Source organism: Comamonas sp. MYb21, from assembly GCF_037479395.1.
Classification (GTDB): Bacteria; Pseudomonadota; Gammaproteobacteria; order Burkholderiales; family Burkholderiaceae_C; genus Comamonas.
This window is the reverse complement of record NZ_JBBGZC010000011.1, coordinates 1-56,899: the sequence shown is the minus strand read 5'-3', so window position 1 is coordinate 56,899 and position 56,899 is coordinate 1. Positions and strand designations below refer to the sequence as shown.

The following is a 56,899-nucleotide window of genomic DNA, read 5'->3' as shown; positions in this document are numbered from 1 at the left end:
CCGCCGGCTTTACGCTGGTGGAGATGCTGGTGGCCATGTCCTTGCTGTCGCTGATCGTGCTGGGTTTGGCCGGCGCCATGGGCACCATGGGCCGGACGGAGACCAGCATCGACAACCGGCTCGAGCGCATGGATGAGTCGCGCGCGAGCACCGATTTCTTGCGCGCCGTACTGGGCCGCATCTCCGCCAAACGGGTGCAGGGGCTGCAGCAGCAAGGCATGCTCAGTGCCACGCCCTCGGTGTTTTTCTTTGAAGGCGCAGGCCAGTCGATGACCTGGGTGGGGGTGATGCCTGCACGTTACGGCGTCGGTGGCCGCTACCATTTCCGGCTAGCGATGGGCAGCTACGACGGCGCGCCTGCCGTCATGCTGAGCTACCTGCCCTGGATCGACCAGCAGACCCTGCCCGACTGGGGCGGGGCACAGACCTATCCGTTGCTGCAGCATGCAACAGGCCTGTCTTTCCAGTACCTGGACGGGGCCATTGACCCGCCGCAATGGGGCAGTGACTGGGGCGCGGTGGACCGGCTGCCGCAGGCGGTGCAGGTGGTGATGTCCACCGAGTCGATGGTGCTGGCGCCGGTGGTGGTGCAGTTGCGCGTGATGCCCGCGGGCGATCCCCGAGGAGGCGGCGGCGGCGCGAGCCTGGGAGGCTCGAACGGATGATGCGCATACAGATTCAACGCCGCACGGCCACGGCATCCTCCCAGCAGGGGATGGCCCTGATCGCCGTGCTTTGGCTGGTTGCGGCACTGAGCCTGATGGTCACGGGCGTCAGCGGTGTGGTGCGCCAGGAAGCCAAGATGGTGGGGGTTGCCAAGGACAAGGTGACCGCGCAGGCGGTGGGCGATGCGGCTGTGGTCATGGTGTTGCAGCAGCTGTCGGCCGACCGCACGATCTTGCAGGAAACCACCGAAACCTCGGTCAACTACCAGGGCGCGCAGGTGGCGGTCAGTGTCATGCCGCTCAATGGCCTGATCAATATCAATGGCGCATCGCTGCCGCTGTTGACGGCCCTGATGAGCGTTGGTGGCGGACTGCCCGAATCTGCAGCCCAGGAGCTCGCCGTGGCGATCCTTGATCGCCGTGAACGCGCATCGCTCGATGGCCGCCGCCCTGAGCGTTTTGAGGCGATAGAAGACCTGATGCAGGTGCCCGGAATCGATTACGACCTCTATGCTAGACTCGCGCCCTTGATCACCGCGTCAACCACCGGCTCGGGAGGCGCCACGGTCAATCCGCTGGCAGCCCCCCCGCAAGTTCTGCGGGTGCTGGCCAATGGCGACGAGGGTATTGCAGCCCGCATTGCCGCATCGCGCGGATCCGGCCAGACAGGCCTGGATACCACGGGCCTGGACGCCAACCTGGCGCGACCCGGCGGGGCGCAACGCCGTTACCGGATAACCGCCCAGGTGCCGATGGCCGATGGACGTATTTTTCTCGTAGATCGCAGTGTGTACTTTGGGGCCAGAACGCGGGACGGTCTGCCCTGGTACACGTTTGAGGCGCGCCAGATGCTGCAGCCAGCATCCTGATCGAAGCAAAGAACCCTTATGGCAATTTCAACTGAATCGCGCTTTTTTGGGCTGGATCTGAACCAGCTCAAGGCCGATGTTTTCAAGACATGGCGCAGGGCGCCGCAGTGGCCGCCGCTGTCATGGTTGCGGCCCGAGCAGATGCTGCGCCTGGTGCCTGCCGAAGGCGCGCCCAGCGTGGTGTGGGAGAGCGGCCAGCCGGTGGCCAAGGCCGGGCGGGAGCCTGGGTTTTGGGCGGTGGAGCTGCCCGAGCACATGGTGCTGCGCAAGACGGTGGCCCTGCCAGCCTTGGACCCCCAGGATTGCGCCAGCGCTGCCGAACTGGAAGTGCAGGCGATCAGCCCCTTTGCCGCAGACGACCTGCTCTGGGGTTACACCGAACTGAGCCGCAGCAGCAAGGCGGTCAAATTGCTGGTGGTGCTAGCATCCAGGACCCAGACCGAGCCCTATTTGCAGGCCCGGGTCGCGGAGCAGTTGCACCTGCAAACGCTCAAAGGGCAGACCAAGGCCGAATCCTTGGAGCAGCCCGAGGTATGGGTGTTTGCTCCGGAGCGCACCCCCGTGGTGTTCCAGGGCTTTGGCGAACACGCCCGTTATGCCTGGGGCCGCAAGCGGCTGTGGTGGAATGTGGGTGGCGTGGCACTCGCCTTGCTGCTGTGCGCTGCGATTGCTGCCACCCCTACGGCGCAGCTGCGGCTGCGCGCAATTGAGGCAGTGCATGCCTATGAAGGCATGGCCGCCAAGACCAAGGACGTGGTGGCCAAGCGTGAGACCTTGATGCAAAGTGCCGACAAGGTCGCGGGTCTGTCGGAGTTGCTGGGCGAACGCATTGATGGGGTCCAGGTGCTCAGCATGCTGACGAATGTGCTGCCCGATGATACGGCGCTGCAATCGGCGCGTATCCAGGGCAGCAAGGTGACGATCTCTGGTTTGACCGAGAATGCCTCGGCCTTGATGCAAAAGCTGAGCAACCAAGATGGCGTCAAGGACGTGCGCGCGCCCAGCGCTGCCACGCGCATGGGTGGCGGTAATAAAGAGAGCTTTACCATCGAGTTGGGGCTGGATGCCAAGGTCTTTGGTCCCAAGACGGTGTTGGAGGTAGAGGCTGCTGCCAAGCCTCAGGTGGAGGAGACGGCCAGCGCCTCTACGGCGGATGCTGGTGCAGGCACGCCGCTGGGGACGCCTGGCGCAATGCCTGCTGCACCGCCGCCACCAGGGCCAGCGCCCGCGTCATCGAACGCTGTTACTCCAGCCAGCACTGCGCCCGCAAATGCCGCTGCGCCTGCAGCAGCACCCGGCCAAGCCACACCGCGTCCACCATCCAAGGCCACTTTGGGGGGGAGCGCGCCCCGGGCCACGCTGGGTGGTTCTGTTACCCCTCCCTCTGACGCCGGAGGGAAGAAGCCATGATCGCTACCCGCCCCAATCGTAAAGAGCTGCTGATTCTGGTGGCCACTGCTCTGCTGGTGCTGCTGCCCTTGATCGGTCTTGGCAGCTATGTTGTCAGCAAACATATGTGGGCGCAGGCGCGCCTGTCGGAGCTGGAGCCCCGTTTTGCACGGCTGCGTGGCCTTGATCTGCAGCGCGAGGAGATTGACCAGTCGCTCGAACGTGCCTTGCAGATCCGTGCTGAGTATATTTACCCCGCCAGCCAGGATGTGGCGCAGACCGGCAATGCCGTGCAGCAGAAGGTGCGCAGCCTGTTGACCACGGCAGGGTTGACGGTGGTCAGCAGCCAGGTGCTGCCGGCCAAGGAAGAAAAGGGTTTTGACCGCATTCCGCTGTCGGTACGCGCCGAAGGGGACTTACTGGCGGTAGATAGCGCGCTGGCCGTGCTGAACGAGCAGCTGCCAGTGATGCTGCTGGCCGATGTGGAGGTCAGAAACCAGGGAACCCTGCAGGTGATGAATGAGAAGATGGCGCCTCGGCTGACTCTCCAGATGACCTTGAGCGTATTGAGGGAGCGTCCATGAAGCGCTATACAGGTGTCATTTTGATGGCCGCCAATATGGTGCTGGCCCTGGTATTGGTCTGGATGTGGCTCAGCCCCAGCGGTGGCTTGAAAAATTCCCATTGGACCATGCCCCGAGGGCAGAAATCCAACCTGGACGATATCGTCCCTCGCCTGGGCAAGGCACAGGCGATGGACCATAGCCAGTTTCTGGCGATGCTCGATCGTCCCTTGTTCTCTCCCACCCGGCGCCCGCCACCCCCACCACCGGTGGCGGCCGCTGAACCACCACCACCACCGCCGGACTACCTGGCCGATGCGGTGCTCAGTGGCGTCTATGTCAGTGCGGACGGCAAGACCGGCGGCATCATCATCAAGTTCCAGGGCAAGGACAAATCCCTGCCGCTGCAGGGCTTGCTCGATGGCTGGACCTTGAGCTCGGTCGCGGATAACCGGGTGTATTTCACCCGTGCTGGCGTGACCAAGGAAATTGCCTTGCAAAAGGGCAAGCTGCAGCAGGGTTATGGCCCTGCGACCGAGACCAATGTGCCTGCCAGAGTCCTGCCTGCCCAGATGGGGCAGCCACCGATGGGTGCCGATGGCCAACCACCTCGTCGCCGCGCAAGTATCGGCGGCTCTACCGCTGCCCAGCGCCCTTGAGCGCGGCAATCCCTATATATAAATAGATCCTAGGGTTAGAACCATGAAGTCTCCCGTATTTTTCAAGACTGCACTGGTGGTCGCACTGGGCCAGATGGGCATGCTGCTGCCGCTCCATGCGCAAACCGCTGCACCGCAGTCGTCGGCCCCGCCTGTGGCGCAAACAGGTGCTCAGCCGCCGGTACTGCAAGCGCCTAACATCATGATCAGCCCCAAGATGGGGGGGGATGATGAGGAGGAATCCACCGAGCCTCGTGTCGTGCGCGGTACCGACAAGTTGCTCAATATCGACAAGTCGACCCCCATTGCCGGCGGTGCGCCGGTCAGCTTCCGCTTTGAGGAAGCGCCAGTGGCCGAAGTGGTGCGTACCGTGCTGGGCGATATCCTCAAGATCGACTATGTGATGCACCCGCCGCTGCAAGGCACGGTGACCTTGACGACCCCGAAGCCGATCGACCCGGACAAGGCAGTCTTCCTGCTGGAGGCCGCGCTGCAGGCCAACGGTCTGGCGATGGTGCGCGATGCCCGTGGTACCTACCAGGTGGGCAAGCCCGAGGTGCTGCGCAGTCTGGTGGGCAATGTGCGTATGGCCGGTGCTCCCGGCAGCATGGCCCCGGGTTATGGCGTGATCGTGGTGCCGCTGCAGTACATTGGCGCCACCGAGATGTCCAATATCCTCAAGCCCATCATCCCGGCAGAGGCCCTCATCAAGGTGGATACCGTGCGCAATGTGCTGATCATGCAAGGCACACGTACCCAGTCCGAAGGCTGGATGGAGATGGTCAAGACCTTTGACGTGGACCTGCTCAAGGGCATGTCGGTGGGCATCTATCCGCTCAAGCACGCATCGATTGAAGAAGTCAGTGCGGCGCTGCAAATGGTTAACGGCGGTGGTGGCCAGGCTGGCCAGGGACAAGGTACAGGCGGTACTGCTGGCATTGCGGGTGGTTCTGCGAGCGCTGCCGCTGCACGCCGCCCCGGCCAGGCGACTGGCGCCGCTGCCAGTGGAGGCAATAACCAGCTGAGCGGCAATGCGGCCGCCGCAGCTGCGCTGCTGACTTCGTTGGGCGACTCCAACCCGTTGTTTGGTGCGTTGCGCGTGCTGCCCATCCCGCGCCTCAATGCGCTGATGGTGATCACGCCGCGTGCCTCCTATCTGGATGAAGCCGAGCGCTGGATTCGCCGTCTCGACGTGCCAGGTTACGGCGGCAGCGAGCCCGAGCTCTATGTCTACCGCGTGCAAAACGGCAATGCCAAATATCTGGCCCAAGTGCTCAATGGCATCTTTGGCGGCCAGCAGGGCGCTGGCGGCAACATGACCTCGGGTGTTGCGCCTGGTCTCAATGGCGTCAACAACAATAACAACAACAACCGTATCGGCAGCGGCTTTAACAGCTTTGGCAGCGGTTCGGGCTTTTCCTCGGGCTTTGGCAACAACAATGCCAACCGCTTGGGCACCAGCGGCAACAACCAGCAGCAAGGCGGCACCCCCACCATCACTGCGACTGCCATTGGCGATATCCGTGTCGTGGCTGATGAGTTCAACAACACCATCCTGGTCTGGTCCACCGGCTCCCAGTTCCGCAAGATCGAGTCCTCGCTCAAGCGTTTGGATGTGGCGCCTATCCAGGTGCTGATTGAGGCCAGCATCATCGAAGTGTCGCTCAATGAGAACTTGCAATATGGTGTGGAGTGGTTGTTCCGTAACAGTGGCATCGGAGGGCGCAATTTCTCGGGCACCGGCAGCCTTGGCACTCTGAATAACACGACTCCCGGCACTATTGCTGCCGCAGCGGGCAATTTCACCTATTCGCTATTCAACAGCGGTGGTGATATCGCCGCCCGCTTGAGTGCGGTGGCGGGCCAGGGGCAGGTGAAGATGCTGTCCAGCCCATCTGTGATGGTGATGGACAACCACCCCGCGACCATCTCGGTCGGCGAGCAGATCCCCGTCAAGGTCAGCAGCTACATCACCACCAATAGCTACTTGTCGGACAACTACCAGCTCAAAGACACGGGTGTGATTTTGAATGTCACGCCTTCGGTCAATTCTGGCAATATGGTCAGTTTGCAGATCGACCAGTCCGTCATCGATAGCGCGGGCCTTGACGCCGCATCGCAACAGACCAAGTTCTCCAACCGCCAACTGACGAGCAAGCTGGCGGTGCGTTCTGGTGAGTCGATCGTCATGGGTGGCTTGATCAAAGATCAGAATGAAGATACCAACTCGGGTATTCCTTTGCTGAAGGACATTCCTATCATTGGTAAAGCTTTCAGCAGCACTACCAGAAGTTCCAAGCGGACGGAACTTCTGCTGGTGATGACGCCTCGAGTGGTACGCACCGACGTCGATGTGCGCGAAGTCAGTGAAGAGCTGCGTGACCGCCTGCGTGGCTTGAATGACGATGATCTGTTGATTCGTTCGAACGCCTCTACGCGTCCGGCGTCGCAGGTCGCCCCTGTGCAGCCTGTGCAGGCACAGTAATAAGCTATGTTGTAAAGATATTGAAAAATGACTTCAAATTTGATGATTCAATCCGCGAAAGCTTTGTTTGCAATGGGGGCCGCAGCCTCGTTGGTGGCTTGTGCCAGCTTTCAGCCAGACCCGCCTGAGCAAGCGGTTGCCAAGCGTGCCCAAGGCTATTGGGATGCACGCCTCAAGGGTGATGCGGAAAAAACCCGCAGCTATATGAATGAGGCCTTCCGCATGGCGGTCGATGACAAGCGCTTTGCCAAGAACTACATGGCTACCTTTGCGGTAGGTGCCGAGGTGAAGAAGGTGACTTGCGAGCCCGAAAAGTGCGAGGCTGGTGTGAATTTGAAGGTCAATCCCCCGATTCCTGGCCGAAAAATGGGTACCATTGACATGTATTCGACGCAAACTTGGTTGCTCGAAGACGGTCGGTGGAATCTCTACCAGGTACCTTGATGCTGACAGGCATGCGTGCAAGCTTATCTGTATGCGGCTGGCTGTTGTAAATACTCAACAGGCTGCTAAAAAAAACAGGCTGCTTGCTTTGCATACCCCGTGAGCGCTATGCTATTATTTCTTAGCGTAAACAATCGTGGTAGTTGCGCTGACTAACTTTTTTTAACTGGAGTGTGTTTATGAAGAAAAATGTTCTGGCACTGAGCATTGCTGCCATGATTGGCGGTTTTGCAGGCGCTGCCTCTGCCCAAACGTTCCCTAATACGACGATGACGGCACCTACCGCTACTGATCTGGTTCAGAGCGAAGGCGGTGCAGGTCACATCCTGGTGGTGCCATACTTCACCTCGCAAAACGACAACATGTCCGTGTTCCACGTTGTGAACACCGACACCGTCAACGGCAAGGCTCTGAAGGTTCGTTTCCGCGGCGCTGCTAACTCTGACGATATTCTGGACTTTACCGTGTTCCTGTCGCCTGGCGACGTGTGGACCGGTTCGGTGCAAGGCAACGAACAAGGTTCGTACTTCCTGACCAACGACAAGAGCTGCACGCTGCCTGACATCCGTGGTCAGCAAGTTCAGTTCGTGACCGATCGTCTGATGCCTAACGCTACCGCTGCTCAGACCAAGGAAGGTTACATCGAAATCCTGAACATGGCTGACATCACCGGTGCTAGCACCGATGTGTACAAGGCTACCAAGCACGTCAATGGCGTGGCGCCTTGCACCAGCTCCGTTCTGGACGCAACGCTGAACATCAATCCTCTGGATGCTGCCAGCGTGACCGCCGCCAAGACTTCGGGCTTCGAAACCCCATCGGGCAAGCTGACCGCTGACTGGTACATCCTGAACGTGAACCAAACCACCACGTTCTCCGGTGCTGCTACCGCTATCGCTGCTACCGGTGGCAATGGCCGCGGTAACTTCGTGCTGTTCCCACAAGACGGCCTGAACACCGCAGCTTCCGCTGCTAACGTGGCCAGCCTGACCGCTGACCCACTGCTGCAACAGAACATCGTCAAGGCTGTGAACTTCGACTTCCCAGACCTGTCGACGCCTTACCTGGCTGCTACGGCTACCCCAGAAGCACAAGCTTCGGCTCTGACCCAAGCGGTGGCTAACACCGGCGTGTCGAACCAGTTTGCTCTGGACACCGGTATCAACGCGAAGACCGACTGGGTGTTGTCCATGCCTACCCGTCGTTACAGCGTTGGCGCTGACTACACCAAGGACGTGACCGCCTCCGACTACCGCGTGTTCAACGCCGGCGTGTTGGGTGCTAACAGCCAACCAGTGTTCACCTCGACCAACACCTACGTGGCTGCTAGCGGTCTGATCTGCGCGACCACCAGCTCCTACACCTTCTGGGATCGCGAAGAGCAATCCAAGAAGAACGGTGCTGTGATCTCGCCTAGCAACCTGAAGGGTCTGGACTTCTGCGGCGAAGTGAACGTGCTGTCGTTTAACGACACCGGTACCTCGGTGCTGGGTGCGACTGTTGGCCGCACCAACGTGCAAGTGGACTACCAAAACGGTTGGGGCGCTATCAGCTACGCTAACGCTCTGCCAGTGGTGGGTTCCTCCTTCATCAAGCTGTCCAACAGCGGCGGCCTGTCGAACGGCTTCAGCGGTACCTACGGTATCACCTGGCCTCACCGTTTCGCTAAGTAATCTCTCATAAGCCCTTCGGGGCTTAGGAGCTAGATTTCTAGTGAGTCCATAAAAGGACAGAGAGCAATCTCTGTCCTTTTTTCTTTTTCCGCGTTGTTGTCGGGATGCCCGTGCTTTCCGCTGGGGTTCAGCAGGTCTCTGGTTTGCGCAGCTTTTGCTATGCTGCATCTTTTGAGCTGAGGAATGCTAGATGCGTAGTTGGTTGACTTCCCTGGGCGTAGTGACAGTATTGGCTGCCAGCAGTGCGGCCGTGATGGCGCAAGCAGCAGATCCGGTGTTGATTGAAGGCAATGGCGTGGCTGTGCGTGAGAGCGATATCCTGAGCGATGCCAAGCGACTGCCTCCCGAAATGCGGGCGGCCTTCTTGGCGCGCAAGGAAAGCGTGGCCCAGATGGCTGATGCCATCTATATTCGCCGTGTCCTGGCGCAGCGTGCCAAGGAAGCCCAGCTGGACAAGCAGCCTGAGACCGCAGCAGCGGAAAGGATCGCCAGCGACAAGGTGCTGTCCGATGCTTATTGGGCAAAAATTGACAAAGAACACCTGCCTGACCAGAAGCTGGTGGATGCCCAAGTCAAGGCGGCTTACCAGGCCAACAAGGACAAATACCAGGCCCCTGAGCAGGCGCATGTCGCGCACATCCTGATTGCCAACAAGGACGAAGCCAAGGCCAAGCAGCAGATCGAGAAGCTGCGCCAAGAGGCGGCTTCTGGCGCGGACTTTGCCAAGCTGGCCAAGGACAATTCTTCAGATTCCAACTCCGCACTCAAAGGCGGTGACCTGGGGCCTATCCCTCGTGGTCAAACCGCCCCTGAATTCGAAGCCGCTGCGTTTGCGCTGAACAAGCCAGGTGAGCTGAGCCCGGTAATCAAGACGCAGTTCGGCTACCACATCATCAAGCTGATCGAGAAGAAGCCCGCGCGCACCATGTCGCTCGAAGAGGTGAAGCCGCAACTGGAAAAGCAATTCCTTCAGGAGGCGTCCCAGAAGGCACGCAGGGCAGAGGTGGAAAATATCAATGAGAATACAAAGACCGAGCCGGCCAACCTGGAAGCCTTGTCTGCCAAGTTTGCTGCACAGAAATAAGCGCCTGTCTTAGGACAGTCATCAAAAGAGGAGGCCCTGCCTCCTCGACTTGTTTATGCCATGCTGCTAGGCTTGGCACGCCCATTGATAAGCCCCCTGTTTATGCTGGATTCCCTGATAAAAAATGCCCGCGAGTTGGTCGCCAGTCGCGCCTTGGTCGGCGTGATGACGCGCCGCGAGGTGGCGGCACGCCATGCCGGCACCGCGCTGGGCGTCATCTGGCCCTATCTGCAGCCTCTGCTATCTGTCGCAGCCTATTACCTGGTGTTCGACATCGTGTTTGCGATGCGGCTGGGAGAGGGTGCATCCAGCCATGCAGTGGGCACCTTTCTAATTGTGGGCGCGCTGCCCTGGATGGCGTTTTGTGATGCGGTCTCGCGCGGCATGGGTAGCTTGCTGGAGGCGGGCTCCATCTTGCAGAAGAACCCGCTGTCGCCGGTGCTGTTTCCGGTGCGATCGGTGCTGGCCAGCTCCTGGATCTTTGGCCCCTTGATGCTGCTGCTGGCGCTGTGCTATATCCCCGTGCACCATCTGCAGTGGGGGGTGCTTGCCTTGCTGCCGCTGATGGCCATGCAACTGCTGATGACCTTGCTGCTGTCCTATGCGCTGGCGATTTTTGCCGCCGCCCTGCGCGACACCGTGCAGCTGGTGGGCTTTGCGTTGTCGGTGGGCATTTACCTGACACCGATTCTGTTTCCGATCACGATGTTTCCGCAGGGCTGGCGCTGGCTGCTGTGGTTGAACCCGATGGCGTCCTATGTGATGGGCTACCAGTCGGCACTGCTGCAAGGCCAGTGGCCGGAGCTGCAGGTCTGGGTGGTGAGCGCGGTGTGGATTGCAGTGCTTGCCGTGGTGGTGAATGTGCTGGTGCGGCGCAGCCGCGACCAGCTGGTGGACTGGCTATGACGGGCGTGCAGATGGCAAAGACGCAAGAGGCTGCCGCGGTGCTGGTGGTCAAGAACCTGGGCAAGGAATACAAGCTCTATGATTCGCCGCGCCAGAGGGTCAAGGCGCTGCTGACCGGCCGCGCCATGCACCGCAGCCACTGGGCGCTGCGCGATGTCAGCTTCAGCCTGGGACGCGGCCAGTGCATCGGTGTGGTGGGCGACAACGGGGCTGGCAAAAGCTCGCTGCTCAAGCTCTTGGCCGGCACCATGCAGCCGTCCGCAGGCTCGATTGAGCGCTCGGGCCGCATTACTGCGATTCTGGAGCTGGGCGCTGGTTTTCACCCTGATTTCAGCGGCCGCGACAACCTGTATTTTGCCGGCAGCCTGATCGGCATCAGCCAGGAGGAGATGCGCAAGCTCGAGTCCGAGATCATTGCCTTCTCCGAGCTGCAGGACGCGATCGACCGGCCGGTGAAAACCTATTCTTCGGGTATGAATGTGCGCCTGGCCTTTGCGCTGGTGACGGCCGTGCAGCCCGATGTGCTGATCGTCGATGAGGCACTGGCCGTGGGTGACCAGAGTTTTCAGAAGAAGTGCATCGAGCGCATTCTGGACTTTCGCCAAAAGGGCTGCACCATCCTCTTTTGCTCGCACAGCCCCTACCATATCCGCCATCTCTGCGACGCCGCACTGTGGCTGGAGCAGGGGCAGGTGCAGATGTTTGGCGAGACCGAGGCGGTGCTGGCGGCATACGATGTGCGCACCCGCCAAAAGCGGGATGAAAAGGACCAGCTGCAGTGGGGCGATGATGCGGCAGGCTTAACGCCCGGTGCATTGGCCGATGTGGCCGCAGCGGCGATCGCCACCGAGCCTGCCGATCCGCTGGACACACCGTATGCCGTGCAGCCACCGGACCTGCCCCCATCTGAAGACGCTGGCAATGCCTGCATTCTGTCGGTCGATATTGCCAACCTGGGCCCGGGCGATCCACCGGTGCTGCAAGGCCAGAATCTGGTCGTCACCATCAAGGCACGCGGCAATGGCGCCGAGCGGCCCAATATCGGCTTCATGATCGAGCAGAACAAGGGTGTGGGCATTGCCTGCCTGGCGACGCACGAGGAAGGCGCTGTGCCCGTGCAATTGGCCGACGGCAGCTGGCAATCGGTGCTGACTTTCCCCGATCTGCCGCTGCACAGCGGTGACTATGTGGTCAGCGCTTTTCTGTTCGATGGCTCGGGCCTGGCCGTTTACGACCAATGGTTCCAGTACAGCGTCTTCCGTTTTATCTACCCCAAGCCGCTGCCTGGGCTGGTACGATTGCCCCACCATTGGGGTTGAGGCTTTGCGCAACAGTGCGTGCGGCTTGAGCACCCGGAAACGAACGCGCCAGTATCCGCACTGGCGCGCTCATCGCCACCAGATTTATGACCACGAATTCTCCCTCTGCGACAAGCCAGGGCCAGCAGCTGCTGGCCGATGCCCAGCTGATGCTGGCACATGGCAATTTTGAAGCGGCCTCGGGCCTCTTGCTGCGTGCCCGGGCCGAAAAGGACGTGATGCTGGCAGCGCATGCGCTGATCGAGCAGCACAGTCTGACCGGCTCATTCCGCAACATCTTCGGCCTGGACTGCACGATTTCCTCGGCCGATGATATTTTTGGCTTCTTTGCCGGCCACGCCAGCAGCAATAACCCGCTGCGCGATTACCTGGCCGATGGCTGGCGCACCTTGGCCGAGCTGATGACGGTGATGGAGCGGGTGGGCCAGCCGCTGGTGCAGAGCCAGCATTTTCTGGAGTTTGCCAGCGGCCATGGCCGCTTTACCCGCCATCTGGCCCATCTGCTGGGGCCGGACAAGGTGACGGTGTCCGATGTGGTGCCCGATGCGGTGGATTTTGCGCAGCGTACCTTTGGCGTGCAGGGCTTTGTCTCTGCCAGCGTGCCCGAGCAGCTGGTGGCGCCGCGCCAGTACGATACGGTTTTTGTGCTGTCGCTGTTCAGCCACCTGCCGCGCAGCACCTGGGGCCGCTGGCTGCAGGTGTTGTACAGCGTGGTGGCGCCGGGAGGCATTCTGGTGTTCAGCACGCACGGTATCAAGGCGGCGCGGTTTGACAGCGTGCCGCTCGACGACGAGGGATTTTTCTTTGCACCGTCGAGCGAGTCGAACGCAATCGACCCGAACGAGTACGGCACGGCTTTTACGACCGAAGCCTTTGTGCGCGCCCGCATTGCCGAGACCGCGGGCGCCGACAAGCTCGAATATTTCTCACCCGTGCAGTTCTGGAACCACCAGGACGTGTACGTTCTGCGAAAGCCATCATGAACCGCGGAAGCCGTATGCGCCGCCTGGCGCAATTGCGTGAAAAGTTGCTGGGCCTGCCTGGCTTTGACGACAGCCGGATCAGCGACGAATGGTTCCGCTCCCACTTCCACTATGCATCCGATGTGGTGGCGCAGTGGCTCAGCCCAGTGATGGATGTAAGTACCGCCCGGCTGCTGCAGTTTGGCTGCGGCGATGGCATCACCGATCTGGCCCTGGTGCTGCGCCATGGCGCGGGGGCCATCCACGGCATCGATGTGCGCCAGGAATACGCCAAGCTGCCCCGCATTGCGCAGGAGCAACTGGGCATGAAGCGCATTCCGGCGGCGCTGAGTTTTCAGACCATCACGCCCAGCGCGCCGCTGGCGGGCCAGGCGCCGCTCTATGACGGCATCATGAGCTGGTCGACCTTTGAGCATGTGCAGCGCGACCAGCTGCTGCCCATCCTGAAAGACCTGCTGGCCTGCCTCAAGCCCGGCGGGCATTTCTTCTTGCAGATCGAGCCGCTGTTCTACTCGGCCTTTGGCTCGCACCTACGCCGTTATGACGATGTGGCTTGGCACCACCTGCTGGTAGACGAGGATGCGCTCTGGAAGGTGATTGAAGGCTATGACGGCGAACTCAGCCCGGATGAGGTGGACTTTGGCTTTGCCGATTTTGGGCCGGAGGGCTACAAGCGCTTTGTGTTCAAGGAATACCAGGAGCTCAACCGCCTGACCGCCGATGAGCTGGTAGCGCTGGCCAAGAAAGCCGGCTTTACGGTGGCGCGCGAGGAGCGCCGCCACTATGAACCGGGGCCCGTGCCCGAGGCCTTGCTGGCGCAGTACCCGCGTGAGGTGTTGACCAACAACGAGATCTTTTTGCTGCTGCAGCGCCCCGTTTGACCGCTGGCCGGCAGCCCGCTCTGGGCCCCGGCCAGTTTTCCGTCAGGCGGCGGGTTGGGTGCCTGCCGCAGCTGCTGCCGGCTGCAGCGGCACCGAGACGCTGGCGCTGTAACTCAGGCGCTGCATGCGCTGGCCCAGGCCGCTGCGGCTAAAGAGCCGGCGGTTGATCGAGGGCTGGCAGTGCAGCGGCGTGCGCACCAGCCAGCAGGTATGGCGCACTTCAAATGCGGGGTGGAAGTACGGGTCGCCCTGGTCCAGAAAATCGCGCCAGCGGCTGGCGAACAGCGCCGAGTCCTCGGGGTGCGGGTCATAGCCTTCGGCCTTGCCCCGGGTGATCGACTCATGGTGCACCAAGGTGGCCTGCGGGCAGTACAGCACGCGCCAGCCCAGCTGCAGGGTGCGCAGGCACAGGTCCACATCGCCAAAGCCCACGGCCAGCTTTTCGTCATAGCCGTCGATGGCATCAAAGGTTTCCTTGCGCATCAACAGGCAGGCAGCGGTCACGGCCGATACCTCGTGCGTGCTCACCAAACGGCCCATGAAGGCGATGTCGACGCGGTCGGGCGGCAGCTTCAGGAACTTGCCATAGTGCTCGGCGATGCCAAAGGCGCCCACGCAGACACCGGCGTGCTGGATCGAGGTGCGGTCAGGGTAGAGCAGCTGCGCGCCCACCATGCCCACGCTCGGGTCTTGGCACTGCGACAGCATGTGCTCCAGCCAGCCGCTCTCCAGCGCCTCGATGTCGTTGTTGCAGAACAGGTAGTGGCTGTAGGGGCGGGTCAGCTGGCGCACGGCCCAGTTGTTGATGGCCGAGAAGTTGAAGGGCCCCTGGTAGCGCAGCACGGTGGCGGTTCCTTCTTGCTCCAGTTGTGCAAAGTAGTCGAGGCTGGCCTGCTCGGTCGATGCATGGTCGATCACGATCAGGTCGTAGGCGGCATGCTGCACGGTGGCGCGGATGCTGTCCACGCACTGGCGCACGAGGCTGCCGTAGTTCTTGGTCGGGATGATGATGGCCACGCGCTGGCCATCGGCGATCTGGTGCTGCGTTTCAAAGAAGTTGAACGACACCCCGGGGGCCGAGCGCGCCGCCACGCCGCTGCGGTCCAGGTGGCGCTGCAGTACGGCGGTCGATGTGCTCATCACCTGGGCCATCTTGTCGTGGCCGGCCGAGCCGGTGTGGGTGCGCCATTGGTAGAGCAGCTCGGGCAGATGCACGATGCGGCTGGCCGCTTCGCTGACCCGCAGGATCAGGTCGTAATCCTGCGAAATTCCCAGGGCCTCGTCAAAGCCACCCAGGCTGCGCAGCAGCGCGGTGCGAAAACCCACCATGTGCACGATATAGGGGTGGCTGCGCAGGTATTCGGGTGAGAAGGCCGGGCGGTGGAAGTACTGCAGCACCTCTTTGCCATCGGGGCTGACCAGCACTTCGTCCGAATACAGCATGTCCGGGTCATCGGCCATGACGCTTTGCGCGACGCGGTAGATGGCCTGGGGCTGGAGCAGGTCGTCATGGTCGAGTAGTACGACAAAGGGGGAGGTGGCCAAGGCCAGCGCCCGGTTGCTGGCATGCGATACGCCATGGTTGCTCTCACCCAGATGCAGCTTGATGCGCGGCTCCTGCGCCGCCAGCTCCTGCAGCATCTGGCGCACATGGGGCTTGGGCGATGCATCGTCGGCAATGCACAGCTCCCAATGCGGGTAGATCTGGGCGCGTACCGAGTCGACCATCGCGGTGAGCATGGCCGGATCGGTGTTGTAGGTGGGCACCAGGATGGAGATGCGGACGGGCTGCTTTAACGCGGCAATCTCGGCGCGCAGCACGGGCAGCACTTCGCTGGCCAGGCGCTGCTGGTAGTCCTGCCAGGCATCGGTAGGGGCGACGGGCACCGTCGGTGCATCGGGGTGGCCCAAGGACAGTAGCTGGTGCTTGAGCATCTGGGTGCCGCCCGTGCGCCAGGCGCGCCAGAGCCTGCGGCTGTTGCTGCCCAACTGGCGTGGATCGGCGGCCAGCAGGTACAGGCTGCGGCCCAGCTGGCGCAGCTTGTGGGGCAGCTTGCGCAAGGTAGAGAGAGTGGATGACAAGGAGTGGCTCTTTGTTTTTTGTAGCGGTGGGTGCTTGATTTGCAAGCACTATTGGCCCATTTTATTTAATTGGCAGACTGGCGCAGGCCCGTCAGGTAATCGTGCCCGTAGCTCCAGGGCTGCAGGTACTGGGCCTTCCGCTCGACCGCAGCCGCTGGCGCCGGCAGCGGTGGCTGGCCTTCCACGTACTGGTGCTGGCGGATGTCCTGCATCAGCGCCAGCCATTCATCGGCCGAGGTGCTCCAGGGGCGCAGCCAGGTCCAGGGACGGCCTGCCAGGCGCTCGGGGAAGGCGCCGATATCGGGCGCGATCACCGGCACCCCCGCCTGCAGGCAGGCGCTCAAGGTGTAGCTATAGGTCTCGGGCCACAGCGCCGGGAACCAGACCACATCGGGCTGCAGGCGCGCCATCAGCGCGGGCAGGTCGGCATCGTCATAGGGGCCATGGATGGTCAGGCTGGCATGGGGCTGGGTGCGCATGCGGCGGTGCGGGTAGCCCAGCAGGTGCAGCTCGACAGGCGCCTGGCTCTGGGCGGCGGCCAGCGCTACGGCTTCCATCACATCGCCCCCCTTGGCCAGGCTGACGCCGCCGAGGATAAAGACGCGCAGATGGGCATGGGGCGCCAGCGGCTGGCCCTTGGGCACAGGCAGCGAGGCGGCATCGGGGATGTCATGGTGCGTGACATAGCGCACTGGCGCATCGGGGAAGTACTGGTGCATGCGCAGCGCCGCATCCTTGCTCGGGGCCAGCACATAGCGCGCCTGGTTCAGGAACAAACGGTGGCGCATGCGCCAGGCATCGATGTACTCACCAGTCGGCGCGGGCTCGGCGCCCGAGCACTGCGGGCACTGTGGCACACCCAAGGCCGCATAGCGCGGGTTGTGGGTGGGCTCCATCAGGTTGATCTGCGGGCAGATCGCGTAGTAGTCATGGGCGGTGAAGTCATAGCGCACGCCCAGCAGCTCGGGCAGGCGCATCACTTCCAGGTTCAGCCCCATCAGGTGGTGGAAGTGGACATGGCTCACGCCCAGCTCGCGCAGCAGTGCCACCAGCGCTTCAGACTGCGTGGGCCAGTGGAACTCCTCGTCATAGCCTTCGGCGGCATCGAGCCACTGCAGGCGGATGTAGTTGTCTTCCAGCGGGGTCAGGGCCAGCGATACCGCGCGGTCGCGCAGGCTGTGGGCCAGCTCCTTGACATGGCGCAGCGTGCCGCCGCCCGCGTTGTGCAGCACCATCAGCACGCGCGGCAGCGGGTGCTGGCGCAGGCGCGCCTTGTCGATGGCATTGCGCGCAGCCTGGGCCGGGTTGGCCTTGAGGTGCGCTTGCACCAGGCTGTCGTAGCGGGGGTGCAGCTGCAGCAGGGTCTGGTAGGCGGCCTGCTCGCGCGGCGTCTTGCTGTCGCCAAAGCTGACGCCGCCGGTGTGCAGCACCACGCTGTCCAGCGCCAGCAGATGGCGCCAGCCCAGGTCATGGGCGCGCATGCAAAAGTCGTTCTCTTCGCCGTAGCCTTTGCCGAAATGCGCCACATCGAACAGGCCGGTCTGCGCCAGGCAGTCGCGGCGGATGTACATGCAAAAGCCCACGCCGGTGGGCACCTCGACCGTCTGCCCGGCATTGGCGTTGGCGGCCAGGTGGTTCAGGCGCAGCAGATCGGCGTCGGGGGGCAGCGCATTCTTTTCGCAAAAGCGCGGGTAGCTGCAGATCGTTGCGTTGTTGGACAGCGGCGTGACGCTGCCCACGTCGGTGGCGCTGTAGGCCGCCCGGTGCAGGCGGTCCATCCATTCGTGCGACACCTCCGTGTCGCTGTTGAGCAGCAGCACATCGTGGCTGGGGTTGAGCGCCATGCCGCGGTTGACGGTGGCCACAAAGCCCAGGTTGCTGTCGTTCTCCAGCAGCTGCACACGGCTGTCCTGCTGGGCCAGCTCGCGCAGCCAGGCGGTCAATTCCGGCTCGGGGCTGGCGTCATTGATCACCACCAGCTGGCTATTGGTTTGCGTCGCCGCCTGCAGCACCGATTGCAGGCAACGCTGCGTATCGCCCAGGCCCCGGTACACCGGGACGATGATGTCGACCATGGCCGCGGGCTGGGCTGCTGCCAGCGGGCGCACCGGCTCGGCCAGGGTGTCAGCGGGCGCTGCTTCCTCGACCACGACGGCGAGCAGGGTCTCATCCTGCACCTCAGCCATCATCTCCGCTGCATCGACTGCTTGCACTGCATCCTGCACAGGCTCTGGCTCGGGCACATGCACGACGGCCGGGGCGGGCGCAGGCCGGCCGCGCAACCGGGCCTTGGCGCTGGCCAGTTTCTGGCCCACGCGGTAGGCCTCTGAGGCCTCGATATTGCCCAGATGGGTTTGCAGGTTGCCGATATGGGTCTGCTGGCCCTGGATATGCTCTTGCTGCTGGGCAATGGCCGCTTCCAGGTTGTCTTTCTGCGCCTGCATATGGGCCTGCAGCAGGCGCAGTTGGGTGTGGGCATCGGCCTGGGCCTGCTGGGCGCGCAGCACCTCGGTGTCGGCATGGCGGATGCGGGCCTGCAGCTCCTGGGCGCTATCGGCCAGCGCGGCGTAGTCGGCCGACATGGGCCAGCCCAGGCTCACTTCCAGCACGGCGCCCTCGGTCTGCAGGCAGTCCTGCAGCAGCGCCGGGTCAATCGGCAGGTGCAGGTGCGGGTCATCGCCGGTCAGCAACAGCAGGGTGCTGCCCGGCGCGGTGGCGGGGGCCGGCTGCCAGCTGATCTGGCTGTGCGGCACCTGGGCCAGCGCTTCGGGCTGGTCGGCGTCCCAGCGCCAGCGCAGCGCGCCGCTGGCGTCATAGAGGCGCATCGCATGCAGGTGCAAAAAACCAGGGCGGTCGGCCGGGTCCCAGCGCAATGTGGGCTGGGCGCCTTCAAAGCGAGGCAGCGCAAAGCGAATGCTCTGCTGCAGGGCGCCAATCTGGCCCTTGGCAATCAGCTTGTGCGATTCGCTGAACTGGCCGGCATCGGCCCAGTACAGGTTGGTGGTGAAGCTGGCATGCGCCGTGTTGGCCTCGCTCTCGATCGCCAGCAGCGCATGGGCCTGGGCGGCAGCGGCATCGCTGCTGGGCCGGATGCTGCAGATGAACTGGTAGGCCAGCGCGTCGGGCTGGGCCAGCAGGTAGCGCATCACGGCGGGCGGCAGGCTGTCGGCGGTGGTGCGGGCAAATTCGGATTCGTCGAGCGGGCGGTCGATGGTCTCGATCGACTGCACGCTCCACTGGCCCGCTTGCATCAGCCGCAGCAGCGACTGGCGGGTGAAAAAGCGCAGGTGGGTGGCGTCGAGCAGGCCTTCTTCGCGGTAGCGCAGCTCGCCCTGCATCAGCTCCATCACCAGGCCGCAGTAGCCGGCGTTGGGGATCGAGACCAGGATTTCGCCGTTTTCTGCCAGCAGATCGCGGCAGTCGGCCAGCAGTTGCTCGGGCTGGCGCAGGTGCTCCAGAACATCGGCGCAGACGATATAGTCATACTGACGCCGCGTAAAAGCCTCCGCCAGGTTGATCTGTTCCAGATCGGCCACGGCCAGATCGCGATAATACGGCCTGGCGAGCGCGGCCTCCTCGGCGCTGAACGTCACACCATCGAGGGTGCAGGCCTTGTGCTCGTGCAGGTACTGGCCCAGCACGCCGGGGCCGCAGCCCAGATCGAGCACACGGGCGCCCGGCGGTATCTTGTTCGCCAGCACGGACAGCGAGCTGCGCTGCTGGAGATCGATGTGGCGGGTGTAGACGTGGTGTTCGCGGGTCATGGATATGGGAATGGGTAGGAATTCTGCCGAGATAGGCCTGCAGATGCAGGTGAAAGATGAATGACTGACAAGCAAAATCGTGTGGCAATTCTATTGTCTACATACAACGGCGAGCGGTTTCTGCCTGCGCAGCTCGATTCCCTGCTGGCGCAAAGCCATGCGGGTTGCGATATCTGGGTGCGCGATGACGGCTCCAGCGACCAGAGCCTGGCCATTGTCCGGCGCTATGCCAGCATCCATCCCAACATCCACATCCAGGCCGGCGAGAACTTTGGTTTTGTAGCTAGTTTTTACGAATTATTGCAAAACGTGGGGGCGGGCTATGGCTTCTATTTCTTCTGTGACCAGGATGACGTCTGGCTGCCCAGCAAGGTGAGCCGCGCGCTGGCGCTGCTGGAAGGCGAGCAGGGCGCCGCGCTCTACTGCTCGCGCACCCAGTATGTGGACCGCGATCTGCAGCCTATTGGCCCTTCGCCCGATTACGACCGCCGCTGCATTGGCTGGGGCAATGCGCTGGTGCAGAACATTGCGACCGGTTGCACGGTGGCGCTCAACCGCGCGGCGCGCGAGCGCCTGCTGGCGCAGCGCCCCGGCTTTTGCCTGGCGCATGACTGGTGGGCCTACCTGGTGGTGTCGGCCTTTGGCCAGGTGGTGTTCGACAGCGAGAGCCATATCCTCTACCGCCAGCATGGCAGCAACACCATCGGCATGCAAAAGCAGGGACTGGCCGGCCAGTGGGCGCGTGTGCAGCGCTTTTGGCGCCGGCTGCGCCAGGCGGGCCCCGGCTGGATCGACCAGCTGAGCGAGTTCGACCGGCTCCATGGCGCAGACCTGGCCGATGCCCAGCGCCGCCAGCTGCGCATGCTGATCCGCTCGCGCAGCAGCTGGACGACGGCGCTGCGTGCGTCAGTCCAGCGCTATTACTGGCGCATGAGCAAGGTCGACACCTTGATCTTGCGTGTGCTGCTGGCGCTGCGCCTGTACTGAGGCGCTGTTACAACTGACGCGCTGGGCTGATTTCAGCGCGGGCCGCTGATGGATAATGCCCGCTGATGTCCGCCAGCCCCACCTCCTTGCCTCCGTCCATTCCCGCTATTGCCCTGTCTGTCGTCAGCCATGGCCATGGGGCGATGGTGCAGCAGCTGCTCGATGCCTTGGCGCTGCACGGCGCTGGCGGCAACGGTGTCAGCCGCGTGGTGCTGACCTTGAACCTGCCCGAGCCTGCGCCCCTGGCACCTGCAGGCGGCTGGCCTTTTGTGCTGGAGCTGCGCCACAACAGCGTGCCGCAAGGCTTTTCGGCCAACCATAATGCCGCCTTGGCGGGCGCGACGGAGCCGCTGGTCTGCGTGCTGAATCCGGATGTGGACCTGCGCGGCGGCAACCCCTTCCCCGCGCTGGTGCGCGCGCTGCAGCGCCAGGGCGTGGGCCTGGCCTACCCGATGCAGGTGGATGAAAACGGCCATCTGCAGGACAGCGAGCGGGAGCTGCCCACCCCTTGGTCCCTGCTGCGCCGCTATGCGGTCAAACGGCGCGAGACCCGGGCCGAATGGGTCAATGGTGCGATGTGGCTGCTGCCCACCCCCGTCTGGCAGGGCATTGGCGGGCTCAATACCGCGTACTTCATGTACTGTGAGGATGTGGATCTGTGCCTGCGCCTGCGCCTGGCGGGCTGGACCTTGGCGCGTGCTGATTGCGTGATAGGCCATGCCGGCCAGCGCGCCAGCCACCGCCGGGCCCGCCATGCTTTGTGGCATATTCGCAGCTTGCTGCGGCTGTGGGCCTCGGCAGTTTTTTGGCGCGCCCGGGCCTTGCTCCGGCGCACCCCCACGGCAGCACTCACGATGACTGAATAATGATTTTCCTGGCAGTGGTCGCTTTTCTCTGTACGCTCATTGGCGCGGGTTTCATCGTGCGCCGCATGCGCGGCCATGCCAAACGCTATGGCAAGGATTTGCCCCAGCGCTTCCATATGGGCAACATCCCCCGGTTGGGCGGTCTGGCCATGTTTGTCAGCCTGGTGCTGACGGTGGGCGTGGCGGGCCTGCAGAACTGGTGGGGCTACTACGGCAATGCACTGCACTGGAACCAGTGGGTGCTGTATTTCTTCATGGCGATGCTGCCTGCGGTGGCTGGCGGTATTGCCGAGGACATGACCCAGCGCATGACGGTGCGCTACCGCCTGGTGCTGACCCTGCTGACCGGCTTGCTGGCCGTCTACCTGCTGGGCATGACCGTGCCGCGCATGGGCCTGGTCTGGCTCGATACGGCGCTGAGCGCCGCGCCCTGGCTGGGCATGGCGCTGGCCGTGCTGGCCATTGCCGGCCTGCCCCATGCCTTCAACATCATCGATGGCTACAACGGCCTGGCCGGCATGGTGGCGGTCATCATCTGCGCGGCGCTCACCCATGTGGCGCTGCAGCTGGGCGACCGCGAGCTGGCGGCGATCCTGGTGATCACCGCAGCCGCCACCCTGGGCTTCATGTTCTGGAACTACCCGATGGGCCAGCTCTTTGCCGGCGATGGTGGCGCCTATGTCTGGGGCATCGTGATCGCCTTTTGCAGCATCACCCTGGTGCAGCGCCACCCCATCGTCTCGCCCTGGTTCCCGATGCTGCTGCTCATCTATCCGGTCTGGGAGACCATGTTTTCCATCTACCGCAAGCTCGCGCGCGGCGACTCGCCGGGCATGGCCGACGCGCTGCACCTGCACCAGCTGATCTATCGCCGCATCGTGCGCAGCGTGCTCGATGAAAACGCCGCACGCCGCATGCTGCGCCGCAATAACCGGACCGCGCCGTATTTGTGGGCGTTCACTTTGCTCACCGTCGTGCCGGCGGTCCTGTTCTGGCGCAACACCTATATCCTCATCGGTTTTTGTGCGCTGTTCTGTGTCTCCTATGTCGCTGCCTATCTGGTGATCGTGCGCTTCAAGCTACCAGGCTGGATTCGCTGATCAGCAGGCAGGCGGCACTTTGGGGCACAATGCGCGTTTTGCATCTTCTCCGCTGCTGTAAAGGCCTGCAACCATGACGACTCCTTCTCTCTCCATTGCCCCGCGCGACAAGGCTGAAATTCTGGCGCAGGCACTGCCCTACATCCGCAAGTTCCATGGCAAGACCATGGTCATCAAGTACGGCGGCAACGCCATGACCGACCCCGAGCTGCAGGCCGACTTTGCCGAAGACGTGGTGCTGCTCAAGCTGGTGGGCATCAACCCGGTGGTGGTGCACGGCGGTGGCCCGCAGATCGAGAACGCCTTGAAGCGCTTGGGCAAGGAAGGCAAGTTCGTGCAGGGCATGCGCGTGACTGACTCCGAAACCATGGAAGTGGTCGAATGGGTGCTGGCCGGCGAAGTGCAGCAGGACATCGTGGGCCTGATCAACCAGGCCGGCGGCAAAGCCGTGGGCCTGACCGGCCGTGATGGCGGCCTGATCCGCGCCCAAAAGCTCAAGTTGAAGGACAACAAGGATCCGTCGGTCGAGCACGATGTCGGCCAGGTCGGCGACATCCTGTCCATCGACCCCAGCGTGGTCAAGGCGCTGCAGGATGACGCCTTCATCCCCGTGGTGAGCCCGATTGGCTTTGGCGAGAACAACGAGAGCTACAACATCAATGCCGATGTGGTGGCCAGCAAGTTGGCCACCGTGCTGCAGGCCGAAAAGCTGATGCTGTTGACCAACATCCCCGGTGTGCTGGACAAGCAAGGCCAGCTGCTGACCGAATTGACCTCGCGCCAGATCGATGACCTCATTGAGGACGGCACCATCTCGGGTGGTATGCTGCCTAAATTGGCCGGCGCCATCGATGCCGCCAAGAGCGGTGTCAATGCCGTGCATATTGTCGATGGCCGCGTGCCACACGCGATGCTGCTCGAAATTCTGACCGACACGGCCTACGGAACAATGATTCGTAGTTATTGATACATTTGATTGCGTAATTGATTTGTGCATCTAGCAATGCACATGATTTTTATCATTTTTCTGCAGTTCTTTTGCAGTAAGATGTTACAGAGGGCCCAAGGTTGCGCTAGCAACCTGTGAGGCGAGTGCCATACTTTTATCAATAAAAAATACCTGGCGGTGTTGGGAGACTGCGTCGGGTGCAGCCTCATATTCAACGCATGTCTGATCAAGAATCTTCTTTCGCCGCCGACCTCGTCGATGCGCCGCTAGAAGCCGCTAACCCGGCACCTACCCGTAAACGTCCAAAACCCGGAGAGCGTCGAATCCAGATTCTGCAGACGCTGGCAGCCATGCTGGAGCAGCCAGGCGCAGACCGCATCACCACGGCGGCACTGGCCGCGCAAATGTCGATCAGCGAGGCGGCCCTCTACCGCCACTTTGCCAGCAAGGCCCAGATGTACGAAGGCCTGATCGAGTTCATCGAGCAGTCCGTCTACAGCCTGGCCGTGCAGATCACCGGCCGCGATGTGCCCGACCCCGCCAAGACCGTGGAGCAGGGCATTGCCCAGGCCCACCGGGTGGTGGCCATGGTGCTGCAGTTTGGTGAGCGCAACCCCGGCATGGTGCGCGTGATGCTGGGCGATGCGCTGCAGTCCGAAAACCCCCGCCTGCAGCAGCGCATGCAGCAGTTCTTCGAGCGCATCGAGACCACCTTGCGCCAGTGCCTGCGCGTGGTGCCCGGCGGCGATGCATCGGCTACGCCCACCGTGGATGCCAATGTGCGCTCCAGCGTGCTGATGTCCTTCCTGATTGGCCGCCTGCAGCGCTTTGCGCGTTCGGATTTCCGCCGCCTGCCTACCGAGCAGCTCGACGCCTGCCTGTCCTTGATGGCGCACTGACGCCAGCCCACCCCATCGCAAAAGCTGCTGAGCCTGACAAGGCCAGCAGCTTTTTTCATGCGGGGCACGGCCGTTGCCGTGGTTTACCCTTGCTTTGCACACCAGCGGTTGGCAGCACACTGGGTTTGTGCAAGAATCAAAAAAAGAACGACCGTGCTATTTTTTGATTTATGACCAAACCCCTTGCTTCCACCCCAGGCCCTGCCGAGATCGCCAAGCTGGCCAAAGGCGCCCAAACGCGTGCTGCGATTGTGGATGCCGCCCTGTCCCTGGCCGCGCAAGAGGGGCTCGATGGCCTGTCGCTGGGCATGGTGGCCCTGGCCATGGGCATGAGCAAGTCCGGCGTGTTTGCCCATTTTGGCTCACGCGAGGAGCTGCAGTGCTCGGTGGTGCGCGAATACCACGAGCGCTTTGAGCGCGAGATCTTTGTGCCAGCGCTGCAGGTGCCGCGCGGGCTCGCCCGCTTGCTGCACATGGCCACCGGCTGGATGGGCAGCACCGCCCAGCCCAACGATGCCAGCCGCCTCTATGGCAGCCTCTACATCAGCGGTGCGGTGGAGTTTGATGACCGGCCCGGCGATGTGCGCGATGCGCTGTCCGAGTCGGTGCGCATCTGGATGGATGCGATGCGCCGCGCAATTGTGCAGTCCCAGACCGAAGGCCAGCTGCGCAGCGATGTCGCGCCCGACCAGGTGCTGTTCGAGCTGCACGGCATCATCTTGTCGCTGCACTATGAAACCCGCTTTCTCCATGGCCCGCAGGCGCTGCGCCATGCCGCTACCGGCCTGCGCGGCATCTTGCTGCGCCATGCGGTAAACCCCGAGCGCGAGGCGGCCTTGATCGATGCCGCGCTGGCCCCTTGCCTGGCGCAGCTGCCTGATACGGCCGCGCCCGCCTCCGTTTCTGTTTTGACCTCGTAATTTTTTCCAAAGGACTTTCCATGCCTCAGTACACCCCACCGCTGCGCGACATGCAGTTCCTCATGCAAGAAGTGCTGGGCCTGCCCGCCCGTTTTGCACAGCTGCCCGCCTATGCCGATGTTGACACCGGCACCATGGATGCGATTTTGGAAGAGGCCGGCAAGTTTGCGGTCGAGGTCGTGCAGCCGCTCAATCTGCCTGGTGATGCCGAAGGCTGTACACGCAACCCGGCCGATTCGAGCGTGACCACACCCAAGGGCTTCAAGGAGGCCTATGCCAAGTATGTGGAAGGCGGCTGGGCAGCCCTGTCGTGCGACAGCGCTTATGGCGGCCAGGGTCTGCCTTTTGTGCTGAACCAGTGTCTGTATGAGATGCTCAACAGCGCCAACCAGGCCTGGGCCATGTACCCCGGTCTGTCGCACGGCGCCTATGAGGCACTCCATGTGTATGGCTCGGACGAGCAGAAAAAGCTTTACCTGCCCAAGCTCACCAGCGGCGAATGGACCGGCACCATGTGCCTGACCGAGCCCCATTGCGGAACTGACTTGGGCATGCTGCGCACCAAGGCCGAGCCGCAGGCCGATGGCAGCTACAAGATCACCGGCAACAAGATCTTCATCAGCGCCGGTGAGCACGACATGACCGACAACATCGTGCACCTGGTGCTGGCACGCCTGCCCGATGCGCCCAAGGGCAGCAAGGGCATCAGCCTGTTCCTGGTGCCCAAGTTTCTGGTCAATGCCGATGGCTCGCTGGGTGCGCGCAACCCCATCAGCTGCTCGGGACTGGAGCACAAGATGGGCATCCATGGCAATGCCACCGCGCAGATCGCCATCGATGGCGCCGTGGGCAGCCTGGTCGGCCAGGCCAACAAGGGCTTGCAGGCCATGTTTGTGATGATGAATGCCGCGCGCCTGGGTGTGGCCAACCAGTCGCTGGGCCTGATGGCCGTGGCCTATGAAAACGCGCTGGCCTATGCCAAGGACCGGTTGCAGATGCGCAGCCTCTCGGGCACCAAGGCCAAGGACCTGCCGGCCGACCCCATCATCGTCCACCCCGATGTGCGCCGCATGCTGCTGACCGCCAAGGCCTACAGCGAAGGTGGCCGCGCGATGATGATCGCCACTTCCGCCCTGGTTGACGAAGAGCTGAACCACCCCGACGAAGCCCTGCGCAAGGCCCATGCCGCGCAGGTCGCCTTGCTCACCCCCATCCTCAAGGCCTTTTTGACCGACAAGGGTTTTGAAGTGACCGTGCTGTGCCAGCAGGTGTTTGGCGGCCATGGCTACATCCATGAAACCGGCATGGAGCAGTTTGTGCGCGATGCGCGCATCAACATGATCTACGAAGGCACCAATGGCATCCAGGCGCTGGACCTGCTGGGCCGCAAGGTGCTGGGTGACCAGGGTGCGGCGCTCAAGGCGCTGGGCAAGCTGGTGCAGGGTCTGGTCGAGGAAGAGGGCGTCAACGAACGCATGGCCGATTTCATCAACCCGCTGGCGCAGCTGGCCGGCCAGATGACCGGCATCACCACCGAGCTGGGCCTCAAGGCACTGCAGAACCCTGACGAAGTGGGTGCTGCCGCGACCGACTACCTCTGCGTGATGGGTCACCTGCTGATGGGCTACTGGTGGGCACGCATGGCCCAGACCGCGCTGCGCGCACTGGCCGAAGGCGATGTGACGGGCAAGACCTTCTACGAAGCCAAGCTGCAGACGGCGCGCTTTTACTTTGCGCGCCTCTTCCCCGAGGCGGGCCTGCGCGTGCGCACCATGCGCACCGGCAGCAAGCTCTTGATGAACACCGACGCCGCGCTGGCTTGACCGCCTGCAGTGCTGCCGAAAAACACCGAAGGAGTCCCTGATGCAAACCTTGCTGAAACCTGTGCTGATGGTGGCTGGCAGCTTGGCGGTGGCACTGCCAGCGCTGGCTGCCGAGATGTCGCCGGTGGGCCTGTGGCGCACCTTTGACGAGAAAAGCGGTGAGCCCAAGTCCGAGGTGCGCATCAGCGACAGCGGCGGGGTGCTCAGCGGCAAGGTGGAAAAGCTGCTGCGCAAGGGCGCCGATCCGCAGGCCGTCTGCGACCGTTGCAGCGATGACCGCAAGGGCCAGCCGCTCGTCGGCCTGGAGATCATCCGGGGTGCCAAGCAGGCGCAGGGCAAGGCGGTCTGGGAAGACGGCAAGATCCTCGACCCCGAAAACGGCAGCAGCTACAGCTTGAAGCTCACGCCTGCCGACAACGGCAACAAGCTCGATGTGCGCGGATCGATCGGCCCCTTTGGCCGCACGCAGACCTGGTCGCGCGTCGAATAGGTTTTGAATACAACGGCTTGTCAGCGCCTCTCTGTCGGAGGCTGACAGCCATGAAAAGTGGAGTAACCATGTCCCGATTTGTGGTGAAAAAAGTGGCGGTGCTTGGCGCCGGCGTGATGGGCGCGCAGATTGCGGCCCACCTCGTCAATGTGCGCGTGCCAGTGGTGCTGTTTGACCTGCCGGCCAAGGAAGGCCCCAAAAGCGCGATTGCCCAAAAGGCGATTGCCAACCTGAAAAAGCTCAAGCCCTCGCCCCTGGGTGTGGCGGCGGAAGCCGATCTGATCACGCCCGCCAACTACGAAGAACACCTGGCGCAGCTCAAGGACTGCGACCTGGTGATCGAGGCGATTGCCGAGCGCATGGACTGGAAGCGCGACCTCTACCACCAGATCGCGCCCTTTGTTGCACCCCATGCGATCCTGGCCTCCAACACCTCGGGCCTGTCGATCACGGCCTTGTCGGAAGCCTTGCCCGAGCAGCTGCGCCACCGCTTCTGCGGCATCCACTTCTTCAACCCACCGCGCTATATGCAGCTGGTGGAGCTGATCCCGACCGCAGCGACCGAGCCCCAGGTGCTGGACCAGCTTGAAAGCTTTGCGACCAGCCAACTGGGTAAGGGCGTCGTCCGCGCCAAGGACACGCCCAACTTTGTTGCCAACCGCGTCGGCGTGGCTGGCATGCTGTCCACCATTGCCGAGGCCGAGCGCTTTGGCCTGAGCTACGACGTGGTCGACGACCTGACCGGCAAGAAGCTGGGGCGCGCCAGCTCGGGCACCTTCCGCACTGCCGATGTGGTGGGCCTGGACACCTTGGCCCATGTCATCGCCACCATGCAGACCCAGCTGACGGCGCAGAGCGACTCGTTCTACGCCAGCTACACGACGCCAGCGGTATTGACTCAGCTGATCGCCAACGGCGCGCTGGGCCAGAAGACCAAGGCAGGTTTTTACCGCAAGACCAAGCTGGGCATCGAGCGCTTTGACCCCGAGCACCAGGCCTATGTGCCTTCGGGCGAAAAGGGCAATGACGTCTACACCCGCATGCTGAAAAAGCCGGCCGGCGAGCGCCTGCAGCTGCTGCGCAATAGTGAAGGCGCACAAGGCCAGTTCCTCTGGGCCATCTTGCGCAACAGCTTCCACTACGCCGCCGTGCATCTGAAGGACATTGCCGACAATGCCCGCGATGTGGATCTGGCCATGCGCTGGGGCTTTGGCATGCAGCAAGGCCCGTTCGAGCTGTGGCAAGAGGCCGGCTGGCTGCAGGTGGCCAAGATGGTGCAGGAAGACATTGACGCAGGCAAGGCGCTCAGCACCGAGCCGCTGCCGCAGTGGGTGTTTGAAGGCCCCGTGGCGGACGCCGGCGGTGTGCACACGGCGCAGGGCTCCTGGAGCGCTGCCGAGAGCCGCTTTGTCCCGCGCCGCGATCTGCCGGTCTATGCGCGCCAGCTCTTCCCCGAGCGCGTGCTGGGTGAGGCGAGCGCGCCCGCACAGGACTGGCGCACGGCAGGCCGCACGCTGGCCGAGAGCAAGGCCTCGCGCAGCTGGACCCTGGATGACCAGGTGCTGGTCTTCAGCATCAAGACCAAGATGCATGCGATCAGCCCCGATGTGATGGAAGACCTGCAGGCCGCGCTGGCGCTGGCCGAAAAGGACTTTGATGCGATGGTCGTCTGGTCGGGCGATGCACCTTTCAGCGTGGGCGCCGATCTGCAGGCGATGATGCCGGCCTTTGCATTGCAAGGCCCGATGGCCATCGACCAGATCGAGCAGGTGATGCAGCAGCTCTTCCTGTCGGTGCGCTATGCGCAGATCCCGGTGGTGGGCGCGGTGCATGGCATGGCGCTGGGCGGCGGCTGCGAGCTGCTGCTGCACTGCGCACGCCGCGTGGCGCATATGGAGAGCTATATCGGCCTGGTGGAGATGGGCGTGGGCCTGGTGCCCGGCGCCGGCGGCCTCACCAATGTGGCCTACCAGGCGGCACGCCATGCGCAGTATTCCACCGGCACGGATCTGCTGCCCTTCCTGGCCAATGGCTTTACGGCCGCCGCCAAGGCCACCGTCGGCACCAGCGCGCTGGAGTCGCAGGCGATTGGCTACCTGCAGTCCGATGATGTCATCGTGCCGCACCGCGACGAGCTGCTGTTTGTGGCGCTGACCCAGGCCAAGGCCATGGCGCAATCGGGCTGGCACCCACCGCAGCGCAAGCCTTTTCCGGTCGCTGGCCGCAGTGTCGCAGCCACCTTGCGCAGCACCCTGGTCAATATGCGCGAAGGCGGCTTCATCACCGAGCACGACATGCTGATTGCCAGCCATATGGCCGATGTGGTCTGCGGCGGCGATGTGGATGCCGGCACCCTCGTGAACGAGGAGTACCTGATGGCGCTGGAGCGCAAGGCCTTCACCGACCTGATCGTGAAGGAAAAAACCCAGGAGCGCATTCTGGGCATGCTGAACACCGGCAAGCCCGTCCGTAACTGAGGCCCACCGTGGAAAAGCAACCCTTGTCCCCCAACTCCCTCTCCCGCTCGCGGGAGAGGGCAGGGGTGAGGGCGGATGTCAGTGTGCAACAAGCCCGCGCCTTGCGCCATGCCTCCACCACTGCAGAGCAACTGCTATGGCGCCACCTGCGCAACCGCCAACTGGCGGGCGCCAAGTTCCGCAGACAGCATCCGCTGGGGCCCTACATCCTGGATTTTGTTTGTCTGGAGCAGGGCCTGGTGATTGAGCTCGATGGCGGCCAGCATGCAGATCTGCAGGCGCAAGCCTATGACCAGCAGCGCTCTGCCTGGTTGCAGCAGCAAGGATTGCGGGTGCTGCGGTTTTGGAACCATGAGGTTGTACAACAAACGAATGAGGTGCTTGCACGTGTGCTGCAGGCCCTCACCCCGGCCCTCTCCCGCGCGCGGGAGAGGGAGGTGAATACCGAGGACTAGTCATCATGAGTAAACAAGTTCAAGACGCCTACATCGTTGCGGCGACGCGCACGCCGATTGGCAAGTCGCACAAAGGCTATCTGCGCAATATGCGCCCTGACGATCTGCTGGCCACGGTGATGAAGGCCGTGCTGGCGCAGGCGCCGGGGCTGGACCCGCAGGCGATTGAGGATGTGGTCTGCGGCTGCGCGATCCCCGAAGCCCAGCAGGGCCTGAATGTGGCACGCATCAGCGCGGTGCTGGCAGGGCTGCCGGTAGGAGTGGGCGGGGTGACCGTCAACCGCTTTTGCGCATCGGGCCTGACGGCCTTGCAAATGGCGGCCGACCGCATCCGCGTGGGTGAGGCCGATGTGATGATCGCTGCCGGTGTCGAGAGCATGAGCATGGTGCCGATGATGGGCAACTCGCCGTCGCTATCGCCCTCCATATTCGAGCGCGAAGGCGATGTCGGCATTGCCTACGGCATGGGCCTGACGGCCGAGAAAGTCGCGCAGCGCTGGAAGGTGAGCCGCGATGCGCAGGATGCCTTTGCACTGCAGTCGCACCAGCGCGCGCTGGCGGCGCAGCAGGCGGGGGATTTTGCCGCCGAGATCACGCCGATCACCGTGACCGACCGGGGCGTGGACATCGCCCGGGGCGAGGCGGTCAGCCGCTCGCGCACGGTGGAGCTCGATGAAGGCCCGCGCCCGGACACCTCGATCGAAGGCCTGGCCAAGCTGCGCACCGTGTTTGCGGCGCGCGGCTCGGTCACTGCCGGCAACAGCTCGCAGACCAGCGATGGCGCCGGTGCGCTGCTGGTGGTGAGCGAGGCGGCGCTCAAGCGCTTCAACCTGACGCCGCTGGCGCGCTTTGTCAGCTACGCCAGCAAGGGCGTGCCGCCCGAGATCATGGGCATCGGCCCGATCGAGGCGATCCCGGTGGCGCTGCGCCATGCCGGCCTGTCCTTGCAGGATATCGACTGGATCGAGCTGAACGAGGCCTTTGCCGCGCAGTCGCTGGCCGTCATGCAGCAGCTGGGTATGGACCCGGCCAAGGTCAACCCCATGGGCGGCGCGATTGCGCTGGGCCACCCGCTGGGCGCGACGGGCGCCATCCGCGCGGCCACCGTCGTGCATGCGCTGCAGCGCAACAAGCTCAAATACGGCATGGTGACCATGTGCGTGGGCATGGGGCAGGGCGCGGCGGGCATTCTGGAGCGCGTCTAAGCCGGCGCTGGCCACGGTATCTGTCGCCCACTGGGCTGCAACAGATGCCGTTGGCTGCTAATGTCGGGTGGCAGAAAATGCAACTGCAAGACAGGTCTTGAAAGGCTTGGTACGGGCACATGGCGTTTTCAGCGGATTCGAAAATTTCTGCGAAAGATGTCCGAATGAGTGAACTCTCCACCCCCAGCGAACGCCATGCCTTTGACCGTGCCATGGCCATGGAAGCGACCGGCCAGAACCAGTACGCGGCGCAGGCCAGCCAGGACTACTGGAACATGGTCGGGCCCTATGGCGGCATAACAGCAGCCCAAGTGGCCCAGGCCGTGCTGCAGCACCCGCAGCGCCTGGGGGACCTGGTGGCGGTCACCGTGAACTACGCCGGTGCCGTGGGCGAGCAGCCTTATGTGATCGAAGCCATCCCGGCCCGCACCAACCGCAGCACCCAGCACTGGATCATCACCTTGCGCGAGCAAGACGCCGAGGGCCAGTGGTCCACCACGACCACCGCGACCGCGATGACCGCAGTGGCGCGCGATACCTGGTCGGATGACGAGTACGCGATGCCCGAGGTGCCGCCTTCCAGCACGGTGGAGCGCTACACCACCGATTTCCGCGTGGAATGGCTGAACCGCTACAACATCCGTCCGCTGCTGGGCGGCTATCCGACGGCGTGGGACGGCGCGAGCAGCCCGAGTCTGACTCGCATGTGGGTCAGTGACGAGCCCCCGCGCCCGCTCGATGTGCCGGCGCTCACCTCGCTGTGCGATGTCTTCTTTCCCCGCATCTGGCTGCGCCGTGCCAAGCGCGTGCCGGTGGGCACCGTGTCCTTGACGGTCTATGTGCATGCCAGTGCCGAGCAACTGGCCGCAGTCGGCAGCCAGCCAGTGCTGGCCCAGGCCCAGGGCCAGGGCTTTCGGGATGGTTTTTTTGACCAGACCGCGCAGATCTGGTCGCCCCAGGGCGTTTTGCTGGCCACCAGCCACCAGCTGGTCTACTACAAGGAATAAGGCGCGCCAAATCCGGTTAGCATGCCAGCGTCTTCGGTGTTCGCCGTGGCCTGGGCCCGGCACCGACCCCTTTTTTGAGAGACTGTTATGACGATCCAATCCTCCTGCGACGATATCCGGGTGCTGGCCGAAGCGGGCATCTGCACCATCACCTTCAACCGGGTGGCCAAGAAGAACTCGTTGACCGGTGCCATGTACCTGGCCCTGGCAGAGATCTTGCAGCAGGCCGCCAGCAGCGCCGAGGTGCGCGTGGTGCTGTTCCAGGGTGATGCCTCGGTGTTCACCGCCGGCAACGACCTGGGCGACTTCCTCCATGGCCCCAAGCCCGATGACAATGCGCCGCCGTTCCAGTTCCTGCAGGCGTTGGCGGCCTTCCCCAAGCCCATCGTCGCGGCCGTCTGCGGCCCGGCCGTGGGCATTGGCACGACGATGCTGCTGCACTGCGACCTGGTCTATGCCGGTGACAACGCGATGTTCTCGCTGCCCTTCGTCAACCTGGGCTTCTGCCCTGAAGGCGCATCCAGCCTGCTGCTGCCGCAGCTGATGGGCCACCAGCGCGCCTGCGAAGCCTTGCTGCTGGGCGACCCCTTCATGGCCGAGGCGGCACTGGAAGTGGGCCTGGTCAACCGCGTGGTGCCACCGACCGAATGCAACACCATTGCCCAGGCGCAAGCCGCCAAGCTGGCCGCCAAGCCGCTGGCCTCGCTGATGGCCAGCAAGCGCCTGCTCAAGAGCGGCCAGATGGCGGCCGTTCAGTCGCGCATCGCCGAAGAAGGCCGTGTGTTTGCCGATCTGCTGCAGCAGCCCGCTGCCAAAGAGGCGATGCAGGCCTTTATGGAAAAGCGCAAGCCCAACTTCAGCGGTCTGTGATCGCTGCTTGGGCGCCCTTGCCAGGGGCCAGCTTGCCAATGCGGCAGCCCTGCGCTGCCAGCAGCGCGCCAAACGCAGCCGAGCGCAGATAGGCCCATTCCACCGGCCGCTGCTGGCCAATGGCGTCGTCTGGCATCGGCGTTTGCGCTGGGTGGCACATCAACAAGCTGCCGTCTTGGCATTCGGCCAGCCATTGCGCCATCAGGCCGCCATAGGCGTCTTGCGTCGGCGCATCAAAACCATAGACGCCCGCAAAGCCCCGGTTCGTCGCCCAGTGCTGGCGCTGCAGCTGGTGGCTGAGGCGCCAGCCGCCCAGAAGCGCAATCGTGGCCGATTTGGCCTGCCAGCGCAAAGCGCCTGCAGGGGCCGTGGAGCGGATCCAGATCTGCCGCGCCGCTGCGCCATAGCGCGCTTCAAGTTCAGCCAGCATCGCTTTGCGCACGCCGGGCAGCTGGTGCACATGCTGGTGGCCATCCACATAGACGGGCGGCATGCCCAACGCATCCTCAAAGGCATCGAGCTGGCGGCGCCAGGCATCGCGCAGCGCAGCGGCAGACAGCCGGGCGGTATAGGCCTGGCTGAGAATGCGCGTGATGGGGGTATCGGGCGCTAGGCCATGGCCTTCGGTCAGGTTGAAATGCAGGCCCAGGTCCAGCTGGCCGCGCACAGCCGGCAAGGCGCGCGCCGCGTTGCGCCAGCCCGGCGCCGTGGTCATGCAGCTGGTGGCCGAGAGGCGGCCCAGCGCCGCCAGCTCCAGCACGGCGGCGTCGACAGCCGGGTGCAGCGCAAAATCGTCGGCGCAGAGGGTGATGTGTTTCATGGTGCTCAGTGCGGCGCAGCGTGGGCAAAGGCCCAGCATTTGGCCGCGGCAAAGGTGAATACCGCCACGACGACCAGCACCGCGACCAGGCTCCAGGCATAGTGCCAGTGCAGCTGGTGCAGTGCCAGGTAGTACAGCAGTTCATTGAGGGCGAAGGAGCTGCAGGCGACCAGAAAGAAGCGCGGCAGCGCCTGGGCATGCGGCGCCTTTTTATCGGCAAAGGTCAGCCAGGCGTGGCCGCTGTAGCTGACCACAAAGGCGACCAGAAAAGCCAGTACATTGGCCAGCAGCGGCGCCATGCCTGTGCTGCCCACCAAGAGCAGCACCACCAGCAAATGCGTGGCTGCTGCCGAGCCGCCCACGGCAATAAACTGCAGGCCCTGGGGCATCCTGCGCAGGCGCTCGAGCGCAGCAGCGATCCGCAAGCTCAGGACTCCGGTGGCATCGGCGCGACCGGTGCTGGCGCGGTGGCGGATGCGGGCACATGCGGCGGGGCAGCGGGCTCGCTGCTCACGGGGCTGCGGTCGTCGTTGTTCGCCACGATGTACAAAGGCCGGCGCTTGACCTCGTCATAGATGCGGCCGATGTACTCGCCCAGCATGCCGATGGACATCAGCTGCACGCCGGAGAACAGCATCAGGCCGGCGGCCAAGGTCGGCCAGCCGTCGATGGGGTTGTCCAGCACGATGGTCTCGATGGTGATGTAGATGCCGTAGATGATGGCCATCACCGAGATGCAAAAGCCCACCAGGCTCCAGATGCGCAGCGGCAAGGTGGTGAACGAGGTCAGCCCCTGGAAGGCCAGCGCGAAGAGCCGGTGAAAATTGAAGCTGGACTGGCCGCTGCGCCGGCTGTCGGGCACAAAGGGCAGCGCCACGCTCTTGAAGCCGACCCAGGCGTACAGGCCCTTCATGAAACGGTTGCGCTCGGGCAGCTGGCGCAGCGCATCAACCACCTTGCGGTCCATGAGCCGGAAGTCACCCGCGTTCTCGGGGATATGCACGGCGTTGTCGCGGTTCATCAGGTAGTAGAACAGCCAGGTGCCCCAGCGCTTGGCCTTGGCCTCGCCGGCACGGTCGGCAATCACGCCATAGACCATGTCATAGCCGCTCTGCCAGAGCTGCACCATCTCGGCAATCAGCGGCAGCGGGTGCTGAAAGTCCGCATCGATCAACAGCACCGCATTGCCGCGTGCATAGTCGAGCCCGGCCGTCATCGCCGCTTCCTTGCCAAAATTGCGCGCCAGCTGGATGTAGTGCAGCGGCAGCTGCTGGCCCAGGCGCTGGGCCACCTCGTCGGTCGCATCCTTGCTGCCATCGTTGACCAGCACGATCTCGCAATCGACGGACAGCGCACGCACCGTCTCGTACAAGGAGGGCAGAAAGGCTTCCAGGTTGCTGGCTTCGTTATAGGCGGGCACCACGCAGCTCAGGCGCAAGGGCGGCCGGGGCGCCGTGCGGGCGGTGGGCGGAGCGGGGGGCAGGGTGTCAGGCATAGATGGGCTGTATTTGCGCGCAGTCTAGCGCATGGCGCAGTGGCATCCCAGCAGAATCTGCGATTGCCGTGCCGGGCGCTTGACTGCATACTGCGGTGGATGAGCACCGCCACCTTGCCCACCCCGCACCTCGAAGCACCAGCCTATGTCTCTATGCAGGGCCTGGATAACGCCTATGTCGAAGGCCTGCGCGACATTTTTGAAGAGCGCATCGTCTTCAACAAGCTCCTGGGGCTCAAGCTCCAGAACGTGCAGGACGACGCGGTCTGGGCCAGCCTGGAGATGCGCAATGAACTGATCGGCCACTTTGGTCTGCAGCGCGTGCATGGCGGCGTTATCAGTGCCAGCTTGGATGCGCTGGGCGGCATCGCGGTGATGGCGGCCTCCGGCGCCAAGCATGTGGGTGAGCCGGTGATGCAGCGCCTGATGCGCTTTGCCAAGCTGGGCACCATTGATTTGCGGGTCGACTACCTGCGCCCTGGAACCCATGGCCCCTTTGGGCTGCAGGCCCGGGTGCTGCGCTTGGGCTCACGCGTGGCGACGACGCGGTCTGACTTTTGCGACAGCAGCGGCCAGGTGCTGGCCACGGCCACGGCGGCCTATATCGTGTCCTGATGCGGGCTGGCGGCACTGTTGCGATGTTGGGAAATGTGAGATTTGTCCGACCGATGAAAATATTGATAGGAAAGGCCGCCATAGTTGCCGCCTGTTACGACTAGTGTCAAATTTTGTGAACACCCTAGCTATAAATTGAATAGCATGTAGAAGCTTTTCACAAGGAGAACCGATGGCTGTACAAAACCCTTTTTTCGGCGGACGCCGTGACAATGACTCTTCCGCCTCCAAGTTCATGGGAGGCAATGCCTCCAGTACATCGGGCAGCACCTTGCCCAGCACCGCAGCGGGCTCTGCCAGCTCCGTGCTCGGCGGCAACCTGAGCGGCCACAAGGCCGATGAGCCCAGCAACCCTTCTCCTACCTCCTCCTATACCAGCACTGTGACCACTGATACCACCGCCGGCACCGGCAGCAAACTGACTGTTGGCCCCAATATCAAGCTCAAGGGCGTTGAGATCACCGATTGCGACACCTTGGTGGTGGAAGGCACGGTCGAGGCCACGATGGATTCGCGCGTGATCCAGATCACTGCAGAAGGCGCCTTCCGTGGCTCGGCGGAAATCGACATTGCCGAGATCCATGGTGAATTCGAAGGCAACCTGACCGTGCGCGACAAGCTGGTGATTTTTGGCAGCGGCCGTGTGCATGGCAAGATCCGCTACGGCAAGGTCATCATCGAAGAAGGCGGCCAACTGACCGGCGAGATCGAGTGCTCCAACAGCACGCGCAAGCCCGTGGCCGCCAGCACCACCGCTACCAAGACGGAAAAGCCGGCCGAAAGCCTGGCTTGATCGCTGAGGCCCCGGCCTCCCGCTTGTGAAAAAGCCGCTGCAGCGCAGGTTTGCGTTGCAGCGGCTTTGGTGTTTTTAGGCCGGTCGCTGGCCCGTGGCCGGTCAGACCGGCAGCGGAGGCACGGTGCGGGGGTGGCCTTCGTCGTCGATGGCGACATAGGTCAAGGTCGCCTCGGTCACCTTGAAGAACTGGCCTTGCTTGGACAGGCGCTCGGCAAACACCTCGACCTGGACCGTCATCGACGTCGTGCCCACGCGCACCAGCTTGGCGTAGAACGACAGGATATCGCCCACGCGCACGGGCTGCTTGAAGATGAATTCATTGACCGCCACGGTGACGGTGCGGCCGCGCGAGTGGCGTAGCGGCAGCACCGAGCCGCCCAGGTCCACCTGCGACATGACCCAGCCGCCAAAGATATCGCCGTTGGCATTGCAGTCGGCAGGCATGGGAACCACGCGCAAAACCAGCTCTTTGTCCTGGGGAAGCGCGTTGGATGCGGTGCGTGGGGTATTCATGGTCACAATGGAGGTCTATAACAAACCCACCATTGTCTCCGATGCGACGTTATGCCGAGGCGCCCGCCGCCACAAGCCCTACCCCTAGTGATGGAAAAAATCTGACCGCTGGCGACGGCCGTACCTTGAAGCGGCTCCTGCCCTATCTCTGGACCTACAAGTGGCGCGTGCTGGCTGCCCTGGTGCTGATGGTGGGGGCCAAGGTGGCCAATGTCGGGGTGCCGGTGCTGCTCAAGCATGTGGTCGATGCGCTCGATATCCGGCCCGGCCAGCCCCAGGCCTTGCTGGTGGTGCCGGTGGGCCTGCTGCTGGCCTATGGGGGCCTGCGGCTTTTGACGTCGGTATTTGGCGAGCTGCGCGAGCTGGTGTTCTCCAAGGCCACGCAGGGCGCCGCGCGCGCAATTGCGCTGCAGACCTTTGAGCACCTGCATGCGATGAGCCTGCGCTTTCACCTCGAGCGCCAGACCGGCGGCATGACGCGCGACATCGAGCGCGGCGTCAAAGGCGTCGAGTCGCTCATCTCGTACTCGCTCTACAGCATCGTACCCACCTTGATCGAGCTGGCGCTGGTGCTGGGCATCCTGGCCGTGCAGTTCGATATCTGGTTTGCCATCATCACCATCGTGGCGCTCACGGTCTACATCACGTTCACCGTCGTGGTCACCCAGTGGCGCACGCATTTTCGGCGCGAGGCCAACCTGATCGACTCCTCGGCGCACAGCAAGGCCATTGACTCGCTGCTGAACTACGAGACCGTGAAGTACTTCAACAACGAGGCCTTCGAAGCCCAGCGCTATGACGGCGATCTGGAAAAACTGCGCCGCTCGCGCCTCAAGAGCCAAAGCAGCCTGAGCCTGCTCAACAGCGGCCAGCAGCTGATCATTGCCGTGGCCTTGGTGGCCATGCTGTGGCGCGCCACCCAGGGCGTCGTCGATGGCAGGCTGAGTCTGGGCGATCTGGTGATGATCAATGCCTTCATGATCCAGCTGTACATTCCGCTCAATTTTCTGGGCACCCTGTACCGCGAGATCAAGCAAAGCCTGACCGACCTGGACCGCATGTTTGTGCTGATGGACCAGCAGCGCGAAGTGGCCGATGCCCCGACCGCCCAGCCGCTGACGCTGCAGGCCGAGCCCGAGCTGCGTTTTGACGACGTGTATTTTGCCTACCACCCCGGCCGCCCCATTTTGCAGGGCCTGAGCTTTGTCGTGCCTGCCGGCAAGACCGTCGCCGTGGTGGGCCCCTCGGGCGCTGGCAAATCCACCTTGGCGCGGCTGATCTTTCGTTTTTACGATGTGCAGTCGGGCGCCATCCGCATCGCCGGCCAGGACATCCGCGATCTGACGCAGGACAGCCTGCGCCGCGCCATCGGCATCGTGCCGCAGGACACCGTGCTGTTCAACGACACCGTCGCCTACAACATCGCCTATGGCCGGCCCTGCGCCTCGCAAGAGGAGGTCGTGCAGGCCGCGCAGGCCGCGCGTATCCACACGATGATCGCCGCCTCACCCGAAGGCTATGCCACCCGGGTGGGCGAGCGTGGGCTCAAACTGTCAGGCGGCGAAAAGCAGCGCGTGGCCATTGCCCGCACCTTGCTGAAGAACCCGCCGATCCTCATCTTTGACGAGGCCACCTCGGCGCTGGACTCGGCCAACGAGCGCGCCATCCAGCAGGAGCTGCAAAAGGCCGCACAGGGCAAGACCACCTTGGTGATTGCCCACCGCCTGTCCACCGTGGTGGATGCGCATGAGATTTTGGTGATGGACGCCGGCCGCATTGTGGAGCGCGGCACCCATGCACAGCTGCTGGCGCTGGGCGCGCGCTATGCGGGCATGTGGGCACTGCAGCGCAACCAGGCGCAGCAATAGGTGAGAAGCCGGTTTAGCGCTTGCTGCGCGAGAGCCGCTTGGCGTTGCTCACCGCCTTGGCGTGGACGGGTGTGATGCCGGCATTGAGCACATCGGTGACGGCCCGTACCTGCTGCGTGACCATGCGCGAAGTGGCCTTGCCCACGCCAAAGGCTGCGAGCGGGTTGCTGCTGCTGGGGGTGAGCAGCCCGGGGGCCGTGTACAGGCTGGCGGCGGTCTGCCAGTAGGCCGTGCAGGCCTGGGTCCACATGCCGATCCAGGATTCGTAGAAGGCGGCGACCTTCTCGTTGCCCATGCGGTAGAACTCCTGCTGGTCGCGGGCCGAGGGCTGGGAGCCCGCGAGCATCATGCGGCCGACGCGCTGTGCGACCACCTGGGGAGCAGCCAAGCTGAGCTCCAGGCTTTTGGTGGCCAGATTCTGGACCTTGGCTTGGGTAGTGTGTTGGGCAGTCATGGCTTCCACTGTGGGGTTGGTAGAGTGGAAATTGTAGAGAGCTTGCAAGAATGCTGCATTGCAACAATTTCACCAGTCTGCATCCATGGTTATTAATTAAGTTATTGAATAAAAAAGAATATTTCTATTTTGCACCATGGTTGTGCAGTAGGCGCAACGCTTGCCATGGCCTAGCACTGCGCATTGTTTGCAATGCCTTGTGCGTCCTGTTGCTGCAGTGCCGCCAACTCCTCGTCGCTGAAGACGCGCGAGCGCGTATGGAAGGCCTTGCCTTCGGGCCCTTCGAGCGAGAAGGTGCCGCCGCCATGGGTGTCGATCACATCGATGATCAGCTGGGTGTGCTTCCAGTACGCATACTGGGAGGTGCTCATGTAAAACGGGCAACCGCCTATATCGCCCAGATAGACATCGCCCTGGCCAATGGTCAGCTCGCCGAGCAAATAGCAGTTGGCCGCGCTGTTGTCGCAGCAGCCGCCCGATTGGTGAAACATCAGGCCGGGGCCATGCTTGTCTTTGAGCAAGGCAATCAGCGCTTGCGCGGCCGGCGTGGCCACCACTTTTTCCACAACCATGTTGCTGTCTCCGGTGATGGCAGGCAAGGCATGGGCCATGCCTGCCGGTAGGGGGGGATTTGCACAGACCGGTGTGCGTGGCCCCAGCCCAAAGCACCATGGCACCCTGGGCCGGGCACACCGCCCAGCACACCGTTCTATTAGAAGAAGCCCAGCTTGTTTTCGGAGTAGGACACCAACAGATTCTTGGTCTGCTGGTAGTGGTTGAGCATCATCTTGTGGTTCTCACGGCCGATGCCGGACTCTTTGTAGCCGCCAAAGGCAGCATGGGCGGGGTAGTGGTGGTAGCAGTTGGTCCAGACGCGGCCGGCCTTGATCGCGCGGCCCATGCGGTAGGCCAGGTTGCCATTGCGCGTCCACACACCTGCGCCCAGGCCGTACAAGGTGTCGTTGGCCAGCTCCAGCGCTTCTTCTTCGGTCTTGAAGGTGGTGACAGCCAGCACCGGGCCAAAGATCTCTTCCTGGAAGATGCGCATCTTGTTGTGGCCCTTGAACACCGTGGGCTGCACATAGTAGCCGCCGTCCAGATCGCCGCCGAGCTTGGCTTCGGCGCCGCCGATCAGCACCTCGGCGCCTTCCTGGCGGCCCAGGTCCAGGTAGCTGCTGATCTTGATCAGCTGCTCCTTGCTGGCCTGCGCACCCATCATGCTGTCGGTGTCCAGCGGGTTGCCGTGCTTGATGGCGGCAATGCGCTTGAGCACCTTTTCCATGAAGCGGTCATAGATGGACTCATGGATCAGCGCGCGGCTGGGGCAGGTGCAGACCTCGCCCTGGTTGAAGGCGAACAGCACCAGGCCTTCGATCGCCTTGTCGAGGAAGGCGTCGTCCTGGTCCATCACATCAGCAAAGAACACATTGGGCGACTTGCCGCCCAGCTCGAGCGTTGCGGGGATCAGGTTGTTGGCAGCAGCCTGGGCGATGACGCGGCCGGTGCTGGTCGAGCCGGTAAAGGCAATCTTGGCGATGCGCTTGCTGTTGGCCAGCGGCATGCCGGCCTCACGGCCATAGCCGTTGACCACGTTGAGCACGCCGGCGGGCAGCAGGTCTTCGATCAACTCGATGAGGATCAGCAGGCTGATGGGGGTGGATTCTGCGGGCTTGAGCACCACGCAGTTGCCCGCAGCAATGGCGGGGGCCAGCTTCCAGGCAGCCATCAGGATGGGGAAGTTCCAGGGAATGATCTGGCCGACGACGCCCAGCGGCTCGTGGTAGTGGTAGGCCACCGTCGTGTTGTCGATCTCGCTGATGCCGCCTTCCTGCGCCCGCAGCGCGCCGGCAAAGTAGCGGAAGTGGTCGGCCGACAGCGGAATGTCGGCATTGAGCGTCTCGCGGATCGCCTTGCCGTTGTCCACGGTCTCGGCGTAGGCCAGCAGTTCGGTATTCGCGTCGATGCGGTCGGCAATCTGCAGCAGCACATTGGAGCGCTCGGTCGCCGACTTCTTGCCCCAGGCGTCGGCCGCGGCATGGGCGGCATCCAGTGCCAGCTCCACATCTTCGGCGGTCGAGCGTGCGGCCTGTGTGTAGACCTGGCCGTTGATCGGCGAGATCACATCAAAGTACTGGCCTTTGACGGGCGCCTTCCACTGGCCACCAATGAAGTTGTTGTACTGCTTTTTGTAGCTGATCTTGGCGCCCGATTGGCCGGGAAATACGTATTGCATGGTGTGTCTCCTTGGAAATGGATATCGCAAGCTGATTCGTGCCGGATGCAAGCAGGAAAAGGCACGAGTCACACCAGATATATCAAGATGCATGCCAGGCCTGATTTCGTGCCAAGTGGTTGATTTGTTTGAGCTTGCTGTGAAGCCCGGACAGCGGATGGAACAGCGCTGGACAAGGCAGGTGTTCCAATCTGGAACAGTCGGACAGCGGCATGGCTATTCACGGCGACCCCACGCGGCCGCTTTCCTATACTGTCCCCATGGGCCTGCGCAGACAGGCTTGCAAGGAGACAACATGGATCCCCAGATCACCTCCCAGGTGCTGCGCCAGGCACGGGTGCATTTGTTGGCACATGGTGAATGCCCGCCCGGGGCCGTGCAGGCGCGCATTGCCAGCTCCTGGCAGCGCAGCCTGCGCGCGGGGGTGCAGCCGGTCGGCCGGGGGTCTGGCGGTGACCCGCTCACCGGCTCCGAAATGCGCCAGGTGCTCACGCGCAGCGAAGACCTGCTCGCCATTGCCCGGCCGGTGATGGACTATGTGTTCGAGCAGATCCAGGACAGCCACAGCATGGTCATCCTGGCCAACGCCCAAAGCACCTTGCTGCACACCTTGGGCGATGCCCCTTTCCTGAACAAGGCCGAGCGCGTGGCGCTGCGCAGTGGCGCGATCTGGACCGAAGAGGCGCGCGGCACGAATGCGATTGGCACGGCGCTGGTGGAAGCCACGCCGCTGCGCGTCGAAGGCGCGGAGCACTTTCTGGAGGCCAACAGTTTTTTGAACTGCGCAGCCTCGCCCATCTTCAGCGCCCAGGGCCAGCTGCTGGGCGTGCTCGATATCTCCGGCGACCAGCGCCTGGCCCAGGCCCATACCTTGGGGCTGGCCACCACCGCTGCCCGCATGATCGAAAACCGCTGGCTGCTGGCACGCCACCAGCGCGATTGGCGCATGCATTTCCACACCCAGGCCGAAGGGGTGGGCACAGCCGGTGAAGGCATTCTGGCGCTGGCGCCCGATGGCTTGCTGCTGGGCGGCAACCGCACCGCCATGCAAAGCCTCAAGATCGCTGCCGCCGACTGGGGCCATCTGCACTGGGACGATATCAGCGCGATGCCGCTGCGCGACTGGCTGGCCCGGGGCCCCACCCAGACCGAGCGCCTGCATCTGGCGGCCTTGCACACCGGCCGCAGCGTGTTTGCGCGCCTGGTGCTGCCCCAGGCGGCACAGACCGCGCCGGTGGCCACTGTACCGCGTGCGCTGCCAGGCGATCGGCCGGGCCGGGCGCCGCTCGTGGCCGTGCCCCAGCCGTCAGCGCCTGATGCGCTGGCCCAGCTGGACACTGGCGACCCGGGCTGGCGCGCAGCCGCAGAGCGCGGCCGGCGCACCTGGGGCAAGGGCATTGCCTTGCTGGTGCAGGGCGAATCGGGCGTGGGCAAGGAGCTGTTTGCCCGCGCGCTGCACGACAGCAGCGCGCGCCATGCCGCGCCTTTTGTCGCCATCAACTGCGCGGCGATTCCGGAGCATTTGATCGAGGCCGAGCTGTTTGGCTATGAGTCAGGTGCCTTTACCGGCGCCCGGCGCGATGGCCAGCTGGGCCGCCTGCGCGAGGCCCAGGGCGGCACGCTGTTTCTCGATGAAATCGGCGATATGCCGCTGGCGCTGCAAACCCGTTTGCTGCGTGTGCTGCAGGAGCGCAGCATCACCCCGCTGGGGGGCGGCAAGGCCCAGCAGCTCGATTTTGCGCTGGTCTGCGCCACCCACCACCAGCTGCGCGAAGCGGTGGCGCAGGGGCGCTTTCGGGCCGATCTGTTCTACCGCATCAATGGCCTGGCCTTGCAGTTGCCCGCGCTGCGCGAGCGCAGCGACCGCGAGGCCATCACCCGCCGTTTGCTGGAGCAGTTCAACCCCGGCCAGACGGTGCGCTTGCACCCCGATCTGGCCTTTGCGATGGCGCACTACCCCTGGCCCGGCAATCTGCGCGAATACGCCAATGCGCTGCAGACCGCATCGGCGCTGCTGCTGCCCGGCGAGGACACCATTGGCTGGTCGCAGCTCTCCGATGACCTGGCGCAGGAGCTGCTGCGCTACCGCGAAGGCGCGCCGATGGCGGTGGCCGCTTTGGCCGCGCAAGCGCAGCCGCCCAGCCTGCCGGCCACCGATCTGAAAACCCTCTCCCACACCGCCATCGCGCAGATGCTGCAGCAATGCCGGGGCAATGTGTCGCAGGCGGCCAGGCTGCTGGGCATCAGCCGGCAGACCTTGTACCGCCGGCTCAAGACGGCTTAGGTTGAGCTGCATGGCCTAAGATAGCTGCTGCGCCGGCACATGGTGTGCCGCCTGTTTGTTGGAATGCCCATGCCCGCCTCTGAAAACCCTGCTGTCGCCACCTGGTCCTCGCGCTGGTGGGCAGATATCAGCACGCGCGAATTTGCCCAGGCGCAGACCAGCGGCCTGGCGGCCAGCACGGTGGCAGTGCTGCCCGTTGGTGCGGTGGAGCAACATGGCCCACATTTGCCGGTGTCCGTCGATGCCACTTTGCTGGAAGGTATTGTGGCGGCGGCCCTGCCGCTGCTGCCGGCCAATGTGCCGGTGCTGGTGCTGCCGGCGCAGAACGTGGGCCTGAGCACCGAGCACCTGAACTTTCCCGGCACCCTGAGCCTGCCGCCCAAGCTCATCATCGACCTGTGGACGGCGCTGGGCCAGGCGGTGGCGCGTGCGGGCATCCGCAAGCTGCTGATGTTCAACACCCATGGTGGGCAGGTCGCGGTGATGGATATCGTCGCGCGCGAGCTGCGCATCGCCCATGGCATGCTGGTCTACAGCAGCAGCTGGGGCGGCCTGCCGCTGCCGGCCGAAGTCACAGGCCTGTTCAGCGCCGAGGAGCACCGCTTTGGCATCCATGGCGGCGAAGTGGAAACCTCGATGATGCTGCACCTTGCACCCGCGCAGGTGGACATGGCGCTGGCGGGTTGCTTCCATTCCACGTCGCAGGACCGGGCGCGGCGCTTTGCGATTGTGGGCAATGGCAAGAGCGCCAAGATGGGCTGGGCGATGGAGGACTACAACCCCTGCGGTGCCGTTGGCAATGCCGCAGGCGCCACGGCAGACAAAGGCCGGGCGGTGGTCGAGGCAGCGGCCCAGCAACTGGCCTTGCTGCTGCAGGAGATCCACCAGCTGGCGTGGACGGTGCCGCCGCGCTGATGCCTTACAGGCGCAGAATCAGCCGGCCAGCACCTGGCTGAACACGGCCGCATCCACATTGCCGCCGGTCAGTGCCAGGCCAATGGTCTGGCCGGCGATCAGCTCGCGCTCCTGCAGCGCGGCTGCCAGTGCAGCGGCACCGGCGCCTTCGGCCACATTGTGGGTGTCGGTGAACAGGTAGCGCATCGCTGCGCGCACCTCGTCGTCGCTGACGGCCACCAGGTGGTCCAGGTGCTGGCGCAGCACGGGCAGGGCGAGCGGGTCGGCGCGGCGCACGGCCATGCCATCGGCAATCTCGGTGCTGACCACCGCCTCGACCACTTCACCGGCAGCGATGGAGTCGCGGTAGGTGGTGGCGCCGGTGCTGATCACGCCGACAATGCGCACCGGGTGCTGCAGGGCCAGCTTGGCGGCCACCGCAGCGCAGGCGCCCGAACCCAGGCCAATGGGCACATAGACGGTCTGCAAATGCGGCACGGCGCGTAAAAACTCCCACCAGTAGGTGCTGACGCCACTGACCAGGTCCGGGTGGTAGCTGGGCACCATGTGGGCACCGCTGTGCTCGGCCAGCGCCATCGCATGCTCGCGGGCGGATTGGAAGTCGTCGCCGTGCTCGATCAACTCCGCGCCTAGCGAGCGCATCGCCATGTTCTTCTCGACCGAATTGCCATGGGGCACGACGATGGTGCAGCGCACGCTATGGCTGCGCGCGGCCCAGGCAATGCTCTGGCCATGGTTGCCACGCGTGGCGCTGATCACCTGCGCGGGCAAGGTGCCGCGCGCTGCCATCTGCGCAAAGTAAGACAGACCGCCCCGGATCTTGAAGGCACCGACGGGCGTGTGGTTCTCGTGCTTGAGCCAGCACTCGACCCCCAGGCGTTCGCCCAGCAACTGCCAGCGGTACTGCGGCGTGGCCTGGAACTCACGGTAGACGATGCGGGAGGCGGCCTCGATCTCGGCGAGGCTGGGCAGGGAGATGGCTTGCATAGGTCAAAAAGAGGGGTGCGTTGAAGGGCGGGTCAGAGAGGGCTGCGCAGCTGCACCTGCCCTTTGGGCGTGTGCAAATGTGCGACCAGCGCCGGCGTGGCGGCATGGTCCACCTGCAAGGCCGGGTGGCTGCCCAGGCCCAGGGCGTGCAGTGCTGTGTGCAGGGCTGGGGCATCGGGGTGCAGCAGTTGCAGCTGCTGCAGTGCAACGCCCTTGTCCGCCATGCTGGCTTCCGGGTGCTGCTCCCCCCATTCAATCAAGGTGGGCAGCAGGCCTTGGAGCAGGCGCTGGCCATCGGGGCGCAGCCCAATCTGCCAGGCCAGCAGGCCCCGGGGTGTTTGCCGGCTGGCGGCCTGGGGCGTGCCAGCGGCATGGCCGAGCGCGCGCAAGGCCTCGGTGGCCTGGCCGATGCCGTTGACGCGCGCGACCCAGTGGGTCAGTTGCGGGCCCTGGCGGCGCACCTGGGCCTGCAGCGCGGCATCGTCCATGTCAAACCAGCGGCGGTGGCCGCTAGGCGCCTGGCCTTGCGGGTCGATCGCGATGATCTCCAGGTAGCTGGCGGCAAAGGCCGGGCTGCTGATGCGCAGCAGGCGGTTGTGGGTGCCCATGAAGGCATGCTGGCCACCCGCATCGGGCGTCACGCCCAAGCTCGCCTCGCACCAGGCCAGGCCTTCGTCCAGGCTGGCCGCCATGACGACGAGGTGGTCCAGTCCGGCCTGGCTCACAGCAGCACCTCGCCGCGGATACCGGCCGACACATGGCCGCCCACCCAGACCTGGCCCGCCGCATCCTGCGCGATGTTGACGATGCCGCTGCGGTCCAGGTTGATGCCCTGACTGGCGACATAGGGGGCCTGCAGATGGTCCTCGGCCAGCAGCCACTGGGCCAGGCTGGCATTGAGGCTGCCGGTGATCGGGTCTTCGCTGAGGCTGGTGCCGGTGTTGAACCAGACGCGCACCTCGATATCGGCCTCCGGTGGGCGGCTGGCCTGGCCTGTGGCGCCGTCAAAGGCTCGCGCCTCGCGGCTGGCGCGGCCGATCAGCGCCTTGCCCGCTTGCGGGTACAGCGCGGCCACGGCCAATTCCATGCCCAGGCCATGCAGCGCCGTCAGGTCGGGCTGGATCGCAAGCACGGTGTCGGGGTCATCCAGCAGCAGGGCCCAGAAAACGGGGCCGTTGTTGAGTTTTTGGCTGGCCAGCACCTGGTCTGCCTGCAGCCCGATGGACTGCAGCACCGGGGCCAGCTCGGCAGCGCTGATGGCACTGCGGCTGAGCGAGGGTGCGGCAAAGGCCAGCCGGCCATTGCGCGCGTCTTGCTGCAAGGGCACCAGGCCCTTGGCGCATTCCTGCACCACGCGGCCGGCCTGCTGCGGCTGGCCGCCGGCTGCCAGCCAGGCGTGGCAGCTGCCCAAGGTGGGGTGGCCGGCAAAAGGCAGCTCGCCGCCGGGGGTGAAGATGCGCACCCGGTAGTCCGCACCCTGGGCGCGGCCCTGGGTTGTGGGCGGCAGCAAAAAGGTGGTTTCGGACAGGTTGGTCCAGCGGGCAAAGGCCTGCATGGCCTCGTCGCTCAGGCCTTCGCCATCGAGCACCACGGCCAGCGGGTTGCCTCGGTAGGCGGTTTCGGAAAACACATCGACCTGCATAAAGGCACGTGTACGCATAAGAGCTTCCTTTCTTCGGTATTCAGAGAACGACTTGGCCGGTGACCACGCTGTGTACCCGCCCCTGCACCCAGATCTGGCCCTGCGCATCGGCCGTCAGGCGCATGCGGCCGGCGCGGCCGATGGCCGCCCCTTGCTGCACGCAGTAGGGCAGAGCGATATGGCCGGCCGCGCTGAGCCACTGGGCCAGGCTGGCATTGAGGCTGCCGGTGGCCGGGTCTTCGGCAATGCCGTGGGCGGTCAAGGTGATGCCACGCACTTCCAGCACAGGTTCTGCCGCCATCGCGCCGCTGCTGGGTGTTTGGATGGCGCAGAGGCCGGCCTTGACGCCCAGCGCCCGCAGCGCGGCCGCGTTGGGCTGGGCGCGTGGCAGCACCGCCGTATCGCGCAGCAGCACACCCATCCAGCGCGATCCATTGTCCAGCCACTGCGCGGCGACCAGATCATTGGCCTTCAGGGCCAATGCGGCCAGCACCTGCGCCTGCACACCGGCAGGTACCTCGCTGCGCTGCAGCGGTGGCGCGGCAAAAGCCAAGCCTTCCAGGCCTTCCCGGTCGATGCTGCTCGCAGAGGGCGAGCGCTGGATGCTGACCAGGCCCTTGGCGCATTCCTGCACCACCCGCTGCGCCTGGCGTGGCCTGCCGCCGGCGTTGAGCCAGGCCTGGCAACTGCCCAAGGTTGGGTGGCCGGCAAAGGCCAGCTCGCCTGCCGGGGTGAAGATGCGCAAGCGGTAATCGGCGCCAGCGGCGGCCCCCTCGGCCGTGGGCGGCAGCACAAAGGTGGTTTCGGACAGATTGGTCCAGCGCGCAAAGTCCAGCATCGCCGCGTCGCTGAGGCCCTCGCCATCAAGCACCACGGCCAGCGCATTGCCCTGCAGGGCATGGTCGGCAAATACATCGAGCTGGGCAAAGCGGCGTGGCTGCATGGTGGTTGGGTCTTGCTGGGCAAAAAAGAGCATGGCGCGCCGTTGTGGCGCGCTGCGGGGAGCGGGCTGGGCGGCGCTTATTCGATCGTGATATCCAGCACGCCCCGGCTGGCCGGGCGGGCCAGCATCGCGGCAAACCAGCGCTCCACATGCGGGTAGTGGGGCCGCTGGTAGGCGGCGGCGGGCAGGTTCCACCAGCGGTGCACTTCGCAGGCGATGGGGATATCGGCCATGCCGAACTGCGCGCCTTGCAAGTAGGGGTGGCTGGCCAGATGGCGGTCCAGCAGTTGCAGCAAGGGCTCCATCGCGGCGATGGAGGCGGCAATCTTTTGCGCATCGCGCTGCGCGGGGGCGGTGCGGATCAGCTGGATAAAGGCATCGCGCCCGGCGGGGTTCATCGTCGTTTGCTGCCAGTCCATCCAGCGCTCGGCGTCAAAGCGCTGGGCCAGCGCTGCCGGGTAGAGCACGCCGGGCGAGTAGCGGGCGCAGAGGTAGCGCACGATCACATTGGACTCGAACAGGGTCAGCTGCATGGCGCCTTCGCCGTCTTCGATGGCCGGTACCATGGCATTGGGGTTGCGGGCCAGGTACTCCGGCGTCTGCGTGCCGCCGAACTTGCCGCCGGTGTCTATGCGCTCAAAGGCAACGCCCACTTCCTGCGCGGCCCAGACGGCCTTGCGCACATTGATCGAGCTGATGCGGCCCCAGATTTTCAGCATGTCTCTTCCTTGGTATTGGCGCGCGGCCCGCGCACAGGCGGGCTGCGTGGTGGTGTGGCCAGAGTGCCTGCCATGCGGACCGGCGCTCTGGCGATCAGGCCAGCTGGCTTATCGCGCGGCCAAGCTGGCACGCACGGTATCGGCCAGCGCCTGGATGGCGATATGGATCTGCTCTTCCGAGGCCGTCACATAGGACAGGCGCATCGTGCGGTTGTCGGGCTGGCTGGCATAGAAGGCGCTGCCGGGCACATAGGCCACATTGCGCTCGACGGCGGCGGGCAGCATGGCGACCGTATCAATGCCTTCGGGCATGCGCAGCCAGAGGAACATGCCGCCGGTCGGCGTGGTCCACTGCACATCCAGGTCCGCGAAATGCTCAGCCAGCGCGGCCAGCATCGCATCGCGCTGCTTTTTGTAGAGCGCGCGGATGGTGGGCACATGCTGGTCCAGAAAGCCGCTTTGCACCACCTCGGCCACCATGCGCTGGTTGAAGGTGGGCGTGTGCAGATCGGCCGCCTGCTTGGCCTGCAGCAGCTTGGTGTAGACGGCCTTGGGCGCCACCACATAACCCAGGCGCAGGCCGGGTGCCAGCACCTTGGAGAAGGAGCCCAGGTACACGCCGCCCTCGGGGTTGCGGGCGGTCAGCGGGGCAGGGGGCGCCTGGTCGTACCAGAGGTCGCCGTAGGGGTTATCTTCCAGAAACGGAATACCCAAGCTGGCCAGGCGGTCCACCACGGCCTGGCGGCGGGCGTCGTCCATGCTGCGGCCGGTCGGGTTCTGGAAGTTGGGCAGCAGGTAGACCATGCGCGCCTTGTCCGCGCCTTCTCCGGCTTTGCGCACCAGGTCATCGGGGATCACGCCCTGGTCATCGCTGTCCACGCCCACCACCTGGGGTTGCTGGGGGGAAAAGGCCTGCAGGGCGCCCAGATAGGTGGGGGTCTCCACCAGCAGGCGGCTGCCCTCGTCGAGCAGGATCTTGCCCATCAAATCCAGGCCCTGCTGGGAGCCGGTGGTGATCAGCACCTGGTCGGGGCTGACGTCCCAAGGCAGCTGTTTGGCCACAAACTCGCGCAACGGCGCATAGCCTTCGCTGGCGGCGTATTGCAGCGCGGAGGCGCCGTCTTGCAGCAGCACCTTGTCCGCCGCTTCCTTGAAGGCCGCGATCGGGAAGGTCTTGGGCGATGGCAAGCCACCGGCCAGGCTGATGATGCCGGGCTTCTCAGTCACTTTCAGGATCTCGCGGATCACCGAGGGGTTCATGCTGGCGGCGCGTTTGGCCAGGGTCCAGTTCGTCATCATTTCCTCATCTCATTGCAGGTGGCCGGGGCGACAGCGCCCTGGCCGGGGTGGATGCAGCGCAGCGCCACCGTAGGTTGGAGTATGGGCAGGGGCCGGGCGTCTGGGATGGCACACGGCGGGCGGCCTCTGCCGGCAGGCTTTTGGCCTGCATGATTCTTTGCGGGGCAGGCCTTATCTCGGGCCTGCCAGAGAGGCTTTCATTGTCTGATGGGTAGAGGGCTTGCGGGCATCGGCACAGACTTTGTTACCTGCAGGCTCAGGCCTTGACCATCCATGCCGCCGTCAGCACCAGGATCAGCGCCATGGCCCGGTTGAACCAGAGCAGACGCTGGCCCTGGGCCAGCCACCTGCGCAGCAGCGCACCGACCGAGGCATAGAGAAAGTTGCTGGCAAAGGCGTAAAACAGCATCACCGGCAGCACAATGGCCAGGCGCATCAGCGCATCCTGAAAGCCGACAATCCAACCCGCGACAATGGCCAACGCCAACAGCCAGGCCTTGACGTTGACGAACTGCAAGCCCACGGCCTGCCAAAAACCGAGCAGATGGCCGTTTTGGGCCTCAGCCAACCGGCCGCTGCGGCTGAGCTTGTAGGCCAGCCAGACCAGGTACACAATGCCGACCGCCTTGATAGCACCTTTGAGGGCGGGCGCTGCCATCACCAGCGCGCCCACGCCGCTGGCGCAAAGCAGCAGCAGGGCGCCCCAGCCAAGGGGCACGCCCCAGACAAAGCGCATCGCGGGTTTGAGCCCCCAGTTGGCGCCCATGGCTGCGGCCATCGTGGTGTTGGGCCCGGGGGTAAAGCTCATGGCCGTGGCCAGTACCAGAAATGCGCTGAACTCTACGGCGGTCATGGTCGTTGTCATGGTGATCGTATCTACGGCCCTTGGGGGATCCCATCATGCCCTGCCGCTGCGGCATTCCGGTGGCGCGAAGGCGCGGGCCGGTTGCGGCGGGGACAGTCTGGTCCTCTGGGCCAGGCTGGCCAAAAAATAATGTAGCGTTGATAGCAATACAGTTACAGTACAGACAGAAAATCAATACCATGAACTGTATTGGTGCCAAAACCAGTACATCTCAGTCTTTTGCCATGCTGACCCGCGATACCACCCATACCCTGACCGAGCAACTGGCGGCGCGCTTTGCCGAACGCATCCGCTCGCGCCTGTTACCGGCCGGCGCGCGCCTGCCGTCGGTGCGGGCCTGCGCTGCCCAGCAAAGCGTGAGCCCCTATACCGTGGTGGCGGCCTATGACTTGCTGCAGGCCCAGGGCTTGGTGGAGGCGCGCCGCCAGCGCGGCTTTTATGTGCGCGACTATGTCGCCAAGGCCGTGGTCACCGCACCTGCGGTGCCGCCGGTGGCCAAGGACAAGACCTTGAAGGATGCGGTGTCGCTGTCGCTACCAGCGGCCTCTGCGCGCATCAATGCCACCTCGCTGATCCGGGGCATGATGCACAAGGCCACGCACCCGCAGCCGGGGGCGGGCATGTTCCCGCCCGAATGGCTGCAGAACCAGTTTTTGCAATCGGCGCTGCGCAAGGTCGTGGGCTCGGACGCACTGCATGCCATGCACTGGAGCTACGGCGCGCCCATGGGCGATGAGCTGCTGCGCGCGCTGCTGACGGATCGCCTCAAGGCGCTGGGCTTGCCGGTGGGGGTGGAGCAGGTGATGACCACGATGGGCGCGACCCAGGGCCTGGATATTGTCAGCCGCACCTTGCTGAAGGCGGGCGATGCGGTGATGGTGGAGGAGCCTGGTTGGTCGGTGGAGTTTGCCCGGCTGGCAGCGCTGGGCATGCAGGTGCTGCCGGTGCCGCGCGGGCCCGATGGCCCGGATCTGGCCGTCATGCGCCATTACTGTGAGACCCATGCGCCCAAGCTCTATGTCAGCGTCAGCGTGCTGCACAACCCCACCAGCTACAGCCTGCATCCGGCAGCCGCCCACCAGGTGCTGCAGCTGGCGCAGGCCTTCAATTTCTATATCGTCGAGGACGACACCTACAGCCATATCGCGCCCGAACATGCCACGCGGCTCAGCGTGCTCGATGGCTTGAAGCGCAGCATCTATGTGAGTGGCTTTGCCAAGATATTGGCGCCCAACTGGCGCGTGGGCTATATGGTGGCGCCGCCCGATCTGGTGGACCGCATGCTGGACACCAAGCTGCTGTCGACCTTGACCAGCCCGGCGCTGATGGAGCGCGCGATGGCGCTGTGCATGGAAAACGGCCAGCTGCGCCGCCATATCGAGCGCATGCGCAGCCATCTGGTGCAGGCCCGCAAGCACAGCGTGCCGCTGGCGCTGGAGTCCGGTTGCCGCTTTGTCACCGAGCCCGCGGGCATGTTCGGCTGGGTGGATACCGGCATGGATACCGAGGTGCTGGCCCAGCGCATGCTCGATGAAAACTACCTGATTGCGCCGGGCAGCCTCTTTCATGCCAGCCGCCAGCCGTCCACCCTGATGCGCATCAACTATGCCTGTACGCAGGACCCGAGCTTCTGGCGTGTCTACCAGCGGGTGCGTGCCGAGTTTGCGCAGGCCGAACCCATGCCGCGCTGAGCCGCTGAGGGAGCAGCGCAGCGCGGCGCCGGATCAGCTGGCCAGCTCTTCCCAGCGCATCAAGGCTTCGAGCAGCTGCTCTTCGAGGGCCGCATCGCGCTGCTGCAACTGCATCGCCTGGCCGTAGTCCTTGGTGTAGAGGCTGCCATCGGCCAGCTTGGCCTGGATGTCCTTTTGCTCGGCTTCCAGCTCGGCAATGCGGGCCGGCAAGGTATCCAAGTCGCGCTGGTCCTTGTAGCTCAGCTTGCGCTTGGGCTGTGCGCTGGGTACGGCTGCCGCAGCGGGCGCCGGCGCGGGGGCGGGGGCGGCTGCAGCGGCCTTGGTTTCTTTGGCCTTCTTGCTGGCTTGCGCAGCATCGCGCTGCTCGGCAATCTCACGCGAGCGGCGCGACTGGATCAGCCAGTCCTGCACCGAGCCTTCGTACTCGCGCCAATGGCCATCGCCTTCGGCGGCGATGATGCTGGTGACGACATTGTCCAAAAAGGTCCGGTCATGGCTGACCAGGAAGACAGTGCCGTCGTACTGCTGCAGCAGGTCTTCCAGCAGGTCCAGGGTGTCGATGTCCAGGTCATTGGTGGGTTCATCGAGCACCAGCACATTGGCGGGGCGGGCAAACAAGCGGGCCAGCAGCAAGCGGTTGCGCTCGCCACCAGAGAGGGAGCGCACTGGCGAGTGCGCGCGTGCAGGCGAGAACAGGAAATCGCTCAGGTAGCTTTTCACATGCTTGCGCTGGTTGCCAATCTCGATCCATTCGCTGCCCGGGCTGATGAAGTCTTCCAGGGTCGCATCCAGATTGATGGCATCGCGCATCTGGTCAAAATAGGCCACCTGCAGATTGGCGCCCTGGCGGATCGTGCCGCTGTCTGCGGCCAGCTCGCCCAGAATCATCTTCAGCAAGGTGGTTTTGCCCGCACCATTGGGGCCGAGCAGACCGATCTTGTCGCCGCGCAGCACCGTGGTGCTGAAGTTGCGCACAATGGTCCGGTCGCCAAAACGCTTGCTGACATCGGTCAGCTCGGCAACGATCTTGCCCTGGTAGGCACTGCCCGTGCCCGAGGCAATGTCCATCTTCACACTGCCCTGGGCGGTGCGGCGTGCGGCATGCTCGTTGCGCATCACCTTGAGCCGCTCGATCCGGCTCTGGCTGCGCGTGCGGCGGGCTTCGACGCCCTTGCGGATCCAGATCTCTTCCTGGGCCAACAGCTTGTCGGCCTTGGCATTGATCACCGACTCTTGCGCCAACTGCTCCTGCTTTTGCACGACGTACTGCGCAAAGTTGCCGGGGTAGCTGCGCAACTGGCCACGGTCCAGCTCGACAATGCGGGTCGCAATCGCATCCAGAAAGGAGCGATCGTGGGTAATAGTAATGATGCTGCCCTTGAACTCCTTGAGCAGGTCTTCCAGCCAAGCGATGGAGTCCAGATCCAGGTGGTTGGTTGGTTCATCGAGAAACAGCACATCGGGGCGCAGCACCAGCGCCTGGGCCAGGGCCACGCGCTTTTTCACACCGCCTGAGAGGTTGCCGACGACCGCTTGTGGGTCCAGGTGCAGGCGCTGCAGGGTTTCTTCCACGCGCTGCTCCCAGTTCCAGGCATCAAAGGCCTCGATTTGGGACTGCAGTGCATCCAGGTCCTCGCCGTCTTCGGCGGCAAAGTAGCGGTCACGGATGGCGGTCACTTCCGCCAGGCCGTCCGAGGCCGCTTCAAAGACCGTGTGCTCCAGGTTCAGGTTGGGTTCCTGGGCCACATAGGCGATGCGCAAGCCGTTCTGCAATTGCAGATTGCCGTCATCGGCCTTCTCCATGCCCGCCAGAATCTTCAGCAGCGAAGACTTGCCTGCGCCATTGCGGCCAATGAGGCCAACCCGCTCCTGGGACTCCAGGGCGAAGTCTGCGTGGTCCAGTAAGGCAACGTGGCCAAAGGCCAGTTGCGCGTCTAATAAGGTAATCAATGCCATGTTGGCGCCATTATCGGGTGCGCGCCAACGGCGGCCCGGTTGCAGGGGGATCGGCGCTGGCAGGCGCTGAATCTGCTGCTGCCCCAGCTTCGCACCGTCATCGGTAGGTCATGCAGATGCTGTCCAATCAGAAATTTTCGCCAACTGCGTGACGCCTCGGGAAAACGCCTATACAATAGCGTCTATCGACAGCACGATGCCTTGCAAAGCTGCCAGACTCGAAAGAGGGCGGTTCGCAAGGTTTGTTTTTTTGAGGTGCTGACAAGGGGGCTGGCGGAAACGCTGAAAACTTTGTCAAACAGTTCAAAAAGCTGTGCTACAATACAAGGCTTCGCTGATCGCGGCGGAGTAGATCTAGGGGCTCAGGCTCTTGGGTTAGGTCTTTAAAAATTAACAGCCGATAAGCGTGGGCGTTTGGTGGCGATTGCCATATGTTCTTCGGAGCAAAACAAGCGCTCACAAAAACAGTAATGAGGAAGATTTATCTTCTTGATTCCGTCAAGTGAGTGAGTAGTCGAGAGACTTTAAATTCAAGATCGAACTATAGAGTTTGATCCTGGCTCAGATTGAACGCTGGCGGCATGCTTTACACATGCAAGTCGAACGGTAACAGGTCTTCGGATGCTGACGAGTGGCGAACGGGTGAGTAACACATCGGAACGTGCCTAGTAGTGGGGGATAACTACTCGAAAGAGTAGCTAATACCGCATGAGATCTAAGGATGAAAGCAGGGGACCTTCGGGCCTTGCGCTACTAGAGCGGCTGATGGCAGATTAGGTAGTTGGTGGGATAAAAGCTTACCAAGCCGACGATCTGTAGCTGGTCTGAGAGGACGACCAGCCACACTGGGACTGAGACACGGCCCAGACTCCTACGGGAGGCAGCAGTGGGGAATTTTGGACAATGGGCGAAAGCCTGATCCAGCAATGCCGCGTGTAGGATGAAGGCCCTCGGGTTGTAAACTACTTTTGTACGGAACGAAAAGACTCT

The 56,899-nt window shown here is 63.8% G+C and carries 49 protein-coding genes and 1 rRNA gene (1 of these 50 cut by a window edge); 33 read left to right on the top strand and 17 right to left on the bottom strand.

Features of this window, described 5'->3' with window-relative positions:
• The 13 genes from WH367_RS17085 to WH367_RS17025 all read left to right on the top strand — a co-directional run.
• Window positions 1–665: the 3' portion of a prepilin-type N-terminal cleavage/methylation domain-containing protein gene (locus WH367_RS17085; protein WP_339537012.1), read on the top strand. Its footprint begins 58 nt before the window's first position; the window shows 665 of its 723 coding nt (coding positions 59–723); the start codon falls outside the window, past its left edge; it ends in the stop codon at window positions 663–665.
• Entirely contained in the window at window positions 665–1,534 is an 870-nt protein-coding gene (locus WH367_RS17080) for a type II secretion system minor pseudopilin (RefSeq protein WP_339537011.1), read from the top strand. The genes WH367_RS17085 and WH367_RS17080 overlap by 1 nt, the downstream gene beginning before the upstream one ends.
• 18 nt (window positions 1,535–1,552) lie before the next feature.
• On the top strand, window positions 1,553–2,944 hold the full coding sequence (locus WH367_RS17075; RefSeq protein WP_021028968.1) for a PilN domain-containing protein: 1,392 nt from the start codon (window positions 1,553–1,555) through the stop codon (window positions 2,942–2,944).
• Complete coding sequence (gene gspM / locus WH367_RS17070; RefSeq protein WP_021028967.1) at window positions 2,941–3,507, top strand: type II secretion system protein GspM; 567 nt, start codon at window positions 2,941–2,943, stop codon at window positions 3,505–3,507. The genes WH367_RS17075 and gspM overlap by 4 nt, the downstream gene beginning before the upstream one ends.
• Window positions 3,504–4,145 (top strand): hypothetical protein, encoded by a 642-nt coding sequence (locus WH367_RS17065; protein ID WP_021028966.1) that lies wholly within the window; start codon window positions 3,504–3,506, stop codon window positions 4,143–4,145. The genes gspM and WH367_RS17065 overlap by 4 nt, the downstream gene beginning before the upstream one ends.
• Window positions 4,146–4,188: 43 nt before the next feature.
• On the top strand, window positions 4,189–6,630 hold the full coding sequence (gene gspD, locus WH367_RS17060) for a type II secretion system secretin GspD (RefSeq protein ID WP_339537010.1): 2,442 nt from the start codon (window positions 4,189–4,191) through the stop codon (window positions 6,628–6,630).
• A gap of 27 nt (window positions 6,631–6,657) precedes the next feature.
• Window positions 6,658–7,074 carry a hypothetical protein gene (locus tag WH367_RS17055; protein ID WP_339537009.1) on the top strand — a complete coding sequence of 139 codons (417 nt, stop codon included), beginning with the start codon at window positions 6,658–6,660 and terminating at the stop codon, window positions 7,072–7,074.
• A 179-nt stretch (window positions 7,075–7,253) separates the two neighbouring features.
• Complete coding sequence (locus WH367_RS17050) at window positions 7,254–8,747, top strand: cell surface protein (protein ID WP_339537008.1); 1,494 nt, start codon at window positions 7,254–7,256, stop codon at window positions 8,745–8,747.
• A gap of 391 nt (window positions 8,748–9,138) precedes the next feature.
• Entirely contained in the window at window positions 9,139–9,831 is a 693-nt protein-coding gene (locus WH367_RS17045; RefSeq protein WP_339537007.1) for a peptidylprolyl isomerase, read from the top strand.
• A gap of 102 nt (window positions 9,832–9,933) precedes the next feature.
• Window positions 9,934–10,737 (top strand): ABC transporter permease, encoded by an 804-nt coding sequence (locus tag WH367_RS17040; protein WP_339537006.1) that lies wholly within the window; start codon window positions 9,934–9,936, stop codon window positions 10,735–10,737.
• An 11-nt stretch (window positions 10,738–10,748) separates the two neighbouring features.
• Window positions 10,749–12,056, top strand: coding sequence for an ABC transporter ATP-binding protein (locus WH367_RS17035; RefSeq protein WP_339537005.1), 1,308 nt, complete (start codon window positions 10,749–10,751; stop codon window positions 12,054–12,056).
• 86 nt (window positions 12,057–12,142) lie between these two features.
• Entirely contained in the window at window positions 12,143–13,039 is an 897-nt protein-coding gene (locus WH367_RS17030; protein WP_339537004.1) for a class I SAM-dependent methyltransferase, read from the top strand.
• 14 nt (window positions 13,040–13,053) lie between these two features.
• On the top strand, window positions 13,054–13,920 hold the full coding sequence (locus tag WH367_RS17025; protein ID WP_339537111.1) for a class I SAM-dependent methyltransferase: 867 nt from the start codon (window positions 13,054–13,056) through the stop codon (window positions 13,918–13,920).
• Between the two features lie 42 nt (window positions 13,921–13,962).
• Here WH367_RS17025 and WH367_RS17020 read toward each other — a convergent pair whose 3' ends face one another.
• Window positions 13,963–16,002, bottom strand: a complete 2,040-nt coding sequence (locus WH367_RS17020; RefSeq protein WP_339537003.1) for a glycosyltransferase family 2 protein — start codon at window positions 16,000–16,002, stop codon at window positions 13,963–13,965.
• 65 nt (window positions 16,003–16,067) lie between these two features.
• On the bottom strand, window positions 16,068–19,766 hold the full coding sequence (locus WH367_RS17015) for a methyltransferase domain-containing protein (RefSeq protein ID WP_339537002.1): 3,699 nt from the start codon (window positions 19,764–19,766) through the stop codon (window positions 16,068–16,070).
• Window positions 19,767–19,859: 93 nt separating this feature from the next.
• On the opposite strand from WH367_RS17015, the gene WH367_RS17010 reads away from it, so the two are divergent.
• The 13 genes from WH367_RS17010 to WH367_RS16950 all read left to right on the top strand — a co-directional run bounded on the left by WH367_RS17010 (window position 19,860) and on the right by WH367_RS16950 (window position 33,814).
• Window positions 19,860–20,753, top strand: coding sequence for a glycosyltransferase family 2 protein (locus WH367_RS17010; protein ID WP_445228124.1), 894 nt, complete (start codon window positions 19,860–19,862; stop codon window positions 20,751–20,753).
• Window positions 20,754–20,818: 65 nt separating this feature from the next.
• Complete coding sequence (locus tag WH367_RS17005; protein ID WP_339537000.1) at window positions 20,819–21,619, top strand: glycosyltransferase family 2 protein; 801 nt, start codon at window positions 20,819–20,821, stop codon at window positions 21,617–21,619.
• Window positions 21,619–22,719, top strand: a complete 1,101-nt coding sequence (locus tag WH367_RS17000; protein WP_021028956.1) for a glycosyltransferase family 4 protein — start codon at window positions 21,619–21,621, stop codon at window positions 22,717–22,719. The genes WH367_RS17005 and WH367_RS17000 overlap by 1 nt, the downstream gene beginning before the upstream one ends.
• A gap of 73 nt (window positions 22,720–22,792) precedes the next feature.
• The gene (gene argB, locus WH367_RS16995; protein ID WP_133855766.1) at window positions 22,793–23,686 is read left to right on the top strand and encodes an acetylglutamate kinase; all 894 of its coding nucleotides are present in this window, start codon (window positions 22,793–22,795) and stop codon (window positions 23,684–23,686) included.
• A gap of 200 nt (window positions 23,687–23,886) precedes the next feature.
• Window positions 23,887–24,567, top strand: a complete 681-nt coding sequence (gene slmA / locus WH367_RS16990; RefSeq protein WP_021028954.1) for a nucleoid occlusion factor SlmA — start codon at window positions 23,887–23,889, stop codon at window positions 24,565–24,567.
• Window positions 24,568–24,737: 170 nt separating this feature from the next.
• A complete protein-coding gene (locus WH367_RS16985) occupies window positions 24,738–25,487 on the top strand; it encodes a TetR/AcrR family transcriptional regulator (protein WP_339536999.1) in 750 nt (249 codons plus the stop codon).
• 20 nt (window positions 25,488–25,507) lie between these two features.
• A complete protein-coding gene (locus WH367_RS16980) occupies window positions 25,508–27,310 on the top strand; it encodes an acyl-CoA dehydrogenase C-terminal domain-containing protein (RefSeq protein ID WP_339536998.1) in 1,803 nt (600 codons plus the stop codon).
• A gap of 40 nt (window positions 27,311–27,350) precedes the next feature.
• On the top strand, window positions 27,351–27,800 hold the full coding sequence (locus WH367_RS16975) for a DUF2147 domain-containing protein (RefSeq protein ID WP_021028951.1): 450 nt from the start codon (window positions 27,351–27,353) through the stop codon (window positions 27,798–27,800).
• A 68-nt stretch (window positions 27,801–27,868) separates the two neighbouring features.
• The gene (locus tag WH367_RS16970; protein ID WP_339536997.1) at window positions 27,869–30,277 is read left to right on the top strand and encodes a 3-hydroxyacyl-CoA dehydrogenase/enoyl-CoA hydratase family protein; all 2,409 of its coding nucleotides are present in this window, start codon (window positions 27,869–27,871) and stop codon (window positions 30,275–30,277) included.
• A gap of 83 nt (window positions 30,278–30,360) precedes the next feature.
• Window positions 30,361–30,732: an endonuclease domain-containing protein gene (locus WH367_RS16965; RefSeq protein WP_339536996.1), complete on the top strand. Its 372-nt coding sequence runs from the start codon at window positions 30,361–30,363 to the stop codon at window positions 30,730–30,732.
• A 5-nt stretch (window positions 30,733–30,737) separates the two neighbouring features.
• Window positions 30,738–31,937, top strand: coding sequence for an acetyl-CoA C-acyltransferase (locus WH367_RS16960; protein WP_339536995.1), 1,200 nt, complete (start codon window positions 30,738–30,740; stop codon window positions 31,935–31,937).
• 164 nt (window positions 31,938–32,101) lie between these two features.
• A complete protein-coding gene (locus WH367_RS16955) occupies window positions 32,102–32,944 on the top strand; it encodes an acyl-CoA thioesterase (protein ID WP_339536994.1) in 843 nt (280 codons plus the stop codon).
• An 87-nt stretch (window positions 32,945–33,031) separates the two neighbouring features.
• Window positions 33,032–33,814 carry an enoyl-CoA hydratase gene (locus tag WH367_RS16950; protein WP_021028946.1) on the top strand — a complete coding sequence of 261 codons (783 nt, stop codon included), beginning with the start codon at window positions 33,032–33,034 and terminating at the stop codon, window positions 33,812–33,814.
• On the opposite strand, the gene WH367_RS16945 is transcribed toward WH367_RS16950, so the two are convergent.
• The 3 genes from WH367_RS16945 to WH367_RS16935 are packed head-to-tail and all read right to left on the bottom strand — an operon-like array spanning window position 33,801 to window position 36,129.
• The gene (locus WH367_RS16945) at window positions 33,801–34,634 is read right to left on the bottom strand and encodes a ChbG/HpnK family deacetylase (protein WP_339536993.1); all 834 of its coding nucleotides are present in this window, start codon (window positions 34,632–34,634) and stop codon (window positions 33,801–33,803) included. The two genes, WH367_RS16950 and WH367_RS16945, sit on opposite strands and share 14 nt — an antisense overlap.
• A gap of 5 nt (window positions 34,635–34,639) precedes the next feature.
• On the bottom strand, window positions 34,640–35,023 hold the full coding sequence (locus tag WH367_RS16940) for a GtrA family protein (protein WP_445228126.1): 384 nt from the start codon (window positions 35,021–35,023) through the stop codon (window positions 34,640–34,642).
• A gap of 38 nt (window positions 35,024–35,061) precedes the next feature.
• Window positions 35,062–36,129, bottom strand: coding sequence for a glycosyltransferase family 2 protein (locus WH367_RS16935; RefSeq protein WP_339536992.1), 1,068 nt, complete (start codon window positions 36,127–36,129; stop codon window positions 35,062–35,064).
• 153 nt (window positions 36,130–36,282) lie between these two features.
• On the opposite strand from WH367_RS16935, the gene WH367_RS16930 reads away from it, so the two are divergent.
• Together WH367_RS16930 and WH367_RS16925 are read left to right on the top strand one after the other, a co-directional pair.
• A complete protein-coding gene (locus tag WH367_RS16930; RefSeq protein ID WP_339537109.1) occupies window positions 36,283–36,744 on the top strand; it encodes a thioesterase family protein in 462 nt (153 codons plus the stop codon).
• Window positions 36,745–36,916: 172 nt separating this feature from the next.
• Complete coding sequence (locus WH367_RS16925) at window positions 36,917–37,537, top strand: bactofilin family protein (protein ID WP_021028941.1); 621 nt, start codon at window positions 36,917–36,919, stop codon at window positions 37,535–37,537.
• A gap of 102 nt (window positions 37,538–37,639) precedes the next feature.
• On the opposite strand, the gene WH367_RS16920 is transcribed toward WH367_RS16925, so the two are convergent.
• On the bottom strand, window positions 37,640–38,053 hold the full coding sequence (locus tag WH367_RS16920; protein ID WP_021028940.1) for an acyl-CoA thioesterase: 414 nt from the start codon (window positions 38,051–38,053) through the stop codon (window positions 37,640–37,642).
• Between the two features lie 41 nt (window positions 38,054–38,094).
• Here WH367_RS16920 and WH367_RS16915 point away from each other — a divergent pair, with 41 nt between their 5' ends.
• A complete protein-coding gene (locus WH367_RS16915) occupies window positions 38,095–39,921 on the top strand; it encodes an ABCB family ABC transporter ATP-binding protein/permease (protein ID WP_339536991.1) in 1,827 nt (608 codons plus the stop codon).
• 13 nt (window positions 39,922–39,934) lie between these two features.
• On the opposite strand, the gene WH367_RS16910 is transcribed toward WH367_RS16915, so the two are convergent.
• The 3 genes from WH367_RS16910 to exaC all read right to left on the bottom strand — a co-directional run bounded on the left by WH367_RS16910 (window position 39,935) and on the right by exaC (window position 42,608).
• Entirely contained in the window at window positions 39,935–40,375 is a 441-nt protein-coding gene (locus WH367_RS16910) for a polyhydroxyalkanoate granule-associated phasin (protein ID WP_021028938.1), read from the bottom strand.
• Window positions 40,376–40,545: 170 nt separating this feature from the next.
• Window positions 40,546–40,947 (bottom strand): DUF779 domain-containing protein, encoded by a 402-nt coding sequence (locus WH367_RS16905; protein ID WP_339536990.1) that lies wholly within the window; start codon window positions 40,945–40,947, stop codon window positions 40,546–40,548.
• Between the two features lie 140 nt (window positions 40,948–41,087).
• On the bottom strand, window positions 41,088–42,608 hold the full coding sequence (gene exaC / locus WH367_RS16900; protein ID WP_339536989.1) for an acetaldehyde dehydrogenase ExaC: 1,521 nt from the start codon (window positions 42,606–42,608) through the stop codon (window positions 41,088–41,090).
• Between the two features lie 295 nt (window positions 42,609–42,903).
• Between exaC and WH367_RS16895 the strand changes: the two genes are divergently transcribed.
• Window positions 42,904–44,892, top strand: coding sequence for a sigma-54-dependent Fis family transcriptional regulator (locus WH367_RS16895; RefSeq protein WP_339536988.1), 1,989 nt, complete (start codon window positions 42,904–42,906; stop codon window positions 44,890–44,892).
• 69 nt (window positions 44,893–44,961) lie between these two features.
• Window positions 44,962–45,807 carry a creatininase family protein gene (locus WH367_RS16890; RefSeq protein ID WP_339536987.1) on the top strand — a complete coding sequence of 282 codons (846 nt, stop codon included), beginning with the start codon at window positions 44,962–44,964 and terminating at the stop codon, window positions 45,805–45,807.
• 18 nt (window positions 45,808–45,825) lie between these two features.
• Here WH367_RS16890 and WH367_RS16885 read toward each other — a convergent pair whose 3' ends face one another.
• The 7 genes from WH367_RS16885 to WH367_RS16855 all read right to left on the bottom strand — a co-directional run bounded on the left by WH367_RS16885 (window position 45,826) and on the right by WH367_RS16855 (window position 52,250).
• The gene (locus WH367_RS16885) at window positions 45,826–46,794 is read right to left on the bottom strand and encodes a threonine dehydratase (protein WP_339536986.1); all 969 of its coding nucleotides are present in this window, start codon (window positions 46,792–46,794) and stop codon (window positions 45,826–45,828) included.
• Window positions 46,795–46,826: 32 nt separating this feature from the next.
• Entirely contained in the window at window positions 46,827–47,519 is a 693-nt protein-coding gene (locus WH367_RS16880) for a VOC family protein (protein WP_339536985.1), read from the bottom strand.
• The gene (locus tag WH367_RS16875) at window positions 47,516–48,454 is read right to left on the bottom strand and encodes a PhzF family phenazine biosynthesis protein (RefSeq protein WP_339536984.1); all 939 of its coding nucleotides are present in this window, start codon (window positions 48,452–48,454) and stop codon (window positions 47,516–47,518) included. The genes WH367_RS16880 and WH367_RS16875 overlap by 4 nt, the downstream gene beginning before the upstream one ends.
• A 22-nt stretch (window positions 48,455–48,476) precedes the next feature.
• Window positions 48,477–49,412 carry a PhzF family phenazine biosynthesis protein gene (locus WH367_RS16870; protein ID WP_339536983.1) on the bottom strand — a complete coding sequence of 312 codons (936 nt, stop codon included), beginning with the start codon at window positions 49,410–49,412 and terminating at the stop codon, window positions 48,477–48,479.
• Between the two features lie 44 nt (window positions 49,413–49,456).
• Window positions 49,457–50,098: a glutathione S-transferase gene (locus WH367_RS16865; RefSeq protein WP_021029021.1), complete on the bottom strand. Its 642-nt coding sequence runs from the start codon at window positions 50,096–50,098 to the stop codon at window positions 49,457–49,459.
• A 108-nt stretch (window positions 50,099–50,206) separates the two neighbouring features.
• On the bottom strand, window positions 50,207–51,394 hold the full coding sequence (locus WH367_RS16860) for an aminotransferase-like domain-containing protein (RefSeq protein WP_339537108.1): 1,188 nt from the start codon (window positions 51,392–51,394) through the stop codon (window positions 50,207–50,209).
• A 259-nt stretch (window positions 51,395–51,653) separates the two neighbouring features.
• The gene (locus WH367_RS16855) at window positions 51,654–52,250 is read right to left on the bottom strand and encodes a LysE family translocator (protein ID WP_339537107.1); all 597 of its coding nucleotides are present in this window, start codon (window positions 52,248–52,250) and stop codon (window positions 51,654–51,656) included.
• A gap of 236 nt (window positions 52,251–52,486) precedes the next feature.
• Here WH367_RS16855 and WH367_RS16850 point away from each other — a divergent pair, with 236 nt between their 5' ends.
• A complete protein-coding gene (locus tag WH367_RS16850; RefSeq protein ID WP_339536982.1) occupies window positions 52,487–53,953 on the top strand; it encodes an aminotransferase-like domain-containing protein in 1,467 nt (488 codons plus the stop codon).
• 33 nt (window positions 53,954–53,986) lie between these two features.
• On the opposite strand, the gene abc-f is transcribed toward WH367_RS16850, so the two are convergent.
• A complete protein-coding gene (abc-f, locus tag WH367_RS16845; protein ID WP_339536981.1) occupies window positions 53,987–55,909 on the bottom strand; it encodes a ribosomal protection-like ABC-F family protein in 1,923 nt (640 codons plus the stop codon).
• Between the two features lie 538 nt (window positions 55,910–56,447).
• Between abc-f and WH367_RS16840 the strand changes: the two genes are divergently transcribed.
• Window positions 56,448–56,899, top strand: a 16S ribosomal RNA gene (locus WH367_RS16840); the annotation flags it as partial.

What these genes read in the sequence shown, in the direction of transcription:
- WH367_RS17080 (WP_339537011.1), top strand. Translation starts at nt 665, where the DNA reads ATGCGCATACAGATTCAACGCCGCACGGCCACGGCATCCTCCCAGCAG.
- WH367_RS17075 (WP_021028968.1), top strand. Translation starts at nt 1,553, where the DNA reads ATGGCAATTTCAACTGAATCGCGCTTTTTTGGGCTGGATCTGAACCAG.
- gspM (WP_021028967.1), top strand. Translation starts at nt 2,941, where the DNA reads ATGATCGCTACCCGCCCCAATCGTAAAGAGCTGCTGATTCTGGTGGCC.
- WH367_RS17065 (WP_021028966.1), top strand. Translation starts at nt 3,504, where the DNA reads ATGAAGCGCTATACAGGTGTCATTTTGATGGCCGCCAATATGGTGCTG.
- gspD (WP_339537010.1), top strand. Translation starts at nt 4,189, where the DNA reads ATGAAGTCTCCCGTATTTTTCAAGACTGCACTGGTGGTCGCACTGGGC.
- WH367_RS17055 (WP_339537009.1), top strand. Translation starts at nt 6,658, where the DNA reads ATGACTTCAAATTTGATGATTCAATCCGCGAAAGCTTTGTTTGCAATG.
- WH367_RS17050 (WP_339537008.1), top strand. Translation starts at nt 7,254, where the DNA reads ATGAAGAAAAATGTTCTGGCACTGAGCATTGCTGCCATGATTGGCGGT.
- WH367_RS17045 (WP_339537007.1), top strand. Translation starts at nt 9,139, where the DNA reads ATGGCTGATGCCATCTATATTCGCCGTGTCCTGGCGCAGCGTGCCAAG.
- WH367_RS17040 (WP_339537006.1), top strand. Translation starts at nt 9,934, where the DNA reads ATGCTGGATTCCCTGATAAAAAATGCCCGCGAGTTGGTCGCCAGTCGC.
- WH367_RS17035 (WP_339537005.1), top strand. Translation starts at nt 10,749, where the DNA reads ATGGCAAAGACGCAAGAGGCTGCCGCGGTGCTGGTGGTCAAGAACCTG.
- WH367_RS17030 (WP_339537004.1), top strand. Translation starts at nt 12,143, where the DNA reads ATGACCACGAATTCTCCCTCTGCGACAAGCCAGGGCCAGCAGCTGCTG.
- WH367_RS17025 (WP_339537111.1), top strand. Translation starts at nt 13,054, where the DNA reads ATGCGCCGCCTGGCGCAATTGCGTGAAAAGTTGCTGGGCCTGCCTGGC.
- WH367_RS17015 (WP_339537002.1), bottom strand. Translation starts at nt 19,766, where the DNA reads ATGACCCGCGAACACCACGTCTACACCCGCCACATCGATCTCCAGCAG.
- WH367_RS17005 (WP_339537000.1), top strand. Translation starts at nt 20,819, where the DNA reads ATGTCCGCCAGCCCCACCTCCTTGCCTCCGTCCATTCCCGCTATTGCC.
- WH367_RS17000 (WP_021028956.1), top strand. Translation starts at nt 21,619, where the DNA reads ATGATTTTCCTGGCAGTGGTCGCTTTTCTCTGTACGCTCATTGGCGCG.
- argB (WP_133855766.1), top strand. Translation starts at nt 22,793, where the DNA reads ATGACGACTCCTTCTCTCTCCATTGCCCCGCGCGACAAGGCTGAAATT.
- slmA (WP_021028954.1), top strand. Translation starts at nt 23,887, where the DNA reads ATGTCTGATCAAGAATCTTCTTTCGCCGCCGACCTCGTCGATGCGCCG.
- WH367_RS16985 (WP_339536999.1), top strand. Translation starts at nt 24,738, where the DNA reads ATGACCAAACCCCTTGCTTCCACCCCAGGCCCTGCCGAGATCGCCAAG.
- WH367_RS16980 (WP_339536998.1), top strand. Translation starts at nt 25,508, where the DNA reads ATGCCTCAGTACACCCCACCGCTGCGCGACATGCAGTTCCTCATGCAA.
- WH367_RS16975 (WP_021028951.1), top strand. Translation starts at nt 27,351, where the DNA reads ATGCAAACCTTGCTGAAACCTGTGCTGATGGTGGCTGGCAGCTTGGCG.
- WH367_RS16970 (WP_339536997.1), top strand. Translation starts at nt 27,869, where the DNA reads ATGTCCCGATTTGTGGTGAAAAAAGTGGCGGTGCTTGGCGCCGGCGTG.
- WH367_RS16960 (WP_339536995.1), top strand. Translation starts at nt 30,738, where the DNA reads ATGAGTAAACAAGTTCAAGACGCCTACATCGTTGCGGCGACGCGCACG.
- WH367_RS16955 (WP_339536994.1), top strand. Translation starts at nt 32,102, where the DNA reads ATGAGTGAACTCTCCACCCCCAGCGAACGCCATGCCTTTGACCGTGCC.
- WH367_RS16950 (WP_021028946.1), top strand. Translation starts at nt 33,032, where the DNA reads ATGACGATCCAATCCTCCTGCGACGATATCCGGGTGCTGGCCGAAGCG.
- WH367_RS16945 (WP_339536993.1), bottom strand. Translation starts at nt 34,634, where the DNA reads ATGAAACACATCACCCTCTGCGCCGACGATTTTGCGCTGCACCCGGCT.
- WH367_RS16940 (WP_445228126.1), bottom strand. Translation starts at nt 35,023, where the DNA reads ATGCCCCAGGGCCTGCAGTTTATTGCCGTGGGCGGCTCGGCAGCAGCC.
- WH367_RS16935 (WP_339536992.1), bottom strand. Translation starts at nt 36,129, where the DNA reads ATGCCTGACACCCTGCCCCCCGCTCCGCCCACCGCCCGCACGGCGCCC.
- WH367_RS16930 (WP_339537109.1), top strand. Translation starts at nt 36,283, where the DNA reads ATGCAGGGCCTGGATAACGCCTATGTCGAAGGCCTGCGCGACATTTTT.
- WH367_RS16925 (WP_021028941.1), top strand. Translation starts at nt 36,917, where the DNA reads ATGGCTGTACAAAACCCTTTTTTCGGCGGACGCCGTGACAATGACTCT.
- WH367_RS16920 (WP_021028940.1), bottom strand. Translation starts at nt 38,053, where the DNA reads ATGAATACCCCACGCACCGCATCCAACGCGCTTCCCCAGGACAAAGAG.
- WH367_RS16915 (WP_339536991.1), top strand. Translation starts at nt 38,095, where the DNA reads ATGCGACGTTATGCCGAGGCGCCCGCCGCCACAAGCCCTACCCCTAGT.
- WH367_RS16910 (WP_021028938.1), bottom strand. Translation starts at nt 40,375, where the DNA reads ATGACTGCCCAACACACTACCCAAGCCAAGGTCCAGAATCTGGCCACC.
- WH367_RS16905 (WP_339536990.1), bottom strand. Translation starts at nt 40,947, where the DNA reads ATGGTTGTGGAAAAAGTGGTGGCCACGCCGGCCGCGCAAGCGCTGATT.
- exaC (WP_339536989.1), bottom strand. Translation starts at nt 42,608, where the DNA reads ATGCAATACGTATTTCCCGGCCAATCGGGCGCCAAGATCAGCTACAAA.
- WH367_RS16895 (WP_339536988.1), top strand. Translation starts at nt 42,904, where the DNA reads ATGGATCCCCAGATCACCTCCCAGGTGCTGCGCCAGGCACGGGTGCAT.
- WH367_RS16890 (WP_339536987.1), top strand. Translation starts at nt 44,962, where the DNA reads ATGCCCGCCTCTGAAAACCCTGCTGTCGCCACCTGGTCCTCGCGCTGG.
- WH367_RS16885 (WP_339536986.1), bottom strand. Translation starts at nt 46,794, where the DNA reads ATGCAAGCCATCTCCCTGCCCAGCCTCGCCGAGATCGAGGCCGCCTCC.
- WH367_RS16875 (WP_339536984.1), bottom strand. Translation starts at nt 48,454, where the DNA reads ATGCGTACACGTGCCTTTATGCAGGTCGATGTGTTTTCCGAAACCGCC.
- WH367_RS16870 (WP_339536983.1), bottom strand. Translation starts at nt 49,412, where the DNA reads ATGCTCTTTTTTGCCCAGCAAGACCCAACCACCATGCAGCCACGCCGC.
- WH367_RS16865 (WP_021029021.1), bottom strand. Translation starts at nt 50,098, where the DNA reads ATGCTGAAAATCTGGGGCCGCATCAGCTCGATCAATGTGCGCAAGGCC.
- WH367_RS16860 (WP_339537108.1), bottom strand. Translation starts at nt 51,394, where the DNA reads ATGACGAACTGGACCCTGGCCAAACGCGCCGCCAGCATGAACCCCTCG.
- WH367_RS16855 (WP_339537107.1), bottom strand. Translation starts at nt 52,250, where the DNA reads ATGACCGCCGTAGAGTTCAGCGCATTTCTGGTACTGGCCACGGCCATG.
- WH367_RS16850 (WP_339536982.1), top strand. Translation starts at nt 52,487, where the DNA reads ATGCTGACCCGCGATACCACCCATACCCTGACCGAGCAACTGGCGGCG.
- abc-f (WP_339536981.1), bottom strand. Translation starts at nt 55,909, where the DNA reads ATGGCATTGATTACCTTATTAGACGCGCAACTGGCCTTTGGCCACGTT.